The 57,671-nt window shown below is 72.6% G+C and carries 47 protein-coding genes (2 of these 47 running past the window's edge); 21 read left to right on the top strand and 26 right to left on the bottom strand.

The features are described 5' to 3' along the window. The 6 genes in view from Vau01_RS19285 to Vau01_RS19310 are tightly spaced (at most 36 nt apart) and all read right to left on the bottom strand, a layout consistent with a single transcriptional unit that may run on beyond the window. On the bottom strand, nucleotides 1–3,674 hold the 5' portion of the coding sequence (locus Vau01_RS19285; protein WP_203994583.1) for a non-ribosomal peptide synthetase. 406 nt of this gene lie to the left of the window's left edge; the window shows 3,674 of its 4,080 coding nt (coding positions 1–3,674); the start codon lies at nucleotides 3,672–3,674; its stop codon lies off the left edge, out of view. Further along, complete coding sequence (locus Vau01_RS19290) at nucleotides 3,664–4,707, bottom strand: LLM class F420-dependent oxidoreductase (RefSeq protein WP_203994591.1); 1,044 nt, start codon at nucleotides 4,705–4,707, stop codon at nucleotides 3,664–3,666. Before Vau01_RS19290 ends, Vau01_RS19285 begins: the two co-directional genes overlap by 11 nt. Continuing rightward, the gene (locus Vau01_RS19295) at nucleotides 4,686–5,420 is read right to left on the bottom strand and encodes a thioesterase II family protein (protein WP_203994592.1); all 735 of its coding nucleotides are present in this window, start codon (nucleotides 5,418–5,420) and stop codon (nucleotides 4,686–4,688) included. The genes Vau01_RS19290 and Vau01_RS19295 overlap by 22 nt, the downstream gene beginning before the upstream one ends. Beyond that, nucleotides 5,417–10,588 (bottom strand): non-ribosomal peptide synthetase, encoded by a 5,172-nt coding sequence (locus Vau01_RS19300; protein WP_203994594.1) that lies wholly within the window; start codon nucleotides 10,586–10,588, stop codon nucleotides 5,417–5,419. The genes Vau01_RS19295 and Vau01_RS19300 overlap by 4 nt, the downstream gene beginning before the upstream one ends. After that, complete coding sequence (locus Vau01_RS64640) at nucleotides 10,585–11,103, bottom strand: acyl carrier protein (protein ID WP_203994596.1); 519 nt, start codon at nucleotides 11,101–11,103, stop codon at nucleotides 10,585–10,587. Before Vau01_RS64640 ends, Vau01_RS19300 begins: the two co-directional genes overlap by 4 nt. Nucleotides 11,104–11,139: 36 nt before the next feature. Beyond that, entirely contained in the window at nucleotides 11,140–13,977 is a 2,838-nt protein-coding gene (locus tag Vau01_RS19310; RefSeq protein WP_203994598.1) for an AfsR/SARP family transcriptional regulator, read from the bottom strand. Nucleotides 13,978–14,010: 33 nt separating this feature from the next. On the opposite strand from Vau01_RS19310, the gene Vau01_RS19315 reads away from it, so the two are divergent. Beyond that, nucleotides 14,011–14,661, top strand: coding sequence for a hypothetical protein (locus Vau01_RS19315; RefSeq protein ID WP_203994600.1), 651 nt, complete (start codon nucleotides 14,011–14,013; stop codon nucleotides 14,659–14,661). On the opposite strand, the gene Vau01_RS19320 is transcribed toward Vau01_RS19315, so the two are convergent. Then, nucleotides 14,560–15,399 carry a MerR family transcriptional regulator gene (locus tag Vau01_RS19320; protein ID WP_203994602.1) on the bottom strand — a complete coding sequence of 280 codons (840 nt, stop codon included), beginning with the start codon at nucleotides 15,397–15,399 and terminating at the stop codon, nucleotides 14,560–14,562. The two genes, Vau01_RS19315 and Vau01_RS19320, sit on opposite strands and share 102 nt — an antisense overlap. Nucleotides 15,400–15,437: 38 nt before the next feature. Between Vau01_RS19320 and Vau01_RS19325 the strand changes: the two genes are divergently transcribed. The 3 genes from Vau01_RS19325 to Vau01_RS19335 are packed head-to-tail and all read left to right on the top strand — an operon-like array spanning nucleotide 15,438 to nucleotide 17,969. After that, a complete protein-coding gene (locus Vau01_RS19325; protein WP_203994613.1) occupies nucleotides 15,438–16,412 on the top strand; it encodes an ABC transporter ATP-binding protein in 975 nt (324 codons plus the stop codon). Between the two features lie 13 nt (nucleotides 16,413–16,425). Continuing rightward, a complete protein-coding gene (locus Vau01_RS19330; RefSeq protein ID WP_203994619.1) occupies nucleotides 16,426–17,196 on the top strand; it encodes an ABC-2 family transporter protein in 771 nt (256 codons plus the stop codon). Beyond that, on the top strand, nucleotides 17,193–17,969 hold the full coding sequence (locus Vau01_RS19335) for an ABC transporter permease (protein WP_203994628.1): 777 nt from the start codon (nucleotides 17,193–17,195) through the stop codon (nucleotides 17,967–17,969). The genes Vau01_RS19330 and Vau01_RS19335 overlap by 4 nt, the downstream gene beginning before the upstream one ends. 197 nt (nucleotides 17,970–18,166) lie before the next feature. On the opposite strand, the gene Vau01_RS19340 is transcribed toward Vau01_RS19335, so the two are convergent. Then, on the bottom strand, nucleotides 18,167–18,733 hold the full coding sequence (locus tag Vau01_RS19340) for a hypothetical protein (RefSeq protein WP_203994630.1): 567 nt from the start codon (nucleotides 18,731–18,733) through the stop codon (nucleotides 18,167–18,169). A gap of 552 nt (nucleotides 18,734–19,285) precedes the next feature. On the opposite strand from Vau01_RS19340, the gene Vau01_RS19345 reads away from it, so the two are divergent. Continuing rightward, on the top strand, nucleotides 19,286–20,140 hold the full coding sequence (locus Vau01_RS19345; protein WP_203994632.1) for a helix-turn-helix domain-containing protein: 855 nt from the start codon (nucleotides 19,286–19,288) through the stop codon (nucleotides 20,138–20,140). A gap of 166 nt (nucleotides 20,141–20,306) precedes the next feature. On the opposite strand, the gene Vau01_RS19350 is transcribed toward Vau01_RS19345, so the two are convergent. The 3 genes from Vau01_RS19350 to Vau01_RS19360 all read right to left on the bottom strand — a co-directional run bounded on the left by Vau01_RS19350 (nucleotide 20,307) and on the right by Vau01_RS19360 (nucleotide 22,963). Beyond that, nucleotides 20,307–20,522: a DUF397 domain-containing protein gene (locus tag Vau01_RS19350; protein WP_203994634.1), complete on the bottom strand. Its 216-nt coding sequence runs from the start codon at nucleotides 20,520–20,522 to the stop codon at nucleotides 20,307–20,309. A 186-nt stretch (nucleotides 20,523–20,708) separates the two neighbouring features. Further along, a complete protein-coding gene (locus tag Vau01_RS19355) occupies nucleotides 20,709–21,620 on the bottom strand; it encodes an aminoglycoside phosphotransferase family protein (protein ID WP_203994636.1) in 912 nt (303 codons plus the stop codon). Next, entirely contained in the window at nucleotides 21,617–22,963 is a 1,347-nt protein-coding gene (locus tag Vau01_RS19360) for an NsdA family TPR-like regulatory protein (RefSeq protein ID WP_203994638.1), read from the bottom strand. The genes Vau01_RS19355 and Vau01_RS19360 overlap by 4 nt, the downstream gene beginning before the upstream one ends. A 306-nt stretch (nucleotides 22,964–23,269) precedes the next feature. Between Vau01_RS19360 and Vau01_RS19365 the strand changes: the two genes are divergently transcribed. The 4 genes from Vau01_RS19365 to Vau01_RS19380 are packed head-to-tail and all read left to right on the top strand — an operon-like array spanning nucleotide 23,270 to nucleotide 25,649. Next, entirely contained in the window at nucleotides 23,270–24,346 is a 1,077-nt protein-coding gene (locus Vau01_RS19365; protein WP_203994647.1) for an ABC transporter substrate-binding protein, read from the top strand. A gap of 13 nt (nucleotides 24,347–24,359) precedes the next feature. Beyond that, nucleotides 24,360–25,193 (top strand): class I SAM-dependent methyltransferase, encoded by an 834-nt coding sequence (locus Vau01_RS19370; RefSeq protein ID WP_203994651.1) that lies wholly within the window; start codon nucleotides 24,360–24,362, stop codon nucleotides 25,191–25,193. Continuing rightward, the gene (locus tag Vau01_RS19375; RefSeq protein ID WP_308440470.1) at nucleotides 25,190–25,402 is read left to right on the top strand and encodes a hypothetical protein; all 213 of its coding nucleotides are present in this window, start codon (nucleotides 25,190–25,192) and stop codon (nucleotides 25,400–25,402) included. The genes Vau01_RS19370 and Vau01_RS19375 overlap by 4 nt, the downstream gene beginning before the upstream one ends. A gap of 13 nt (nucleotides 25,403–25,415) precedes the next feature. Then, complete coding sequence (locus tag Vau01_RS19380; RefSeq protein WP_203994653.1) at nucleotides 25,416–25,649, top strand: hypothetical protein; 234 nt, start codon at nucleotides 25,416–25,418, stop codon at nucleotides 25,647–25,649. 770 nt (nucleotides 25,650–26,419) lie between these two features. Here Vau01_RS19380 and Vau01_RS19385 read toward each other — a convergent pair. Continuing rightward, nucleotides 26,420–27,496: a hypothetical protein gene (locus Vau01_RS19385; protein ID WP_203994655.1), complete on the bottom strand. Its 1,077-nt coding sequence runs from the start codon at nucleotides 27,494–27,496 to the stop codon at nucleotides 26,420–26,422. 89 nt (nucleotides 27,497–27,585) lie between these two features. On the opposite strand from Vau01_RS19385, the gene Vau01_RS19390 reads away from it, so the two are divergent. Continuing rightward, complete coding sequence (locus Vau01_RS19390) at nucleotides 27,586–28,797, top strand: sensor histidine kinase (protein WP_203994658.1); 1,212 nt, start codon at nucleotides 27,586–27,588, stop codon at nucleotides 28,795–28,797. Then, nucleotides 28,794–29,450, top strand: coding sequence for a response regulator (locus Vau01_RS19395; RefSeq protein ID WP_203994661.1), 657 nt, complete (start codon nucleotides 28,794–28,796; stop codon nucleotides 29,448–29,450). Before Vau01_RS19390 ends, Vau01_RS19395 begins: the two co-directional genes overlap by 4 nt. Before the next feature lie 19 nt (nucleotides 29,451–29,469). On the opposite strand, the gene Vau01_RS19400 is transcribed toward Vau01_RS19395, so the two are convergent. Then, nucleotides 29,470–29,880 (bottom strand): DUF4190 domain-containing protein, encoded by a 411-nt coding sequence (locus Vau01_RS19400; RefSeq protein ID WP_203994664.1) that lies wholly within the window; start codon nucleotides 29,878–29,880, stop codon nucleotides 29,470–29,472. Next, nucleotides 29,873–31,246, bottom strand: a complete 1,374-nt coding sequence (locus Vau01_RS19405; protein ID WP_203995218.1) for an MFS transporter — start codon at nucleotides 31,244–31,246, stop codon at nucleotides 29,873–29,875. The genes Vau01_RS19400 and Vau01_RS19405 overlap by 8 nt, the downstream gene beginning before the upstream one ends. A gap of 70 nt (nucleotides 31,247–31,316) precedes the next feature. On the opposite strand from Vau01_RS19405, the gene Vau01_RS19410 reads away from it, so the two are divergent. Beyond that, nucleotides 31,317–32,327, top strand: coding sequence for a sigma-70 family RNA polymerase sigma factor (locus Vau01_RS19410; protein WP_239151705.1), 1,011 nt, complete (start codon nucleotides 31,317–31,319; stop codon nucleotides 32,325–32,327). On the opposite strand, the gene Vau01_RS19415 is transcribed toward Vau01_RS19410, so the two are convergent. Continuing rightward, on the bottom strand, nucleotides 32,311–33,081 hold the full coding sequence (locus tag Vau01_RS19415) for an alpha/beta fold hydrolase (RefSeq protein WP_203994670.1): 771 nt from the start codon (nucleotides 33,079–33,081) through the stop codon (nucleotides 32,311–32,313). The genes Vau01_RS19410 and Vau01_RS19415 overlap by 17 nt on opposite strands. A 40-nt stretch (nucleotides 33,082–33,121) precedes the next feature. Between Vau01_RS19415 and Vau01_RS19420 the strand changes: the two genes are divergently transcribed. After that, entirely contained in the window at nucleotides 33,122–33,859 is a 738-nt protein-coding gene (locus Vau01_RS19420; protein ID WP_239151706.1) for a winged helix-turn-helix transcriptional regulator, read from the top strand. A 679-nt stretch (nucleotides 33,860–34,538) separates the two neighbouring features. Here Vau01_RS19420 and Vau01_RS64645 read toward each other — a convergent pair. Genes Vau01_RS64645 through Vau01_RS19440 form a run of 4 tightly spaced genes read right to left on the bottom strand, consistent with a single transcriptional unit; the run spans nucleotide 34,539 to nucleotide 40,488 of the window. Then, nucleotides 34,539–36,848 carry a hypothetical protein gene (locus Vau01_RS64645; protein ID WP_203994673.1) on the bottom strand — a complete coding sequence of 770 codons (2,310 nt, stop codon included), beginning with the start codon at nucleotides 36,846–36,848 and terminating at the stop codon, nucleotides 34,539–34,541. After that, nucleotides 36,848–38,635 (bottom strand): AAA family ATPase, encoded by a 1,788-nt coding sequence (locus Vau01_RS19430; RefSeq protein ID WP_203994680.1) that lies wholly within the window; start codon nucleotides 38,633–38,635, stop codon nucleotides 36,848–36,850. Before Vau01_RS19430 ends, Vau01_RS64645 begins: the two co-directional genes overlap by 1 nt. Next, nucleotides 38,635–40,053, bottom strand: coding sequence for a DUF2201 family putative metallopeptidase (locus Vau01_RS19435; RefSeq protein ID WP_203994682.1), 1,419 nt, complete (start codon nucleotides 40,051–40,053; stop codon nucleotides 38,635–38,637). Before Vau01_RS19435 ends, Vau01_RS19430 begins: the two co-directional genes overlap by 1 nt. Nucleotides 40,054–40,065: 12 nt before the next feature. Next, nucleotides 40,066–40,488, bottom strand: a complete 423-nt coding sequence (locus Vau01_RS19440) for an SRPBCC family protein (RefSeq protein ID WP_203994684.1) — start codon at nucleotides 40,486–40,488, stop codon at nucleotides 40,066–40,068. A 59-nt stretch (nucleotides 40,489–40,547) separates the two neighbouring features. On the opposite strand from Vau01_RS19440, the gene Vau01_RS19445 reads away from it, so the two are divergent. Further along, nucleotides 40,548–41,495 (top strand): MDR family NADP-dependent oxidoreductase, encoded by a 948-nt coding sequence (locus tag Vau01_RS19445; RefSeq protein ID WP_203994687.1) that lies wholly within the window; start codon nucleotides 40,548–40,550, stop codon nucleotides 41,493–41,495. A 5-nt stretch (nucleotides 41,496–41,500) separates the two neighbouring features. Next, the gene (locus tag Vau01_RS19450; protein WP_203994690.1) at nucleotides 41,501–41,854 is read left to right on the top strand and encodes a MerR family transcriptional regulator; all 354 of its coding nucleotides are present in this window, start codon (nucleotides 41,501–41,503) and stop codon (nucleotides 41,852–41,854) included. Between the two features lie 12 nt (nucleotides 41,855–41,866). Here Vau01_RS19450 and Vau01_RS19455 read toward each other — a convergent pair whose 3' ends face one another. Next, on the bottom strand, nucleotides 41,867–42,733 hold the full coding sequence (locus tag Vau01_RS19455; protein ID WP_203994692.1) for a LysR family transcriptional regulator: 867 nt from the start codon (nucleotides 42,731–42,733) through the stop codon (nucleotides 41,867–41,869). Nucleotides 42,734–42,816: 83 nt separating this feature from the next. Here Vau01_RS19455 and Vau01_RS19460 point away from each other — a divergent pair, with 83 nt between their 5' ends. Continuing rightward, a complete protein-coding gene (locus Vau01_RS19460; protein WP_239151707.1) occupies nucleotides 42,817–44,151 on the top strand; it encodes an MFS transporter in 1,335 nt (444 codons plus the stop codon). Here Vau01_RS19460 and Vau01_RS19465 read toward each other — a convergent pair. From Vau01_RS19465 to Vau01_RS19475, 3 genes are all read right to left on the bottom strand, one after another. After that, nucleotides 44,138–45,574 carry a glycine hydroxymethyltransferase gene (locus Vau01_RS19465; RefSeq protein WP_203994695.1) on the bottom strand — a complete coding sequence of 479 codons (1,437 nt, stop codon included), beginning with the start codon at nucleotides 45,572–45,574 and terminating at the stop codon, nucleotides 44,138–44,140. The two genes, Vau01_RS19460 and Vau01_RS19465, sit on opposite strands and share 14 nt — an antisense overlap. 66 nt (nucleotides 45,575–45,640) lie before the next feature. Further along, nucleotides 45,641–47,245 (bottom strand): ABC-F family ATP-binding cassette domain-containing protein, encoded by a 1,605-nt coding sequence (locus Vau01_RS19470; protein ID WP_203995175.1) that lies wholly within the window; start codon nucleotides 47,243–47,245, stop codon nucleotides 45,641–45,643. Beyond that, nucleotides 47,238–47,849, bottom strand: a complete 612-nt coding sequence (locus tag Vau01_RS19475; protein WP_203994698.1) for a TetR/AcrR family transcriptional regulator — start codon at nucleotides 47,847–47,849, stop codon at nucleotides 47,238–47,240. The genes Vau01_RS19470 and Vau01_RS19475 overlap by 8 nt, the downstream gene beginning before the upstream one ends. A gap of 83 nt (nucleotides 47,850–47,932) precedes the next feature. Between Vau01_RS19475 and Vau01_RS19480 the strand changes: the two genes are divergently transcribed. Further along, a complete protein-coding gene (locus Vau01_RS19480) occupies nucleotides 47,933–48,364 on the top strand; it encodes a DUF4345 domain-containing protein (RefSeq protein ID WP_203994701.1) in 432 nt (143 codons plus the stop codon). Here Vau01_RS19480 and Vau01_RS19485 read toward each other — a convergent pair. After that, nucleotides 48,297–49,337 carry a helix-turn-helix domain-containing protein gene (locus Vau01_RS19485; protein WP_203994704.1) on the bottom strand — a complete coding sequence of 347 codons (1,041 nt, stop codon included), beginning with the start codon at nucleotides 49,335–49,337 and terminating at the stop codon, nucleotides 48,297–48,299. The genes Vau01_RS19480 and Vau01_RS19485 overlap by 68 nt on opposite strands. Before the next feature lie 94 nt (nucleotides 49,338–49,431). Here Vau01_RS19485 and Vau01_RS19490 point away from each other — a divergent pair, with 94 nt between their 5' ends. Genes Vau01_RS19490 through Vau01_RS19500 form a run of 3 tightly spaced genes read left to right on the top strand, consistent with a single transcriptional unit; the run spans nucleotide 49,432 to nucleotide 53,731 of the window. Continuing rightward, the gene (locus tag Vau01_RS19490; protein ID WP_239151708.1) at nucleotides 49,432–50,343 is read left to right on the top strand and encodes an alpha/beta hydrolase; all 912 of its coding nucleotides are present in this window, start codon (nucleotides 49,432–49,434) and stop codon (nucleotides 50,341–50,343) included. A gap of 11 nt (nucleotides 50,344–50,354) precedes the next feature. After that, nucleotides 50,355–52,040, top strand: coding sequence for an ABC transporter ATP-binding protein (locus Vau01_RS19495; protein WP_203994710.1), 1,686 nt, complete (start codon nucleotides 50,355–50,357; stop codon nucleotides 52,038–52,040). Further along, on the top strand, nucleotides 52,037–53,731 hold the full coding sequence (locus tag Vau01_RS19500; protein WP_203994713.1) for an ABC transporter ATP-binding protein: 1,695 nt from the start codon (nucleotides 52,037–52,039) through the stop codon (nucleotides 53,729–53,731). The genes Vau01_RS19495 and Vau01_RS19500 overlap by 4 nt, the downstream gene beginning before the upstream one ends. Before the next feature lie 13 nt (nucleotides 53,732–53,744). Here Vau01_RS19500 and Vau01_RS19505 read toward each other — a convergent pair whose 3' ends face one another. Continuing rightward, complete coding sequence (locus tag Vau01_RS19505) at nucleotides 53,745–54,953, bottom strand: cytochrome P450 (RefSeq protein ID WP_203994716.1); 1,209 nt, start codon at nucleotides 54,951–54,953, stop codon at nucleotides 53,745–53,747. 90 nt (nucleotides 54,954–55,043) lie between these two features. Between Vau01_RS19505 and Vau01_RS19510 the strand changes: the two genes are divergently transcribed. Further along, nucleotides 55,044–57,053: a bifunctional 3-deoxy-7-phosphoheptulonate synthase/chorismate mutase gene (locus tag Vau01_RS19510; protein ID WP_203994722.1), complete on the top strand. Its 2,010-nt coding sequence runs from the start codon at nucleotides 55,044–55,046 to the stop codon at nucleotides 57,051–57,053. On the opposite strand, the gene Vau01_RS19515 is transcribed toward Vau01_RS19510, so the two are convergent. Beyond that, nucleotides 57,050–57,671, bottom strand: the 3' portion of a protein-coding gene (locus Vau01_RS19515; RefSeq protein WP_203994725.1) for a VOC family protein. The gene runs 104 nt beyond the window's last position; only the last 622 of its 726 coding nucleotides appear in the window; the start codon falls outside the window, past its right edge — the gene reads right to left on this strand; it ends in the stop codon at nucleotides 57,050–57,052. The genes Vau01_RS19510 and Vau01_RS19515 overlap by 4 nt on opposite strands.

Genomic DNA, 57,671 nt, shown 5'->3' on the forward strand with positions numbered 1-57,671 from the left:
GGCAGCGTCGACAGGTCGACCGCGGCGCGGAGCACCCGCCAGATGAGGTCGTCGGGGTTGACCGCGGTGCCGTCGCCGGGTCCGACGACCCGGCCGAGCCGGTAGATGGCCACCGGCAGCCCGCGCCGGCCGGCCTCCGTCACCAGCCGTTCGGCGATCTCCTTGCTGTGCGCGTAACCCGGGCCGCGGAGACCGGTCCGGCCCGCGACGGCGACCGTCGAGACGTGGTGCACGGCGGCCGGCCGGCCGGTGGCGGCCAGGCGCAGGATCTCCCGGGTCGCGAGGACGTTCGCGGCCCGGGCGCTGTCGTACCCCACGGCGAGGCTGACGTTCGCGGCGGCGTGGTAGACGGCGTCGACGTCGGCGGCGAGCCTGTCGAACGCGGCCGGGTCGAGGTCGAACCGCGGCCGTCCGAGGTCGGCGGGAACGGGGTGGACGCGGGCCGCCAGTCCCGGAACGTCGGGGGTGCCGGCCGCCGTCAGTGCGCGGGTGATCCGGTCGGCCGCGACGGCGGGGTCGTCGGCGCGGACCGGGCACACGACCCGGACGTCGGTCGTGGTCAGCAGTTCGCGCAGCAGGTACCGGCCGACGAAGCCGGTCGCGCCGGTGAGCAGGACGGTCCGGGCGGCGGCCGCCGTGCGGGCGGGGCCCGGGCCGGGGCGGATGTCGGGCGGGAGAACGGCGTCCCGCAAGGCCGGGTCGTGGCCTTCCGGTACCCGGGCGCCGGCCAGGGCGTGGGCCAGTCCCGCCACCGTCGGGTGCTCGAACACCGTCCCGACGGTGATCTCGCGGCCGAGAACGGCGGCCAGCCGGTTGGCGATCTGGATGGTCTGCAACGACCGGCCACCGACGTCGAAGAAGTCGTCGTCGACGGACGCCGGCGCGGTGCCGAGCACGGCCGTCCACGCGTCGAGAACGACCCGTTCGATGCCGTCCGCGGCGACGGCGCGAGGCCCGGTGTCCCGCTCCCGCAGCGCCGCGCGGTCGACCTTGTTGTTGGCCGTCCGCGGGATCGCCGGCACGGCGACGAACGTCGACGGAATCATCACCGCGGGGAGGACCGCGCCGAGTCGCGCCGGCAGGTCCGCCGCAACGGGCCCGGCGGTCACGATGTACGCCACCAGTCGTACCGTGCCCGTCGCGGTGGGGACGGCGACGACGGCCGCGTCGCGGATCGACGGATGGTCGAGCAGCGCCGACTCGATCTCCGCCGGATCGACCCGGTGACCGCTGATCTTCAACTCGTCGTCGCGGCGGCCGACGAACACGAGTTGGCCGTCGGCGCGTCGCCGGACCAGATCGCCGGTCCGGTAGGCGCGGACCCCGTCCAGCGTGACGAACCGCCGTGCCGTCAGGTCCGGCCGGTTCAGGTAGCCGTCGGCGAGGGTGGGGCCGGCCAGGTACAGCTCGCCGTCGATGACCGCGGCCCGCACTCCGGCCAACGGCAGCCCGATCGGCACGTCGGTGTCGGCCGGGGTCAGGTCGGCGGCGGTCGCCACCACCGTGGCCTCCGTCGGGCCGTAGGAGTTGATGAGCCGTACCGTCGCCGGCCACCGGGCGACGCGGGCCGGTGCGGCCGCCTCGCCGCCGATGATCACCGTGCGGATGCCGGCCGGCAGCGTCGCGCCGCCGCCCACCAGGTAGGCGACCTCGTGCCAGTACGCGGTCGGCAGGTCGAGCACGGTCACGCCGGCGTCCGCGCAGCCGGACAGCAGGCGGGGCACCGATTCCAGCATGGCCGGCGTCCGGATCACCAGTGTCGCGCCGGCGCACAGCGTCACGAACAGTTCCTCGACGCTCGCGTCGAAGTGCAGCGGAGCGAACTGCAGGACGCGGTCGTCGGCGGTGATTCCGTACCGGGCCGTGGCGGCGGCCACGAAGTGTGCCAGCGCGGCGGCGCCGACCACCACGCCCTTCGGCCGCCCGGCCGAGCCCGAGGTATAGGAGACATAGGCAACGGTGGCCGGTGTGGTCGCGGCCGTGTCCGGGCCGTCGGCACCATTTATGGGACGCACAACCGCCCGGTCGCCGTACGCCACCGCTTCGCCCGGCAACGCCACCACCACCGCCGGGTCGGCGTCGTCGAGCACGGCCCGTACCCGCTCGGCGGGACCGTGCGGGTCGACGGCGACGTACGGCGCGCCCGCGTACAACGCGCCCAGGATCGCCACGACGGCGTCGACCCCCGGTGCCAGCGCGACCGCGACCGGCCGGTCCGGGCCGGCACCGTGTCGGATCAGCCGGGCGGCGGTCGCCAGCGCCGCGGTGTGTAGCTCACCGTAGCCGACCGTCCGTCCATCGTGGACGATCGCGGTCCGGTCGGGCCGGCGCCGCGCGTGCCCGGCGATCAGCCGGGTGACCGGTGCGGCCGGCGCCGGCAACGGGCCGCCGTCGATCCACTCGACGCGTCCGGCCGCCCGCTCCGGCACGGTCACCGGAAGGACGGAGACCGGCCGGTCCGGCGCGTCGAGCGCGCCGGCCAGCGCCGCGACGTAGGCGTCGGCGAGGGAGCGCGCGGTCGCCTCCTCGAACAGGTCGGTGGCGTACTCGAGCCGGCCGCGCACCGTGCCGCCGGCCAGGCTCAGGTCGAGGGCGAGGTCGGACATCACCGTCCCGGTGTGGATCTGGCCGCTGATGTCCGACGGCACCAGGTTGAACCCGACCTGGCACTGCGGCGTGCGGCCGGGGACGTCCTGGTGGTCGAGCGTCGCCGCGACGGCGTCGCGGACCTGCCGCGTCAACTCGCCGAACGACGGATCGGCGGCCAGGTCGGTGCGCACGACCGCGGTGTGCACGAACATGCCGATGAGCCCGGTCAGCTCGGGCAGGGTCCGGCCGCCGAGCGGAACGCCGACGTGGACGTCGGTCCGCCCGGCCCACCGGGCGAGCAGCACGTGGAACGCGGCCAGCATGGTCATGAACGGCGTGACGCCGGTCCGCTTCGACCACGCCACGATCCGGGCGGTCAGCTCCGCCGGAACCGTGAACGGGTGGACCTCCCCCCGCGCGGTGGGCGTCGGCGGGCGCGGCCGGTCGGTGGGCAGGCCGAGGTCGGCCGGCAACCGGGCCAGCGTCCGGTCCTGGCGCGCCTGTTCCGCGGCGATCCGCGCCGGCGTCGACCGGTCGCGCTGCCAGACGGCGTGGTCGGCGCACTGGACGGGCAGCTCGGGCAGGTCGGGTTCGCGGCCCGCGCCCGCCGCGGCGTACACCTCCAGCAGTTCGCGGACGAGGATGTCCGACGACGCGCCGTCGAACACCGCGTGGTGGCACACGAACACGAGGCGCGCGTCGTCCCCGGCGAGCCGGACCAGCCGGGCCCGCCACAGCGGCGCCCGGTCGAGCGCGAAGGGCACCGTCGCCTCGGCCCGCGCCGCCCGGGCGAACGCCGCGTCCCGTTCGGTGGGTGGCGTCGACCGCAGGTCGGTCTCCGGGACCCGGACCGGGCCGGCGGGGTGCACGACCTGCACGACGCCCACGTCGCCGACGAACGACGTCCGGAGGGACTCGTGCCGGTCCACCAGCCGGGTCAGCGCCGCAGCCAACCGCTCGACGTCGCCGCCGTCCGGCACCGGCAGCCACATCGCGACGTTGTAGACCGGCAGCGAGGGCCGGAGGTGGTGCGCCAACCAGACGCGTTCCTGCGCGATCGACGCCGGGAAGACGTCAGAGGTCACCGGCCACCTCGGCGATCGCGCGCAACTGGGCCTGCCGGGCGGCCAGCGTCGGCGGGACCACACCGACGATCAGCGTCGTGACACCGGCGTCGCGGTACGCGGCGAGGCGTTCGCGGACGCGTTCGCGCGGGCCGCAGACCGTCATCGCGTCGACGAGGCCGTCGGACATCGCGGCGATCGCCTCGCCCTGGCGGCCGTCGAGGAACGCCTCCTGCATCTTTGTTGCCTCGGCCTCGAAGCCGAGCCGCGCGGCCAACTGGTTGTGGAAGTTGTGCTTCCGCGAGCCCATGCCGCCCAGGTACAGCGCCAGCATCGGGCGCATCATGTCGTAGGCGACGTCGAGGTCGTCCTCGACGAGCACCATCACCATCGGCGCGACGTCGAAGCCGTCGAGGGTCCGGCCGGCCGCGGCGGCGCCGTCGGCGAGCAGGTCGCGGCACGCGGCGACGTGGCTCGGCGGGACGTTCAGCGGCAGCCAGCCGTCGGCGAGCTCGCCGGTGAGGCGCACCGCGTTCGGCCCGATCGTGGCCAGGTAGATCGGCAGCGGCCGCTGCACCGGCTCGACGGCGAGCGCCAGCTCCTTGCCCTCGCTGCCCGGCAGCGGCACGGTGAGCGTCGGGCCCGCGTACCGCACGGGCTTGCGCTCCAGGGCCATCCGCACCACCGCGACGTAGTCGCGGGCGTGGGCGAGGGGACGCGTGAACGGCAGCCCGTGCCACCCCTCCACCAGTTGCGGACCGGAGAAGCCCAGCCCGAGCCGGAACCGGCCGTTGGACAACTGGTCGATCGTCGCGGCCGTCATCGCCGCGGCGACCGGTCGGCGGGCCGGCATCTGCAGGATCGCGGTGCCGAGCCGGATGCGGCTGGTCTGCCCGGCCAGCCAGGCCATGATGCTCGCCGGATCGGTGCCGTACGTCTCGGCCGCCCACGCCGAGTGGTAGCCCAGCCGTTCCGCGTCGCGGACCAGCGTCAGGTGGTCGGCGGGCGACAGCCCGGCCGTCCCCCAGTAGCTCAGGCTGTAGCCGAGTCGCACCCGATCTCCTCCGCGATCACCCGGACCACCTCGGCCGGTGCGTCGTCGACCAGCCAGTGCGACGCGTTGAGTTCCCGCAGCGCCGGCCGCGTGGTCGTGTGGCGGCGCCAGCCGAGCAGCGCGCCGCGGGTCAGCGACCGGTCGTGCCGTCCATAGAGGACGGTCACCGGTGCGTCGACCGGCGCGGCCGGTGCGTGCCGGTAGCCGGCGAGCATGGCGAAGTCCGCGCGCAGCGCGGGTTCCAGCGCCGGGTACAGGTCGGTGTGCCCGGCCAGCTCCGCGGGGATGCCGCCGGCCGCGACCAGCCGGTCCCAGAAGAGCGCCGACGGCAGCGCGTGCAGCCGCCGCGGCACGACCGCGACGTCCGGCGCCGCGAACGACCCGACGACCAACCGGGCCGGCACGGCAGCGGCGTGCCGGGCCACCAGGTAGGCGAGCAGGGCGCCGCTGCAGTACCCGAACAGCGCGTAGGGGCGGGGAACGGCGGCCAGCGCCGCCGCGAGGTCGTCGACGAGGCCGTCGAGGTCGGTGCGGGGGTCCTCGGCGAGCCGGGCCTGGCGGCCGGGGAGGTTCACCGCCCACGGCTCGACGTGCGGCGGGAACATCGGCGCGAGCGTCGCCAGCGACGCGGGGCCGCCGCCCGCGTGCGGGAACGCGACGACGCGGACGTCACCGGCGCCGTCCTTCCGCAGCGGCACGTACCAGTCCGTCATGCCAGTGCCGCCGCGAGTTGGGACGGCGTGGGGTGGGTGAACACCGCGCGCACGCCGACCGGGTGGCCGGTGACCTCCTCGATCCGGCCGGCGAGGCGCGCGGCGAGGATCGAGTGTCCACCGTGGAGGAAGAAGTTGTCGTGCGGCCCGACGTCCGGGCGCCGCAACGCGTCCCGCCACAGGCCGGTCAGGGTGGCGACGAGCTCACCGTCCACTGTGGACGGCGCGGCGACCGGGACGGGGTCGTCGGCGACGTGGACCAGTGCCTGCCGGTCGACCTTGCCGTTGGGCGTGGTCGGCAGGCGGTCGACCACGGTGATGCCGGCCGGCACCGCCGCCGCGGGCAGCGTCTCCCGGGCGTGCGCCCACAGCGCGTCCCGCAACGACGTCGTCGGCGCACCCGGCGTCGACGCACCCGGCGTCGTCGCACCCGGCCGCGGCTGCACGTGGGCGACGAGCCGGCCGTCGACCTGCGGGTCGCCGACGAGCGTCACCGCGGCGAGCGCGACGTCCGGGTGGGTGTGCAGCACCGCCTCCACCTCGTCGAGCTCGATGCGGTGGCCGCGCAGCTTGACCTGCCGGTCGGTGCGGCCGGCGAGGACCAGGACACCGTCGTGCCCGAGCGTCGCCACGTCGCCGGTGCGGTAGAAGCGGCCGTACCGCGGGTCGACGCCGAACCGGTCGGCGGTGAGGTCGGGCCGGCGCGGGTAGCCGGCGCTCACCCCGTCGCCGGCGATACACAGCTCACCGGGCAGCCCGGGGGGCAGGTGCCGGCCGGCCGGATCGGTGACGAACACCCGCGTGTTCGCGAGCGGAACGCCCACGGGCACCGGGTCGGCCGGGTCGGTGTCGAGGCGGGCGGCCGTCGACCAGATGGTGGTCTCGGTCGGCCCGTACACGTTGTGGAGCGTCCCGCCAAGCGCCCGGAGCCGGGCCGCCAGCGCCGCCGGCAGCGGCTCGCCGCCGCACAGCAGCACCCGGCCGGCGAGTTCGTCGGTGGCCTCCGGCGCGACGATCCGCCATGCGGTCGGCGTCGCCTGCACCAGCGACACGTCGGCGGCCCGCACGAGGTCGAGCAGCGCGCGCGGCTTGAGCAGCGCGTCGTCGGGTGCGACGACGAGCGTTCCGCCGGTGGCCAGCGGCAGCAGCAGTTCCAGGGCGGAGATGTCGAACGTGAACGCGGTCGACCACAGCACGGCGCGGGCGCTGCCGGCGGGGAGCCGGTCGGCGAAGTCGAACACGAGGTTGGCGAGGTTGCGGTGGCTGACCTCGACCGCCTTCGGCTGCCCGGTGGAGCCGGAGGTGAAGATGACGTACGCGGCCGAATCCGGGTCGACGACGAGGTCCGGCGCGGCGCCGTCCACAGTGGACACCGGCACCGCCGACATCGGTACCGCCGGGATCCCGGCCCAGGGAGCGGATTCGGCGAGGACGAGCGTCGCGCCGGCCTCCCGCACCTGGAAGGCGAGGCGGGTCGACGGCTGATCGGCCGATAACGGCAGGTAGACCGCGCCCGCCGCCCAGACGCCGAGCACCGCCGCGGCCAGGTCGGCCGAGCGGCGCAGGCCGAGCGCCACCACGTCGCCGGGGGACACGCCGTGCGCGCGCAGGAGGTCACGCACCGCCGCGGCCCGCGCGGTGAGTCCGCCGTAGGTGGTCAGGCGATCGCTGTCGTCGACGGCAGTTCGGGCCGGATCGACCGCGAAGACGCGCTCGACGACGGTCGCCGGGGAGCGCCACGCGCGGTCGGTGGCGTTGACCCGGGCCAGCACCGCCGCGTCGTCGGCCGACGCCAGCGGCAGGTCGGCCACCGGCCGGGACGGGTCGGCGGCGGCCCGCACGAGCAGCGCCTGCATCCGCGCGACGAACGCGGCCACGTCGGCCTCGCCCTGCACCTCGGTGCTGTGCCAGCAGCGCAGCGTGAACCGGTCGGGCTCGGGCACCGCGACCACCTGCAGGTCGATACGGCTGCGGTCGAACAGGTCCTCGATGTAGTCGGGCACCTCACCGCAGATGCGGATGCCCTCGTCGCTCCAGGGGCGGTAGTTGAACATGTGCCGGAACAGCGGCACCCGCCAGTCGCCGGTGCCGTGGCCGCGCTCGGTCAGCACCCGCTCGACCGTCGCGTCGGCGTGCTCGACCCCGGCGAGGAACGTGTCGCCGACCAGCCGCACCAGGTCGGCGAAGCCCGCGTCGGGGTCGACCCGCACCCGCAGCGGCAGCGTGCTGACGCCGTACCCGACGTGCCGCGCCGTGGCCGGCCGCCGCGTGCCGACCGGTACCCCGAAGACCAGATCGGGCCCGGCGCCGTGCCGCTGCAACGTGAGGCAGAACGCGGCCATCAGCACCACGTTGTCGGTGACGCGCAGCCGCTGCCGCAGCCCGGCGAGCGCCTCCCGCGCGTCGGCGGTCATCGGCCAACTGCAGGTGTGCCCGGCGAACGTCGGGCGGTCCGGCGCCGGTCGGCTGCCCGGAAGCACCATCGCCGCCGGGTCGGCGCCGCGCAGGTGGCCGAGCCAGTACCGCACCGACTCCGGGTCGGGCTCCGGTTCCCCGAGGTGCGGCTCCTCGCCGGCGATCGCGTCGGGCACCCGGCCGGTGGCGGCGATCCCGTCGTAGGCGACGCCGAGGTCCTCGACCAGCAACTGGATCGACGGCGCGTCGACGACGATGTGGTGCGCGGCGAGCGCGACGACGCTGGACCCGTCGGGCAACGTGAAGTGGCCGGCCCGGAACAGCAGGTCGCGGTCGAGGTCGAACGGCGTGTGCTGGAACTCCTGCAGGTCGGCGACCAGCCGCTCCGGGGTGGTGGTGCGGGTCGCCACGGTGACCGTCGCGTCTTCCTGCGCGGTGAGGTGCCGCACCGGAACACCGTCGACGGCGGGGAAGCGCAGCCGCAGCGCCGGGTGCCGCCGCACGAGGTGGGCCACCGCCGTCTGCAACGGGTACCAGCGCAGCGGCCGGGCGGTGCGGAACGCGATCCCGATGTTCGACACGCCGCTCTCCGGCGCCAGCTGCTCCAGCACCCAGAACGCGTGCTCGGTGCGCCCGAGCGGACGCAGCGGGCCGGCCGGCGCCGGCAACCAGTCCACCGTGGACACCTCGGGCGACGGGGCGGACACGGACGACCGGGCATCCCGCGGGGCCGCCGGACCGCGGTCGGGCACCACCCAGTGCCGGCGCGGTCGCAGCGGATGGCCGGGCACGACGACCCGTTGCAGCGCGTGGTCCGGTTCCACCGCCGCCCAGTCGACCTCGACCCCGGCCACCCACAGGCGGGCGAGCGTGTCCATGAGGTCGCGCCAGGCCGGGTCGCCGTCGACGACCACGGTTCCGGGCGCCGGGTCGACGGCGGGCGGCACCGGCTGGCCGGGCACCTGGTACATGGCCTCGACGTACATGGCGTCGACGTACCGGACGGCCTCGTCGAGGTCGAGGTCACCGGTGACGGCGGCCCCGGCGACCGGTCCGGCGCCGGTTCCGGTGACGGCCACCGGCCCGGCCAGCCAGGTCCGCCAGAGCATGCCGAGTGCGTACTGCGCGACGAACCGCCGCAGGCCCGGGTGACCGGGGTCGAGGCCGAGCCGTTCGAGCGCGTCCAGAGCCACGTCGGCGTGGACGGTGAGGGTGGGCTCGACGCCGTACAGGGTGGGCAGGGCCGGCGGCGGCCCGTCGGGGAAGTGCAGGACGGCGCCGGCGGCGGTTCCGGTGGGGACGATCGGCGAGCGGACGCGCGTCGTGGCGTCGGCGGCGTCGGCGCAGACGGCGGCGCGGCGGACCGGGTGCGCCGTCCGTCCCCGCTGGAGGGTGGCGACGGCGTCGGCGAACACCGGCTCGGGGCAGCCGGCGAAGAAGCGGGCGAGGGCGGCCCCGGTGGCGTCCACGGCCCCGTCGTCGACCGCCGACCAGACGACGACGCGGTCGCGGGCGGGCGTCCCGGCGAGCAGCGGCGGCAACCCGTCCTCGACCGCCAGCGCCGTACTCGTTCCGCCGTCGACCGCGTGCACCAACGACCGCCGGGCACCCCCGGTGCGCCCGAGGCGGAACGGGCTTTCGCGGAGGGCGGGGTTCGGCGGGCCGACGCCGGGCGTCCCCGGGCCGGATCCGTGGTGCGGGCCGAGGACCGTCGCCAGCAGGCCGGCGATGCCGCCGGCCGGGCCGAGGTCGCCGACCACCGACCGCACCGACGCCAGTGCCACCGACCCGGCCGGGGGCACGCCGCCGGCGAGGGCGAACGCGTCGGTCAGCGCGGCGACCTCGGCCGCGTCGCCGGCCGGTGACGCGGCGCCGTGTGCCTCCACAGTGGACAGTTCGGCCGGACTCCAGCCCGCGACCGCCAGCGCCTCGGCGACGACCGGCGCCGCGTCGCCGTGCCCGCTGGCGCCGGCCGCCACCACGGCCAGTATCCGGTCGCCGTCGGACACGGCGTCGGTCAACCGTTTCAGCACCACGACGCCGACACCGCTACCCGGCACCGCCCCGGCCGCCGCCGCCTCGAACGGGCGGGTGCGGCCGTCCGGCGGCCGGCCACCACCGGGCGTCCAGCGGTAGCCGTGGCCGTCGGGCAACTCGACGTGCACGCCGCCGGCGACCGCGACGTCGCACGTGCCGGCCTGGATCGCCTGCGCCGCCTGGAGAACCGCGAGCAGCGAACACGACGACACGGTGACGGCCGGCCCGCGCAGGCCCAGCCGGCCGGCCACGAACGACGCGGCGGCGGGCTCGGCGCGGGCGTCGGCCGAGGTCTCGAAGCCGTCGGCGAGCAGGTGCAGCCCGCGGTAGCGGCCCGGCCGGGCGGCGGCGAACACGCCCGTGCCGGCGGCGAGCGCGGTGACGTCGTAGCCGGCGTGCTCGATCGCGGTGCGCGCGGCGGTGACGAGCAGGCGCAGTTGCGGGTCGCAGCGGTCGGCGTCCACATCGGACAGTCCGAAGAACGCGGCGTCGAACCGGTCGAGGTCCGGTGGGCGGAGCACGGCCCGCACGTAGTCGGGGTCGGCGAGGTCGTCGGCGCTGACGCCGGCGGCCAGGAGATCGGCGTCGGAGGGGACGGTGACCGCGTCGGTGCCGCTCGCCAGCAGGCGCCGGAACGCGTCGAGGTCGGCGGCGCCGGGGAACCGGCACGCCGCACCGATGACGGCGACGGCGTTGCCGGGGGAGCCGTCGGTCACCGGGTACCGCCGCCCGGCGCCGAATCGCGACGGATGCGCTCCCGGATCTCGCGCCGCGACAGGGCGGCCCGACCGGCGGCGCCGTGGGCACCGGGGGCACCGGGGGCACCGGGGGTGCCGAGGGCGGCGGGGGCACCGGCCTCGCGGGCGGCGGGGGCACCGGCCTCGCGGGCGGCACGGCGGACGGGAGTGGTGGCACCCGCCCCGGGAACCGGGTCTTGCGGTTCGGCGGCGGCCGGGTGGGCGTCATCGATGGTTTTTCCGGAACGGGTGGCCTCGTCGGCCGCGCGGCGCGCGACCACCGCGGTGGCCGTGGCCCGCAGCGTGGGCCGGCGGAACAGCGCCATGACCGGAAGGGTGACGCCGAGCCGGCGCGTCAGCAGCGTGTGGAGCTTGGTGACGGCGAGCGAGTCGAGCCCGGCGGTGAAGTAGTTCTCGTCGGGGTCGACGGGGTGACCGACGATCTCGCGGACCAGCGCGTCGAGTTGCCGGAGAACCTCATCATCGTTGTGCACGCACCGCTCCGATCGAGGTTACCGTCACCGCGCCGGTCACTGTAATCGAGAATCGTGCGCCAGATATCGATCTTCCACCGGCCTTCCACGGGCGACCTTCTCGCGCAACTCCTCCACGCCGACGTGGCCGAGTTCGTCGGCGATCGCGAGCGCCTGCCGCCACGCGGTGACGGCCGCGCCGGGGTCGCCGGCGGCGGAGTGCGCGTCGCCGAGGCGGCCCAGCGAATCGGCCTCGCCGAGCCGGTCGCCGAGTTCCTGGAACAGCTCGACGGCCCGCCGGAAGCAGTGCACCGACCGCCCGTGGTCGCCCAGCCGGTGATGGTTGAAACCGAGGCTGTCCCAGGTGTGCGCCTGGCTGTTGCGGTGCCCCAGTTTCTCCTGCAACGTCAGCGCCCGCTCGCAGTGGTCGAGGCTCTCGGCGTGCTCGCCGAGCAGGGCCAGGTACCAGCCGACCACGTTGAGACTCCGGGCCACGCCCACCTCGTTGCCGGCCTCCCGGTACAGGGCGAGGGCCTGGCGGCCGTGGTCGAGCGCGTCGCGGTAACGGCCGGCGCGCTCGTGCAGGAAGCACAGGTTGCGGTGGGTGTTCGCCTGGCCGACCGGGTCGCCGGTGCGGCGGTACAGCTCCATCGCCTGGTGCAGGTGCGGCTCGGCGTCGGACATCCGGTCGAGGTAGAAGTAGGCGCGGGCGAGGCTTCGGTGGCCGTGGGCCTGTCCGGAGTCGTCGCCGGCCCGTTCCGCCGCGACGATTCCGGTTCGCTGCACGGTGACCCAGTCCTGCCAGTGGCCGCGCAGGTCGAAGAACGGCATCGTGGTCCACGCCAGCCGGCAGGCGTGGGTGTCCAGCCCGGCCGCCACGGCGAGGTCGACGACCGCGAGCAGCGCCGCGTGCTCGGCGGTGAACCACTCCACGGCGGCGGGGACGTCGGGCACCGCGTCGGGCGTGACCCGCGGACCGGCGGGCGGCATGTCGAACCGGTCGCGGCTGGACGGCGGCAGCAGCGGCGCCGCGTAGCTGGTGTGCAGGTAGTACTCCACGAGCCGTTCGACCGCGTCGGGCTCGTCGCCGGCGAGCTCGGCCGCGTAGGCCCGGAGGAGGTCGTGGCAGCGGAACCGGTTGTGGGCGACCTCCGTGAGCAGGTGGGCGCCGACGAGGTCGTCGAGCAGTTGCCGCGCCTGCGCGGGCGGCAGGCCGGCCAGGCTGGCCGCCGCGTTGAGCCCGATGTCGGCCGCGACGTGCAGCCCCAGCAGGCGGAACAGCCGGGCGGCCGCCGGCCGCAACGCGCGGTACGACCAGGAGAACACGGTGCGGACGTCGGTGCCCGGGTCGCCGGACTCGAACGGGCGCAGGCTCCGGCCCGCCTCGCGCAGGTCGGCGGCGAGCCCGGCCAGCGGCACCGTCGGCCGGGTCGCGGCGCGCGCGGCGACCACCGCGAACGCCAACGGGAGACCGGCGCACGCGGCCACGATCTCCTCGACCGCCCGCGGTTCGGCGGCGATCCGGGCCTGGCCGAGCCGGGTGGCGAGCATCCGGTGCGACTCGGCCGGGCCGAGCAGGCCGAGCGCCAGCGGGTGCGCGCCCTGGCCCGCGATCAGCCCGGTGAGCTGGTTGCGGCTGGTCACCAGGACCCGGCAACCGGGTGACGCGGGCAGCAGCGGCCGGATCTGGTCGGCGTCGCGGGCGTTGTCGAGCACCACCAGCATCCGCCGGTCGGCGAGCAGGCTGCGGTACAGGCCGACCTGCGCGACCTCCGTGGCGGGGACGCGGTTCGCGGGCACCTGCAGCGCGTCGAGGAACAGCCGGAGCGCCTCCGACGGGCTCATCGCGGTGCCGGCCGGGTCGAACCCGCGTAGGTCGACGTACAGCTGGCCGTCGGGGCACCGGTCGCGCTCGGCGTGCGCCAGCCGGATCGCGAACGTCGTCTTGCCGACCCCGGCCGGCCCGGTGACCAGCAGCGCCGTGCCCGACGCCAGCTCGGTGCGGGCCTCGGCCAGCTCGGCGTCGCGGCCGACGAACCGCCGCAACTCGGGCGGCAGCATGCGCGGGACGACGGGGGCCAGCGCCGGTGCGGCCTGTCGCGGCGGGGCGATCGGCTCGCGCCGGAGGATGCGGCGCTGGAGTTCCCGGAGCGCGGGATCGTCGATGCCGCGGCGGGCGAGCAGGGTCAGGCCCTCGCGGCAGATCTCGGCCGCCTCGTCGACGCGCTGGTCGGCGTAGAGGGCGAGGACGAGCAGCCGCCGCAGGCCCTCGTCGTAGGGTGCCTCGGCGACGGCGCCGAGCAGGTCGCCGACCACCTCGGCGTTGCGGCCGAGGGAGTGCAGGGCCTCGGCGCGGTCGCGGCGGGCCGAGCGGCGCAGCGCGTCGAGGCGGGCCGACTCGGCGAGCGCGAACGGACGGTCGGCGAGGTCGGCGAACGCCGGGCCGCGCCACATCGCGAGCGCGGCACCGATCTCCGCGGCGCCCTTCTCGGGGTTGTCGCCCGCCGCCAGGATTCCGCGGCCCTCGGCGTACCGCTGCTCGAACTCGTACGCGTCGACCCGCTCGGGCGGCAGGTCGAGCCGGTACCCGAGCCGCGGCCCGGACCCGACGGTGGCGACGATGCTCGGCGCCGACCGGTCGGCGTCGAGGGCGCGGCGCAGGTGCGAGAGGTGGCTGCGCAGCGTGGTGCGGGCGCCGTTCGGCGCCTCGGCGCCCCAGAGCAGTTCGACCAGCCGGTCGGCGGGCACGTGGCGGGACTTCTCCACGAGGAGGATCGACAGGAGCGAGGCGAGGCCCGGCCCGAGGCGGACGGGACGGCCGGCCCGCCGCACGTCGAGCGGCCCGAGAACGGCGACCGTCAGGTCCATGCCGGTGCCCCCTTCACCAAAGGGCATGCCTATCACGTCCATGTGACATTGAATGATCGGGTGACCGTTCATGACCTTGCCCGCGCCCTGCCGGAGATCCCGGCGCTGCGAGAGCGGTGCCGGGCGTACGCGATGCTCGACGCGATCCTGTGTCCGGAATGGGAGGACCGGTACTACTCGTTCGACGCGAAGTGGTCGGCGGGCGAGGAGATGGCGTCGATGCGCACCGGCACCGGCGACCTCTGGTCGATCGTGTTCTCCGCGGCCGGCGCGTTCGTGCGCGGGTTCGACCACGAGGCGCCGATGAGCCCGGCCGGCAACGGCGGCCGGCTGTGGCCGGGCCTGGTGGAGAGCGTGCCGCCCGAGTTCGCCGACAGCGTCGACGAACCCGCGTTCAGCTACGACGGCGTTCTCGAGGCGACGGTGTGCCTGTGGCGGCGCACCGGCGACGACCGCTGGCAGGCCGGCGACATCGAGTTCCCGCCCGGCGACGACCCGGACGGCGCGACCAACCTCTTCGAGACCCTGGTGGACGGGTCGTACCACGAGTTCGCGGAGGACTACTACGAGCGGCCGGTGGACGCCGACGCGGTCCGCGCGATCCTCGACCTACGCCCGTTGACCACCGACCTGGTGAAGCGGCTCAACCCCGACCTGGCCCTGGTCGACCTGGCCGCCGACCTCGCCGAGATCGGGTACCCCCGCCAGTAGACCGGCGCGCTCCAGGTACATGAACAGCGCCGCCGTCGCGCGGGTGCGGCGGATGCTGGCCTCGCCCAGTTCGCGGAGGCGGAACGTCAGCGCGGTGCGGGTGCGGGCCGGGTCGCCGGCGACCATCGCGGCGATGACCTCGCCCACGGCGGCGACGGGGTAGCCGGCGCGCCGCAGCAGCACGATGAGCCGGGCCCGGGTCAGCTGGGTCTGATCGTAGGTGCGGTACCCCGTCGCCCGGTCCCGGGCGGGTGCGAGCAGGCCGCGCCGCTCCCACAACCGCAGCGCCGACGGGCGCGCGCCGGCCGCGGCGGCGGCGTCGGCGATGTGCAGCGGACGGTCGACGCGGAAGCGTTCGGGGAGGTCGCCGTCGAGCGCCCGCAGCATCGAGCGGACGTGGACGCGTTCCCGGTCGAGCTCGGCGTGGCTCCGGTCGACGTGGGCCAGCGCGCCGGCCGGATCGCCGTCGTGGTGGACGGTGCTCAGGATGGCGACGGCGGTCTGCCAGCCGTGGCCGCCGATGAGGACGCGGGCGGTCGCGAGCGCGTCGCCGTGGCGGGCGGTGAAGATCCGGTAGCCGTTCGGGGCGCGGTCGGCCGGCGGGAGGACGCCGAGCGTGACGTAGTTGCGGATCTGCTGCACCGACAGGCCGGCGGCCCGGGCTAGGTCGGTGATCCTTGGACCAGCATTGGAGGCTTTCTCCGCCCGTGCGGCCATTGTGTACTGATTCCTCCGCATAAACAGTGCAATGCTAGTTCAATGGTAGCGTTCAATGGATGAGTTCAGCGGTGGTCCGCGTCGAGGGCCTCACCATGACCTACCGCGTCCCGGTGCGGGCCGGTGGGCTCGGCGCGGCGCTGGCGTCGGTGGTGCGCCGCCGCTACCGCGACGTCCACGCGGTCCGCGAGATCGGGTTCGACATCGGGCCGGGCGAGGTGGTCGGTTTCATCGGACCCAACGGGGCGGGCAAGACCACCACGATGAAGATGCTCGCCGGGCTTCTGCACCCGACGGCCGGGCACGTCGACGTGCTCGGGTACACCCCGTGGCAGCGCCGTACGCCGTTCCTCAAGCAGATCGCGCTGATCCGGGGCAGCCAGCCGGTCGGCGGCTCGCAGGAGCTCACCGTGCTCGACGCGCTGGACTACCAGCGGCTGCTGTACGACGTTCCGCGCGGCGACTTCACCGTCTCGCTCGCCGGGCTCACGGACCTGCTGGAGCTGGATCCGTTGCTGGACCGGCAACTGCGGGCGCTGAGCCTCGGCGAGAAGATGCGCGTCGGGCTGGCCCTCGCGCTGCTGTACCGGCCGCGGCTGCTGTTCCTCGACGAGCCCACGCTCGGCCTCGACGTGTCGGCCACCGCCACGATCCGCCGCTTCCTCGCCGCCCACGCCGAACAGACCGGCGCCACGATCCTGCTCACCAGCCACTACATGGCCGACGTGCAGTCGTTGTGCCGGCGGCTGATGCTCATCGACGACGGCCGCATCCAGTACGACGGGTCGCTGCACGAACTGTCCGCGCGGCTGTCGCCGTTCAAGCTCATCCGGGTCCACGCACCGGGCGCAGACATCTCCTTCGGCGACATCGTGGAAAGATCCGAGGGGACGTGGGTGCTGCGCGTCCCGCGTGAAGACGTCGCCCGGGTCACGGCGCACCTGCTGTCCACTGTGGACGTCGCCGACCTCGCGGTGGAGGAACCCGCGCTGGAGAACGTGATCGACCGCGTCTACCGCGAGGGCGTCTCGTGACCGAGGTGCGGTCGTGAGTCGGTTGTTGCGGCTGCTGGCGGCGCGCACGCGGCGGCAGTTCCTCGACTGGTCGGGCGGCTGGTGGTTCACGCTCACGCTCGTCGCGAACGAGACGCTCGGCCCACTCGTCGGGCTGTTCGTGTGGTCGACGGTCTTCCCCGACGACCCGGGCGTCGTCTCCTACTTCATCGCGCTGATGGCGGTGCAGCTGATGACCGCGTCGTACGAGAACCACACGTTCTCGGAGACCGTGTACCAGGGCACGGTCAGCCACGAACTGCTGAAGCCGCAGCCGGTGGTGATCGGCCCGATCGGCGAGAACCTCGCGATCCGCGTCTGGTTGACGATCTTCGGCCTGCCGCTGGCGGCGCTCGCCGGGTTCGCGCTGGACGCGTCCTACGAGTGGCATCATGTGCTGCTCGCCCTGCCCGCGCTGCTCTGCGCCGCCGTGCTGCGGTTCCTGTTCACCTGGGTCCTCGCGCTCGCCGCGTTCTGGACCGAGCGGGTCCACGCGGTGGTGACGTTCGGCTGGGTGCTCATCTTCCTGCTCGGCGGCGGGGCGGCACCCGTCGACGTGCTGCCGGATCCGTGGCGTGCGGTCGCCGTCACCCTGCCCTTCTACGCGATGCTCGGCCTGCCGGCCGACCTCGCCACCGGAACCGTCGACGGCCCGGGCGCCGTCGCCGCCATCGGCCGCGCGGCGGCCTGGATCCTCGCCTTCGGCGCGCTCTCCGCCGCCGTCTGGCGCGCCGGTGTGCGTCGGTACACGGTGATCGGCGCATGAAGCTCCTCCGCCTGTTCGCCGCGGGCTTCTCGATGTCCGTCCGCCGGATGCTGGCGTTCCGGGCCAACCTGTTCTTCGACATCGCGGTCGCCGTGGCCGGGTTGACGTCGACGGTCGGCACGATCCTGCTCGTCTTCACCCAGACCGACCAGCTCGCCGGCTGGACCCGGTCGGAGACGCTCGTGCTCGCCGGCACGTTCCAGTTGCTCAGCGGCATCAAGGCGACGTTCATCGACCCGAACCTGTCGTGGTTCCCCAGCCGCGGCATCCGCGAGGGCAACCTCGACGCGTACCTGCTGCAACCCGCGCCCAGCCTGTTCCTCGCCAGCCTCACGACGGCGAACCCGCTCGCGCTCGTGCAGACGCTGCTCGGGCTCGGCGTCGTGGTGATCGGCGCCGGGCGCGTGCCGAGCCCGGCGGGGGTCGCGGCGTGGCTGCTGCTGCTCGTGGTCGGCGCGCTGGTGACGTGGGCGCTCGGCGTCCTGCTGGCGTGCCTGGCGTTCTGGGCGCCCCGGCTGGAGCTCGACGTGTTCTACGGCGCCGCCTGGCAACTGGGCCGCTACCCCGTCGACGTGTACCGGCAGCCGCTGCGCTCGATGCTCACGTACGTCCTGCCGCTCACGCTGATCGCGACGCTGCCGGCGGGCGTCCTGTTGCGGGACCCCCGGCCCGCCGTGGTGCTGGGCAGCGTGGCCGGCGGCGTGTCGGCGGCGCTGCTGGCGACGGCCGTCTGGCGGCTCGGCCTGCGCCGGTACACCGGCGCGACCAGCTGACTGACGACAGACGTGCCCTTTGTCGGATTTGATGAACGGGACGATCGTCCCAGTCATGGAGGTCTGGATGACCCTCCTGGTCTACGCCTGGCACATCTTCAGGCGCCGACGACGATGGACGCAGGCAAAATAGCGGTCCGAGCCGCATCTCTGCAGCTCAGACCACTAGCGATCTTGAGTGCTCGAAGAACTCGAATTTAGCCCGTTGATCCATCAGCGGTATCATCGAATGCCGAGCCGTTAGCTGGAACGTTCGGGGTTTCGCGGATCGCTGGCCGCCCCATCGCCGGATGGACGTGACGCGGATCGACAGCTTGAACCAGCCGCCCAATGGTTCTGGCAATGCCCTCAACGCTCGGTTGCGAAGTGGGCTGATCATCGATGATCCAGGTCACGATGTGCGCAGCGACCAAGAAGATCACCAGAGTGATGCCGGCTGCGGCAAGTGGGTCGTAACCGCGCCAGATCAATGCGCCGACAACGGTCAGAACGACGATGAGTACGACGACTCGCCAGCGCCATCGACGCGCTTGAAGCCGAGAGCTTGTGTACACAGGGATTCTCCGAACAAGTTGGCGGCCATACAGATGACCGGGGCGGTGGTTGGTACCCGGGGCTTTGATGATCGGGTCTTCAGGAGCGATCCCGCGCTCCTCCGTGCCGAAGGGTGACAGTGCGCAGGTCCGCACATCATAAGCGCCTCGGACACCGTGAAGAAACCCAACCGAGGCGCGCCAGAGCATTTCGACGATCTTGTGCGGCATACGACAAAAGGGCTGGAGAGATCGACTCTCCAGCCCTCTCAGCGGTGCACCGCGCTGTCACACGAGGCGCTCCGCCTGCTCCGCGCACTCAGCCCGGGTACCAACCAGACCAGACGTTCGGAGTAGAAGCAGTCTAACGCTAATCGGCTAGTAGCTGATAGACACTGGCCAACCACAGCGTAGCGAGTTCCCGAGCTGATCTGCCAGGTGCTGGCGGCGCGAGTGCTAGCTGGGTGGTCTTCCGCTTTGGCGAAACACCTGTCGGGCCGAAACAGCGACGCACCTTCGCCTGCGAACTCATGCGCGGAGCTACCGAGGCCGCATCGTTGCCGCCCCTTCGATCGGTCCGAAGGCAGCGGAGGACAGAACCGCCGTCACCTCCACCGCTGGACACGCTGTTGAGCGTGGATCGACGGATTCGTAGGCACGAGTCCGCACCCTTTCGCCTTGCGGTACAGAACCGTCGGACGACCGGCGAGTAGATTGGATTCCCCGACGACGCGGCGCCCGATAAGTCCGAGAACCAGACAAAGGGGGCAGATCATCGACCCAATGGTGCAGCGACGCCGGCTACGTGCGGACCTCCAAGAGGCGCGTCTCCGCCTAGGTCTCACCCAGAGACAGGTGGCGGCCGATCTCGGTTGGTCCATATCCAAGTTATTGCGGGTAGAGAACGGCAAGGTCGGCGTGTCACGGACCGACTTGAAGGCGCTTCTGCAGCTCTATGAGGTAACCGACCAGGTTGTCATCGACGAATATGTACAAATGGCAGAGCAAGGCCGAAAGCAGCGCTGGAACGCCTACCGAGACATACTAAACCCAAGCTTCTTCCGCTACCTTGAGTACGAGAGTTCCGCGTGCCAGATCCGTCAGTTCCAGCACGTCATACCTGGCCTGCTGCAAACAGAAGCGTTCGCCCGAGAAATTAGCATTGCAACAGCACCCAATACCCCTGATGCCATTCTTGATCGCCAGCTCGAAGTGAGAATGGCACGCCAAGTGCTACTCGATGACTCGATATCGCGGCAGCTTCACTTTGTCATGGACGAATCAGCTCTTCGTCGTTGGTCGCAGTCCACACACGAACTTCGAACGATCATGTACGAACAGCTCTTCCACCTGAAACAGCTTGCAGCGAGACCGTCAATCACCATCCAGATTGTTCCGTTTGGGGTTGGCCCCTATCGGGGCATGCATGATCCGTTCATATTGCTGAGTTTCCCCGAGGAACGAGATGACGACCTGCTTTTCCGGGAAAGAGGGGTAGACAGCGTGGCGAGTCAGAACAATCCCGAGAAAATAGCCGGCTTTGCCTCGCGCTTCGCTAGTCTCAGTGCCCTAGCCCTGTCACCCAACGATACTACTGAGTTGCTAGATCGAATAGCGTTCGAGCAGAAAGATCCCTGACCATGACCGCATCGGTCTTAGATCGTACGGTGACTGCGCCGTCCCCTATTACGTGGCGTACGCACCCCACCTCATAGGCGGCCATCGGCCACGGTTCGCAGGCGCTATCGGAAGGTGTGGAGTCGCAGATCGCGTTCCAATACGCACTAGATACTCCCAGGCCGGACTATCCAGCCGTCTCCCGCATCTGCCTACGTTTGAGGTCATGATCAAACTGTGAATCTCTGACCGCCTCAATGAAGGCGATCCAGGATTGGGTGTGGAACTGAAGCATTGGTCCAGACTTGTTTTTCGAGTCGCGTACAAGAACACCAGTTTCGAGCACGCTAACTTCGACACAGTCATTGTTGGACGCTGCGCTCCTCGTGCTTTTCTTCCACATTGCGTTTGACCGGTCCCCCACTCGGCACCTCCAAATGTCACCATGTTACCTCAGAAATTTTGTCGGCGTCGAGTTCGTTTGCCGCCTGTCGGCCCTTTCCGCAATCGTTGCCACAGGACAGAGTGCGGAACTGTCAGACCGCACCTGGGTCGGCGACTCTAATCGGTCGCGATTAAGCGAGAACGGTCAGCGTGGTAGGTCCCCGAATGAGGTCCAGCGCACGGTATGGTCGTCAGTGCGGACTGATTCCAGCCGGAGTTGGAACTCCGCGGCCACTCCTGGGGCGCTGGCCAGCAGCGGTGCGGCTGCGGCGATCATCTTCAGTTCGCGTGCCTGTTGGAGGATGGGCCAGGCTGGGTCCTGGGTGATGTCGTAGCCGTAGGCGGCGGCCAGTTTGCTGTGTCCGCCGTAGGGGCCGAATCGGGCTTCGTTCGCCGGTGCCGGGGCCAGGTCGACCTGCCACGGCCCGGTGCAGGTCGCGTCGAAGTCGCATAGCAGCACCCTGCCCGTCGCGTCGCGGAGCAGGTTGCCCTCGTGGGCGTCTCCGTGGACGAGGCCTGGTTGGACGCTGGCTGCGAATTCCGTCAGGCGAGGTTCGAGCCGGTCGCACCAGGCGAGCAGATAGTCGCGGTCGTCGTCATCGAGGTCTTCGGCGTCGGTGATGCGGCTGCGGGCGTCGCCGATCGGATCCCATTCCGGCAGCGGCAGAGGAGGGACGCCGAGGCCGTGGAATGCGTGTAGAGCGGTGCCGAGGTCGCAGGCGTCGGGTGACGGTTCGTGCGGTTTGACGTACCGCCACACGGTGGCGAGTAGGTTCCCGTCGGCTACGGGCTGCTCGATGCCGTCGGCGAGTCGGATCGTCGGCGCGTCGACCTCCTCGAACCAGGCACCGAGCGCCGCAACCTTGTGCGCGCGCGCGTGCAACCGGTGCGTGCGGGTGATCCGTACGACCACCCCGGCGGCCGGCAGCGCGAAGACGGCGTTGTTCGTGAGTCGTAGCAGATGCGCGTCTGTGTAATCGGCGCCGATCTGGTCGGCGATGTTCGTAAGGGCTTGCCACATCGCCGCCTCGTTGAACCGGCCCTCTACGCCCGTCATGCGGCGGGCGCGGGTTGTGGCAGGGTCCGGACGAAGTCGGCGACCGCCGGCAGGTGCATGTATCGGGTGGCGTCGCGGCGGAGGTTGGCAATCCGTTCGATCACCCGCGGCGAGGTCAATGTCTCGGCCTGGCGGCGCGCGGCGTTTCCGGCCTCCAGCGCCAGGTCGGGTGCGTCTGCGAGGAAGTAGGCGCTGGCGAGGCCGACCTGGTTGAGGACGGTGCTACGCATGCTCTGCGGCCCGAACGCGTTGATCGCGTCGGTGACCCAGCGCACGGCGTCGTCGCCGTGCCGGCGGTCGGCCCGTGCCCAGTCGCGGTACACCCGGCCGTACTGGGCGAGCAGTTCGCCTTTGTCGAGGAGCCCGAGCCATTCGGGCTCGTTGCCGGGGTCGACGTCGGTGAAGGCCTCGCTGGAACTGGCCAGCGCCCGTTTCGCGCTCTCCCAGTCGCCGATCGCGGCTCGGGACGCCGCCTCTGCGCCGCGCAGGATCGTGGTGAGCGCAGGGGTCGCGTCGAGCTGCTGGTGCGCGGTACGCAAAATGTCCAGGGCGTCACGGTTGTGGCGAAGGTGCTGCATCTGCTTGGCCTGCCCGTACCGGACGTGGGCGACGAGCTGTCTGTCCCCGGCCTCGATGGCGAAGCGTTCGGCGGCGGCGAAGTGTCGCTGGGCGTCGCTGTGCCGGGTCGCGTCGAACGCGGTCCAGGCCGCCAGGTCCCTGGCACTGGCGATCGCGACCAATAGCGGCGTACGTGCCGCATCGCTGACCGCATGATCCAGAAGTGCCGACGCGGATTGCGCGAAGCTGTCGACATCGTCGACCAGGCCGCCGCCTCCGAATTCCTGATCGGCCAACCGGTACAGGCTGGTGAGGGCCGTCAGTCGCGACACGTCGGCAAGCCCGATCCGACGGCGCGGCCCGTGGCCGGTGCCGACGACTCCCGTGGCCGCAGTCACCGTGGCCAGGCCCCACAACAGTGACCGGCGGCGCACGCTGGTGGCTGCGAGCCCTCCTCCGTCACGCCCACCCTCGCTGGACTCGATGTCGGTAATGGCCTCTGAAGCGAGAAGCCGATCGGGTTCCGTTTCAGTCGACTTGTCGGGACGACCCTTGGAAATCGTTGCGGTGAAGCGTTCCTGGATGTCGTCGGATGCACGTGCAAGATCGATATCCAGGAGTTGCTGGGTTTCCGTGTTGAGGCGGGCGCGTTCGCCTCGGCTGTCCCAGTTCGCAACCGTGGCGGGTGAGACACCGAGGTGAGCGGCGTAGGCGCGGATGCTCATCCTGCGGGCTTGTCGCAGTGCCGCTGCTTCCAGCCCGGTCCATCGCGGTGTCACGACCATGGCTGTTCAACCTCCTCCCTTCAGAGTTACGTGCGGCCGGGCCGCCCAGCAGCGTCTTCGCGGACCGAGTGACCTAGTGATGCTTGCTCATGCCGTGAGCGTAATCAGGCTGCGGCGAGGACTGGTAGGGCAAGACCGGGACAAGACCGGTACACCATCGTGTTCCCGGCACTCTCTCTGCGTCGCAGGATCGTCACCAATAGTTGCCGATGCTCGCCGCCACCCTCTGATGCGCCGGTTCCGAGGGACGGCCGGTGGCACGGCACTTCCAATTGCGCGGGCGTGCCGGTTGCTGCGAAACGACGCGTGGCCGCCACGCCCGCACCAGGTCTTCAATCTGGGGAGGTCTCGATAATGGTGCTGTTGCGGCTGAATCCGCGTACTCAGGCGGCGATCTGTCTCGTCGCGATGTTGGCGGCGGCCGGGTCCTCGGCGGGATGTTCTGACTACGCCGAAAGCGCGGCTCCCAAGCAGGTCGACAAGGTGACCTATCTGACCGCGTTCGGTTTCTTCGGCCGGGAGGCGTACGTGTACGTGGCGGAGGAGAAGGGGTTCTTCGCCGCACGGAGCATCGAGGTGCAGGTACAGGCGGGCTCTGGCGCGTCGAACAACCTGCGGATTCTGGCGGCCGGTGGTGCCCAGTTCTCGGCCAACGATCTTTCGGGCGTGATGATCCTTCAGGGCGGGGGCAAGTACCGCGACGAGGTGCGGGCGGTCGCGGCAATCCAGCAACAGACGCTCAACTCGATCATGGTGCTCGGCTCGTCGGGGATCCGCGCTCCGAAGGATCTCGAAGGAAAAACCCTAGCCGGACCGGCGGGGGCGACCCCGCAACTACTGTTCCCCGCCTACGCCGCGCGTGCCGGGTTCGACCCGGACACCGTGGCATGGCAGACGGTCGACCCGGCACAGACACCTGCCGCATTGGCTGCCGGACGGGTTCACGGCATCGGTCAGTTCACGGTGGCCAAGGGCACCGTCGAGAAGGCCGTGCAGGGACGGGAGGTGATTGTGCTGCCGTACTCCGACTGGCTCGGTGATCTGTACGGCAACGCGCTGATCGCCACGACCGAGCTGATCGCGAAGAATCCCGATCTCGTCAAGCGGTTCCGCGACGCCCTCCTGGACGGGTTGCGGTACAGCATCGACCACCCCGGCGAGGCCGGGCAGATCCTGGTGAAGTATCAGCCGACGCTGGATGCGAAGGCTGCCGCCGCTGAGCTGGACCTGATGCGGTCGACGGTGCTCTCCGATGGCCACGTCGGTGCCCTTGACTCTGTCCGGGTCACCCGGGCGATCGCCGCGTTGCAGGCCACCGGCCAGATCCCGGCCGGCCACACCGTGGCCGACTTTGTCGCCTCCGACATCGCCCACGTCAGCTGAGGCCGGGCTGACGATGACGACACCACCGAATCTGCCGCGGTATGCGTACAGCAATGCCCATCCGACCGCCGGCGCCCAACTCGCCGCGCTCGCGGCGATGTTGGACCCTGTGTCGCGGCAACGCCTGGTCGGCTTCGGCGACCTACGCGGTAAACGCTGTCTGGTCGTCGGTGCGGGCGGCAGCGGCCTCCCGGGTTGGCTGGCCGACCGGGTCGGCCCGACCGGCTCGGTGACCGCCACCGACATCGACGTCCGCCACATCCCCCACCACGACCGGATGACCGTGGTGGAGCACGACATCACCACCGGCCCGCCGCCCGGCGGTCCGTGGGACATCATCCACGCCCGGCTGGTGCTTATGCACCTCGCCGCCCGCGAAGTGGTTCTCGCCCTTCTGGCAGACGCGCTCACCGATCGTGGCGTCCTGCTGATCGAGGACTGGCTGCTCGATCCTCGCCGCGCGGTTTTGGCCGCCCACCGCGCCCATGACGCTGACGTGTACAGCCGCTACCAGCACGCTGTCATCGACATCCTCACCACGTACGGCACCGACCCCGACTGGGCCACTCGCATCCACACCACGATGCGCGGAATCGGTCTGAGCAGAGTCGACACCCGGATCGACGCGCCCGTGTGGACGCCCGGCGGCCCCGTCATGGTGCTCACCGAGGTCACCGTCGCCAAGCACCGCGACCGGCTCCTTGCCGCCGGCCTCACTTCGGACAACCTGATCACCGTCGAGAGTCTCGCGACGGCGCTCAACTCCGGCCTCGTCGTCCGCGGCCACCAGCTCTATTCGACCGCTGGACGCCGCCGATCCCCACGCGACGACGCATCGCGGATGTGAGCCTGGCGATGCGCCTGCAGGACGCGGCACCAGCAGACGGCACGATCCTGGACCGGGCAGCTGCAGTGCTGGCCGTTCACACCGACGACAACGGCATGTGCGCCGGGTGCCTCGGCGCATGGGCGCGGCTGGCACCGTCTCCCTGCGAACAGCGGCGGTGGGCCGCGTCCGTCGTCGAGCGATACGCCAACCGCCCCAACCAGGACTGAGGAGAACTCCGCAATGAAGGTCAGTGTGCTGCTGGAGAAACTGCAACGGTTGGAGACCGAAGGCAGAGGCCAGTGCGACCTGTACGTCACCCCCACCATCGAGCTATGCCACGTCAGCCACCGCCCAGGTAACGGCATTGTCGTCGAATTCGACTCCAGCGACTACCCCGTCGAAGCGGTCGACGACACCTACAGCCAACCCGAAGACGCCGACATCGTCTTCCTGACGTTCGGCATGCCCGACTAACCAATGGAATGCATCGATGACCGTCCTTTCGCCAGGTCCGTAGGCTGCTGAGGGCTCAGCCGCCGATTGGCACCGGGCGACCCAACACGACACCCGGCCCGACCCCGCCGCTCAACCAATGACCCAGGTCACTGCCATCGCCATCGGCATCGCCATCGGCAATCGACGATCCCCGCCGGACGCACGTCCGCACCGCCGTGACCTGCGAAACGCCCGGGACGACCGCGACGGTTGTGGCCGGCATCGCACCCGATGCCGGCCACAACCCAGACGGCACATTCCAAACCGTTGGAGACCTTTGCCAAACGACCTTGAGCCGACGCTGCGGTAAAGGGGGACCCAATGCCAGCCCCGATCACGTGCAAAGGTTTGGTGACGTCGAAGACCTTCACGCCCCCGGGGATCATCCAGCCGAACATTCCGATCCCGTGCCGCACCCAGTCGTGGTTCGTCACCACCGCCGACCGCGGCGAGCACGACCACCAACCGCACCTTGCCGCTCGCGGCGATCATCGCCTCGACCGCCGGTACCAGCACCGACTCGTAGTCGGCGGCGTGCACCTTGCGACCACCCGCAATGCCAGGACGTCGTCGGAAGCATCGATCCGGTCCAACATGTGCCGAGAAACGGGCCAGAAGCAGCGGCCGGCGTGACGGTCACCAATGCCGCCTTCTGCCCGTCGCTTGCCGGCTTCTCCAGCGACGGTGGGAGAAGCGGCGCCGCCATGGCCTTGCTGCTCGGGCTCGGCCAGCACCGTGGCGCTTGCCCGCTACCTGGGCATGGTCAGGGCCTGACGTGGAACGTCGTGCTCCCGTTCGGGACCGCGCTGGTGGGCCGCGCGGTCGGTTGGTGGGGCTTTCTCCACCGCGACCTCCGGAACCCCTGAACCGCGCCGCCGGACCTCGTAGGCGTACGAGGCGACGGCCAGCGCGGCGCCCCACAACGGCCAGAACAGCTCGGGCAGGATCGCCGCCCACTGGCCGTCGCCGAAGCCGAAGCGCTCCCCGAACTCGCCCGTCACCGCGAACCGGATGTACATCAGCCCGGCCGAGGTGACGGTCACCGCGACCAGCCGCGCCGGCACCGTCGCCAGACCGACCGGCACCCGCCGGCCGCGCAGCCCGACCATCCACCGCGGGAACACCTCGCCCCACCGCTGCACGAGGCCCAGCGTGAGGATCGCGCCACCGACGCCCATCGCGCCGAGGGCCGCGCCGGCGTAGCGGGCGTCGCCGAGTTCGTCGAGGAAGTCGCGGCTGATGCCGAACGGGATGTCGAGCGCCCACATCACCCGCGTGAACGCGTACCCGACCGGGACGGCCACCGCCACGGCGACCGCCCACCGGCCGCGCCGGTTCCACCGGGCGAGCGATCCGGCGTCGGGCGGACCGTCGGCGCGCACGGCGTCCTTGGCCTGGACGAGCAGCGCGATGCCGGCGGCGCACATGAGGCCGAGGTTCAGCACCGGCCACGGCCACAGGCGACCGCCGTCGGGCATCCTGTCGAGCAGGAACAGCACCAGGACGATCGGCGTGTACGCGATGTGCACCAGCACCCGGTAGTCGGGCAGCACCACGGCCAGCAGCAGCCCGAGCGTCACCGCGAACGGGACGGCGGCGCGGCCGGGCCGCCGCAGCAGGGCGCTCGCGACCAGGCCGGCGGCCCCGAGCGCGGCGAGGATCGCCGCACCGGCGGTCGGCCCCCACATCCCGATCAGCGTGATGTCGGCGTCCGTGTCGACGGCCGGGTCGGCCGGGTTCCCGCCGAGGCCGGCGAGCCACGCCAGCCCGAGGACGAGGTAGGCGAGCGACCAGAGCGGCGCGATCAGGTAGGCGGTACGTCTCATGGGTTCAGCGTCGTGTTCCGGGCCCGCCCAGGGCGTCAGCCCGTGGTCGTCGGCGTATACGCCGCAGGTCTGATCTAGGCTGCCCACGGATGGGACGACGGGCGTTGGTCTTCGACATCGCGGTGGCCGGAGTGCTCGCGGTGCTCCTGGGCGTGTCGTCGGCCGGCCTGGTGTCGGACTCGCCGTGGCCGACGGCGGGCCGGGTGGCCGTGCTGGTGGCGATCGGCCTGTCGCACGCGGCGGTGGCGGCGCGCCGGGTCGCGCCGGTGGCGGCGTACGGCGTCTGCTGCGCGGCGATGCTGGTGATCGTCGCCGCGCCCGACCTCACCGACGGGACGGGCGCCGCGCCGCCGATCCTGCTGCCGAGTTCGATGGTGTTCCCGGTGCTGCTGTACGCGGTCGCCGCGTACGGGCGCCGGCCGTGGCCGCTTGTCGGGCTCGGCGTCGGGCTCGTCGGTGCGGCGGTCACCACCGTCCGCGTGTGGACGTTCGACTGGACCGCGAACGGTCCCACGCCCACGCTGCAGTTGTTCGTGCCGGCGGCGCTGCTCGCGATCGTCCTCGCCGCGTGGGGGCTCGGCCGGTTCCGGGCCGCGCGGACGGCGTACCGCGAGGCGGAGATCGCGACGCTGGAGGAGCGGGCGGTCCGGGCCGAGGAGCGTCGCGCGGAACGGGCGGAGCAGGCCGCCGCCGCCGAACGCGCGCGGATCGCCCGGGAGATGCACGACGTGGTCGCGCACAGCCTCGCGGTGATCGTGCGGCAGGCCGACGGCGGCCGGTTCGCGGCGGCGACGGACCCGGAGAAGGCGGCCGAGGTGCTCGGCGTCATCGCCACCACCGGCCGGCAGGCGCTCACCGACATGCGGGCCGTCCTCGGGGTGCTCCGCTCGTCATCCTCCGCCTCCGCCGACGGGCCCACGCCGACGGTCGACGACCTGCCGGCGTTGGTCTCGCGCGTGGCGGCGGCCGGAACGCCGGTGACGCTGACGACCACCGGCGAGCCCGGCGCGCTGGACACCGCGGCGTCGCTGGCGGCGTACCGGGTGGTGCAGGAGGCGCTGACGAACGTCGTCCGGCACGCCGCGACCGGCGCCGCCGCGCGCGTCCACCTGACCTGGACCGACGATGGCCTGGACGTCGCGATCACCGACGACGGCGCGACGCCGTCGGACGAACCTGTCGAGGGGAACGGACTGATCGGCATGCGCGAACGCGTGACCGCGGTGGGCGGACGCCTCACCGCCGGACCGGACGGCGGTGGGTTCGCGGTGCGCGCGTTCGTGCCGGGGAGCCCGGCGTGATCCGCGTCGTGCTGGTCGACGACCAGGAACTCGTGCGCACCGGCTTCGCGATGGTGGTCGACTCGCAGCGCGACCTGACCGTGGTCGGCCAGGCCGCGAACGGCTCGCAGGCCCTGGACGTCGTGGCCACCACGACCCCCGACGTGGTGCTGATGGACGTGCGGATGCCGGTGCTCGACGGCGTCGAGGCGACCCGGCGGCTCCTCGCCCGGCATCCCGCGGTCCGCGTCATCGTGCTGACCACGTTCGACCTGGACGACCACGCGTACGCCGCGCTGAAGGCCGGCGCCAGCGGCTTCCTGCTCAAGGACGCCTCGGCCGAGGACGTGCTGGCGGCGATCCGCGCCGTACACGCCGGCGACGCGGTGCTGGCGCCGTCGACCACCCGTCGCCTGATCGAACGCGTGGCGCCGGGCCTGCCGGGCCCGTCAACCGGCCCGGATCCGTTGGAGAAACTGACCGACCGCGAACGCGAGGTGCTGGGCCGCATCGCCCGCGGCGACAGCAACGCCGAGATCGCCGCGCGGCTCTTCCTCTCCGAGGCCACGGTGAAGACACATGTCGGCCGCATCCTGACGAAGCTCGGACTGCGGGACCGGGTGCACGCGGTGGTGCTCGCCTACGAGATCGGCCTCGTGCGCCCCGGCAGCTGATCTTGACGGCGTGCGGGTGTCAGACGACCAGGGACACCGTGATCGGAACGACGATGGCCAGCGTCCAGGCGATCGACGCCACCAGGCCGGTGACGGCCATCCCCATGCCGGTGCCGCCGTTCGCGCGGATCTGCCGGATCGCCACGCTCGCGAGCCAGGCACCGACCACCGGCCCACCGGCCAGCCCGACCACGAGCGCCGCGATGGCGAAACCGTTGACCCCGGGCTGACGCGGCGGCGCCGGGGCAAGCGGTTGCGGCGGCCACTGCTGTGCCGGCCGGTGCTGTGCTGTCCACTGCTGTGCCGGCCCCTGCTGTGCCGGCCGGTGCTGCGGCGCCGGCGAGTCCGGTGGCGCCCACGGCACCGGTGGTCGGGGCGGCACCGGAACCGACGCCGGTGGCGGAACGGACGAGCGGATCGCCTCAGCCATGACCCGGCACGGTAACAGCCACCGGCGCCGGCCGTGGGATCGCCAGGCTGGCGGCCGTCGCCGCGGCCGCGAGCACCGCCGCCACCGCGAACGCCGGTGCCATCCCGTCGGCGAAGGCCGCCGCCGACCCGTACCCGCCGGCCGACGTGAACGCCGCACCCGTCACCGCCACGCCGAGCGCGCCGCCCAACTGGCGCACCGTGCTGAACGTCGCCGACGCCTTCGCCATGTCGACCGGCGCGACCCGGCTGATCACCGCGCGGGTCATCGCCGGGACCGCCAGCGAGATGCCCAGGCCGGCCAGTGCCACCGGACCGACCGTTTGGACGTACGGCACGCCGGGGGAGGCGACCGCCGCGATCCAGGCCATCGCCACGGCCATGGTGGCGGACCCGGTGACGATCAGGACCCGCTCGCCCACCCGGTCGGCCAGCGCGCCGGCCCGGGGGCCGACCAGCAGCGGGACCAGGCCGAGCGGCAGCAGCCGCAGGCCGGCGGCGAACGGGCCGTCGCCGCCGGCGGTCTGGAAGAACTGCGCGAGGAAGAAGACCGCGCCGGTCAGGGCCGCGTTGAGCAGCAGGATCGCGGCGTTACCGGCCGCGAAGTGACGCGACCGGAACAGCCGCAGTGGCAGCATCGGCGCTGATGCGCGTCCACTCTCGACCGCGACGAACGCGATCGCCGCGACCACCCCGCCTGCGAACGGGAGCAGCGCCGCCCACCCGCCACGGACCAGCGCCCACACGACGCCGAACGACGCGGCCGCGGCCAGCGCGATGCCGGGAAGGTCGAGCGGGGCCCGGGCGCCCGTGCTCTCCGGCAGGCGGGTGAGCACCAGCGGGATCGCCAGCAGCCCGATCGGGACGTTCACCCAGAAGATCCACTCCCAGTCCAGCCCCTGGGTCACCGCGCCGCCGACGAGCGGACCGACGGCGGCCGCGAGCCCGGTGACCCCGCCCCACACACCGAGCGCCCAGCCCCGCCGCTCCGGCGGGAACGCCGTGTTGAGCATCGCCAGCGCCAGCGGCATGAGGACGGCCGCGCCGGCGCCCTGCAGCGTCCGGGCGGCGATCAGCGCACCGATCGACGGGGCGAGCGCGCACGCGGCGGACGCCACCGAGAACAGGCCGAGCCCGACGGCGAACATCCGGCGGCGGCCGTAGCGGTCACCGAGGGCGGCGCCGGTGAGCAGCAGCACGGCGAAGCTGAGGGTGTAGGCGTTCACCGTCCATTCGAGGTCGGCGAGGGAGGCGCCGAGGTCGCGGCGGATCGTGCTCAGCGCCGTCGCCACCACCAGCATGTCCAGGATCACCACGAACGACGCGACCGAGCAGAGCCCGAGCGCCCACTTCTGCGATTTCGTCACCCCGGTGTCGACACTGTCGCGCCCGGAAACTGGGCGCCGTGGTGTCAGAATCTCTGTGACCATTGCATGCGTGACCGATCAGCTCCTCCCGCGCGCCCGGGCCGGTGACGGCGCGGCGTTCGGGGAGCTGGTGGAGCCGTTCCGGCGCGAGCTGCACGTCCACTGCTACCGCATTTTGGGCTCGCTGCAGGACGCGGAGGACGTGCTGCAGGAGACGCTCGTCGCGGCCTGGCGCGGCCTGGCCGGGTTCGACGGCCGGTCGTCGCTGCGCACCTGGCTGTACCGGATCGCGACGAACCGGTGCCTGAACGCGGTGCGCGACGCCAAGCGCCGTCCGGCCCAGTTGTTCCCGCCCGGCATCGAGCCGCCACCGCCCACCCGCACGGTCGACCCGCTGTGGCTCGACCCGTACCCGGACGCCCTGCTGGCCGCCCTGCCCGACACCGCGCCGGGTCCGGAGGCCCGCTACGAGCGGCACGAGGCGGTCTCGCTCGCGTTCCTCACCGCCGTGCAGGTGCTGCCGCCCCGCCAGCGGGCCGTCCTGGTGCTGCGCGACGTGCTCGGCTACCGGGCGGCGGAGGTCGCCGAGCTGCTCGACACGACGGTCGAGTCGGTCACGAGCGCGTTGAAGCGGGCCCGCGCGGCGCTGCCGTCAGCGGCATCGCCGTCAGCGCCGGGCCATCCGGCGGTTCCGGCCGTCGAGCGCGGGCTTGCCGACCGCTTCGCGGTCGCGGTGGAGGACGGTGACGTGGACGCGATGGTCGCCCTTCTCACCGACGACGCCTGGCTGACGATGCCGCCGGCACCGATCGAGTACCAGGGCCACGCCGCGATCGCCGGCTTCATGCGTCACATCGGTTTCCGTGACGGCAACCGCCGGTACCGCCTGCTATCGACCCGGGCCAACGGCCAGCCCGCGTTCGGCGCCTACATCAGCGACGGCGGCGAGCCGACGTTCCGGGCGCACGGCATCATGGTGCTCACCGTGGCGGGTGACCGGTTGAGCGCGGTGACCCGCTTCGTGTCCGACGGCGTCCTGCCGCACTTCGGCCTGCCCGGGGAGCTCAGCTCGGCGCGGTGAGCGCGTCGGCCAGCTCCGCGGGACGGCTCAACGCGACGAGGTGACCACCCGGCAGCACACGCGGTGTGACGCCGAGCCGCTCCCGCGCCACCCGGGCCTGGAACCCGGCCGGGAAGAACCGGTCCTCGCGCGCGACCAGCACCTCGGTCGGCACGTCGGGCCACGCGGCGAGCGGCCACGGCTCCCCGAACGGCGCGCCCGACTGCGCCGGGTCGCCGGCCGCCATCGCCTCCGTGACCACGTCGTCCGGGACGTCGTGGAAGAAGTAGACCAGCGGATCGAACGGCCCGTCGGGGTCGCGCCCCTCGTCGACGTCGCACGCCCGGCGGGCCTCCTCCTGCCCGGTGTTCACCCACCAGGCACCGCCGGTCTCGCCGGGCGCGGGGATCATCGCGTTGAGCAGCACGATCCGCGCCGCGCCCAGCCGGGTGCCGACCATCGGTGCCGTGAGCCCACCCATCGACTGCCCCACGACGACGAGATCCCCGGCGGCGGCGCCGGCTCCGCCGTTCGCGGCGCGTGTTCCGCCGTTCGCGGCGCTGCCCGCGGTTCGGGGCGCCTCCTGAGCCGCCCAGCCCGCTTCCTCCGCGGCCCGCACGGCGGCAGCGGTGTACTCCGCCAGGCCGGCGCTGTCGTCGGCGGCCGGCAGGTCGACGGCGATCGCCTCGTGGCCACGCCGGCGCAGTTCGGGAACCAGCCGGTGCCAGTACCAGGCGGCGCCACCCGCACCGGGGATCAGCAGGAAGGTCGTCATGGTGCGAAGTTAGCACCATGCGGTGCTAAAGTTGTACCCCGTGGCGCGAACCTACGACGACCCGTGCGGCCTGGCCCGCGCGCTCGACCTCATCGGCGAACGCTGGGCGCTGCTCGTCGTCCGCGAGTTGCTGCTGGGTCCGAAACGCTTCTCCGACCTGCGGCGCGGGCTGCCCGGCGCCAGCCAGAGCATGCTCACGTCGCGCCTTGCCGACCTCGAGGCCGCCGGTGTGCTGCGCCGCCGGCACCTCTGGCCGCCGGTGGGCACCTCGGTGTACGAGTTGACCGACCAGGGGCGGGACCTCGAGCCGGCCCTGGTGCGGCTGGCCGCGTGGGGCAGCCGGAGCGCGCTCACGTCGTCGGCGGAACTGAGCGTCGACGCGCTTGCCCTCGCGCTGAAGACCACCTTCGACGCGGGCGCCGCCGCCGGCCTCGACCTCCGGTGCCAGCTCCACCTCGACGGTGACGGCCTGCTCGTGACCGTCCACGATGGACAGTTGGACGTCACCCGCGGCCGCGACGACGACGCCGACCTCGCGATCGAGACCACCGCGGCCGGGTTCCGCGCCCTGATCTTCGCCGGCACGACCCTCGACGACGCCGACGCCACCTTCCACGGCGACCGCGACGGGATCGCCCGCGTCCTCGGGCTTTTCCCCCGCCCGACCGTGGGGCCGACCGTGGGGCCGACCGTGGGGCCGACCGTGGGGCCGACCGTGGGGCCGAACGGAGGGCATGCGCGATCGCGTGTGGATGAACCGGTGGATAACTCGGCTTAACCTGGGGGTAACACGAGAGAGTCTGTGGACAACCAAAGAATCTCTCGGCTACCCCTTGCGGCGGTGTGTGGTTCGGCGGTAGAAATCTCGCACGCCACCAGAGACGGTCACCGGATTCGGCGGAACCCCCTCGGGAAACCGGGAGGAGACCTGAGAATCGGCGGGCATCAGAATCGTGAGAGCGCGCAAGCGCAGGAACCTTTGTGCTGTCCGCAAGTGGAGACAACCTGGCGAGTCGCCCCCGGGAAAGGCGCCTTCTGGGGAGGCCAACGTCGTGTGCACCGATGTTTGCCCAGACCCGCCTCACAATCAACGATGGCGTGTTCCGTGGAACTGACGGGCCGAGCAATCGGACTGCTCTCGCGGATCGGCTGAACGACCTGCGCTCGCGGACTGGGAGACCAGACCGTCGAACGGCGAGCTGAGAAATCGGATCGTTGCGAGACGGCTTGGGATGCCAGACCTGCTGAGAGCGGATCGCGAGGTTGAGATGCTGAGGGCGGGCTGAGCGATCGAGCCGCCGGACCCGCAGAACTTTAGAGGCCCTTCCGTCTCATACACGGAAGGGCCTCTTCCCTGTCTCCAGACCGAGGTCTTCACAACGAGCCGAGTATCACGCACCGGCCCGGCCGACGGCTGACGACACGCCGAACACCAGGTGAAAGCGCGGCGGCGCGGATCAGCCGACGGCCGCCGCGGCGGTGGACAACAATTCGGTGACACTGCCCTCGAAGCCCGACAGCATCTGGATCGCCAGCACCCATGCCTCCGGGTGTCCGTCGACGGTGGAGCCCACGATCGTCCGCAGCACCCGCAGGCCGTCCTCCGCCACGGCGGACGGAGCCGAACCGAAGACGGCCAGTGCCCACGTCGCACGCGTGTACGTGAAGAGGTCCGGCCAGCCGATCCGGCCGTCGCCCAGCAGCTCGGCGGCCAGCCGCTGGTGGCCGAAACCCAGCAGGGGCAGCAGTTCGGACACGGGCCGGCCCCGGCTCAGATCCTGCTCCAGCCAGCTGCCGTGCCGCGCCCGGAACCACGGCGGGCACCCCGGCCGGTCGCTCAGGGACAGCAGCACCCGGTCGGGAAGCGGCCCGGTGACGCGCTCGTCGGCGATGGCCGCCCAGTGCCAGTCGTGGCTCTCGCGCAGGCGGGCCTGCGTCAGGTTGCGCAGGATTTCGAGCTGTGCCGGCAGCGACTCGCCCCACATCACCTCGTCGGAAAGCCGTTGGAGAGCCTCGGGTTCGGGCTCGGCGAGCAGGCGCCGCACGCGCGTGGCCACCCGGGCGGACAGGAACCGGCCCTTCAACGTGGCCGGCCCGTCGGTGGCGGCGAGCAGCTTCTCGACCGCCGGCTGCCCGTGCCGGCGCCAGATGTTCAGCACCAGCCGCAGTTGCGGGGTCCGGCCGTAGATCACCCGGTGCCGCAGGATGTGCAGTTGCAGTTCGTGGTCGGCGCAGTCGATCGCGTCGCGGGAGTGGTACGGCGACCCGCCGCTGCCGCCGCTGTAGCCCATCAGGTGCTCGCGCAGCGCCGGGTCGAGCGGAACGGGTTCGATGCGGCCGGGCGTGAACGGCCGCTGCGACAGGATGCGGGCGCGCAGGTTCATCGGGATGTCGTCGGCCCGGAACAGCTGCCCGTTGACCGCCGGGTCGTCGCAGGCGGCCAGCCGCTCGATGACCGCGGGGGCGAGGTCGCGCCGGCACGACAGCGACCGGCGCAGGGCCGGGTTCGCGCTGCCGACCGCGGCGTCGACCCACTCGTCGCGCCACCGGCCGTGGGCGAGCAGGTCGTGGATCGTGCGGTCGTCGAGGTGGTCGAACAGGGCCAGGTGCGCGGCGACCGGAGCGGCGTCGAGGAGGACGAGGAACGCCGCCCGGGTGCCGCTCACACCCTTGCGGGCCTGGAGGTCGGGCAGCGGACGGGCGTCGGGCCACGCCGTGGGCGCGGCGCCGGAGGTGACGTCGTTGAGCAGGTCCACGGTGGACCCCCGGTGGCTCCGCAGCCGGCCACGCACCGCCGTCCACCGGGCGACGTCGGTTCCCAGCCGGTCGGCCACCTGCCACGGCAGTTCGTCGAGGACCACGCGGCACCGGTACGCCGCGTCGAGCACCGCGGCCGCCGGCGTCGCCCGCAGCAGGTCACCGGCCGGCAGCCCGGCGCGGACCGCGCGTTCGGCCCGGTGGCGCGCGGCCGCCGCCGGGGTCTTCGGCGGGAACGGCGTCGCGATCAGGCGCGGGGTGGGGTGCGCGACCTCCGCGACCGCGACCGGATGCGCGGCGATCAGCGCCGCCACGAGGTGCTCCGGGCAGCCCGGATGGCCGGCCACCGCGGCGGCCGCCGCCGGACCGAACGGCTCCGCGCGGTGGGCCGCCAGGATCCGCTCCCAGTCGAGGTCGGTGCGCCAGCCCAGCTGTTCCGGGCACGGTCGCGTGCGCAGTTCCTCGATGGCGCCGGCCGTTCCCTCCGCGTCCGCGACCGGACCCGGGTCGCCGGGCGAGACGCAGAACTCGGCCCGCAGCCGTTCGGCCCGGGTCAGCTCCGCGCCGGCGTGCTCCAGGACGTGCCGTGCCAGCTCGGGGAACGGGCTGACCACGGCGGCCCGCAGGCGGCCGACCTCGGTGCAGTCGAGCATCTTCCCGACGGTTCCGGTCCACGCCGGATCGCCGGGCCGGGCCGCGGCGAACACCGCGCGCCGGTCGCGCAGCGGCCAACCGTACGGGCCGCGGTCGGGGGCCTGGAACGCCACCACGGCGTTGCCGCTCGCGGCCAGCCGCTCGCGCAGCGCGGTGGTCATGCGGTGCTCCTGGTCGCACACGGCGACGATCAGCTCGTCGCGCCCGGACGCCAGGATCGCGTCGACGAGTTCGACCGGCAGCGTCGGCGCGCTGCTCCGCACGGTCCACCGCAGGTCGTTCCCCAGCGCCGAGACCTGGCGGTCCCACGACTGCGGCCCGGCCCCGCGCAGCAGCCACGCCAATGCGTCGAGCATCAGGCGTCCGCCCGCAGCCGCGCCATCCGCGCGACCGCCTCGACCCAGACCTTCTGTTTCTCCGGCGCCTGGCCGACCAGGTAGGTGGCCCGCAGCTTCGGCGGCAGGTACCGCAGCAGGCGCGCCACCACGTCGAGGTGTTCCCGGAGCTGCGAGGCCTCGGCGTTGGCGAGGATCTGGTGGACCAGGTCGGAGTCGCCGGTGCCCTCGCTGTTGTTCCCGACGGCCGCGCGGAGGCGCTTCTCCCACAGCTCGATCTCCGCGGCGAGGTCACGCAGGCCGGTGGACCGGCCCCCGGCCAGCCGCGCCTCCAGCCCGACCAGCGGCACCGGCGCGAACTCGCCGTCGCCGAGGTAGATCAGCGCCGACTGCAGCGGCAGGTCGTGACGGTGCAGCTTGATCATCCGTTCCAGGGTGCGCTTGCTGACCCAGGCCCGGCCCTCGTCGTCGATGTCGTTCTTCCACCACTCCAGGACGACCTCGGCGGTGGACCCGTAGGTGTCGATCAGCCACTGGTTGGCGGGGATGTCGTCGGGCGCGACCTCGTAGCTGACCGTGAACCGGCTGGCCTGCGCCAGGTTGTTGCTCGCCACGAGGAGCTTGCGACCGAGGTGGTACGGCGGGTTCTGCAGCGCCACCTGCGCGCGCAGGTTCTCGATGCGCCGCCCGGCCAGCGTCCACTCCTGGGTGACCTCCATGAGCTTCGCGAACGTGGACTTGTCCTTCGGCCGGTTGTACTCGTCCCACACGAGGACCTTCGGCTCGTGGCCGAGCAGGCTCCGGGTGAGCAGGGAGCTCAGCGTGCCGTCGGACCTCGGTACCGGGACGCACAGGTCTTCGACGTTGGTGACGGGCAGCGAGAAGTACACCGGGTTCCGCCCGGTCTCCTCGCGGACCACGTGCCGGGTGATCTCGGTCTTGCCGCAGCCGGGCGGACCCTGGAGCAGCACCGCCCACCGGCGCCGGATCGCCGCGCGCAGGATACGGCGCACCGGGTCGGCGACGCTGTCGGGGTTGGGCACGCCGAGCGCCGTCGCGAACTCGCCGAGGATGTGGTCGGTGCGGTCGGGACCGGGTGACCCGTCGGAGCGCTGCTCGGCGAGCACCAGCCGGGAGCCGTTGACCAGCGGCAGCCCCCACTTCAGCGGGAAGCCCTCGACGGCGCAGTCGATGACGTGCTGCACCGTGCGCGGTGACAGCAGCCGCCGCAGGTGCGGGCTCAACCGCGCCCAGGCATGGAACAGGCCGGACAGGTCGCGGCTCGGATAGCGCTCGGACAGGTGCCGCCGCCACGACGTGTCGTTGGCACCGATGCGGATCGTGGCCATCCGGTCGAGCACGGCCAGGTCGTTGCGCCGGGCACCGACCTCGGACGCCGACTCGTTGTCGGTGAGGAAGACGCCCACGCAGCCGAGTTCGCGCAGATCGTGCTCGCCGAGCGTCCAGTTGCAGGCGACCTGCATGAGCTGGGACTGGATCGTGTCGCCGGCCTGCAGCGAGTCGTCGATGACGAGCACGAACCGTTTTCCTGGCCGCAGCTGGTCCATGATCAGCTGTTGCAGTGCGAGCTCGCCGGTGCGGGGGTCGCGCACGGGCGCGTTGACGAGCAGGTCGTCGGGCGTGAGGTTCGCCGCGGGCACCAGCACCACGGCGAGATCCGGATATCTCTCCGGGATGTAGCTGAGGAACGTCGAGGTCTTGCCGATGCCGTGGTCGCCGAAGATCTGCCCGGTCTGGCCGGCGGCGATCATGCCGTCGATGAATTTCTCCAGAACGGAGGCCTCCATCAACGCTCACCGGTGTGGACGCGGTGGCAGGCCATCGGCGGATCGGCCTGCTCCGGCCACGTGACGCCGCCGTCGGTGATCAGCCAGATCCAGCTCTCCGGATCGCGCGGCTTCACGTGCGGGGCGTAGCCGTCGGTGACCATGATGACGGCGTCGGGCCGGCCCTCGATGTGCTTCCCGTCGACCGCCAGCCGCCCCTCGGCGTAGTCGACGACGTTCTGGAAGTTGGTTCCGCCGCCGCCCAGCACCCGCTCGCCGGGTGCGAACGGCATGACCTCGCCGTCGAAGCTCACCCACTGCGCGGCGACGCCGTCGGTCTGCCCGACCAGCGTGGTGAGCCACTCGACCACCGCGTCGGGCATCGACCCGGACGTGTCCATCGCCACCAGCACGACCTTCTCCCGCTCCATTCCCCGCCGCAGCAGCATCGGTTCGTGCCCCAGGGACAGCAGCACCGCACCGAGCTTCTTCGGATAGACCAGCCGTTCCCCGTCGCGGAGCCGGGACGCCAGCACGTCGACCAGCCACCGCTTCCACCAGTCGACCCGGCGGGTCTTCTGCGTCTCGCCGCGCAGCGCCGACAGACCGAGCGATCCCCACATCTTCGAACGCTGGCCGTCGATCCCGCCGGACCGGGCGGCGAGGTCGAGCAGTTCCTGCCGGGCCCGCGCGTTGCCCGCGTGCGCCTGGCGGGCCACGTCGCTCAGGATCCGCTCGACGATCCGGGCCACCGTCTCGTCGTCGAGCGGCAGGTCGACCAGCGGCGTCCCGTGCCCTCCGCCGCCGGATCCCAGGCACAGCAACAGGTGCAGGCACGGCACCCGGCGCACGATCGGCTCGGCCATCCGCCGCAGTTCGGTGTAGACGCCGAAGTCGGTCTCGACGAACTCGTCGTAGGGGAGCGGCTCGAGCCCCTGCTCGACGAGGTCGGCGCGGTACTTCTCGTGCACCTCGCGCGGATCGACACCGATCGGCTCGCCGTCGCGCACCGGCAGCGACGGGACGCCCAACCGCGCCAACGCCACGTGGTTGACGCTGACCTCGATGGCGATGGCGAACACCGGATCGGACCGCAGGGCGGCCTCGGTGTGCAGGTGCCGCTGGATGAGGTGCCGCGCCTCGTGGAACAGCACGAACTTCACGCCGTCGAGCCCGATGGCGACGAAGAACTCCGGGTTGAACAGCAACGCGCACACGCCGTCGCCCGTCGCGGTGACCGCCGCGGTGTCGATCGCGGTGGTGGCGATGTGGTGGTGACACTTCGTGTACAGCCACGAACCGATGACGCTGTTGCCCACCCCGAAGTCGAGCAGCGCGGCCTCCTTGAGCCGCACCGCTTCCGCGGTGGTTTCGTCGCCGGCGTCGTTGAGCGCGTGCAGCCGCCGACGGTCACCCAGATCGACGACCAGTGAAGTCACGACGGGAATCTATCAACGGGGTGCGACAGTTCCTCCGCCCGCTTCGAGGGCCTGCCGCATCTCGACGATGCCGCGTTCGACCCGGGCCCGCACCGCGGGCGCCTGGTCGTGCGGAAGGACATCGGTAACCCACACCAGGCGGCACCGGTTGCCTTCCGGCACCACCTCGAACGCGGCGTGGTGGTAGGTCAGCGGCAGCCGCTGCCCGTCGACCACCGTGTACGCCATCCGGCGCAGGTCGTGGTCGACGGCCAGGATCAGCTCACCGATCCGCCACCCGTCGGGCATCGTCAGGATCCGCGTGTCGCCGTCGATGCGGGCGTCGGCGACCCGGCCGGGCAGCAGCCGACGGTGCACCGCGCCCACGTCGGCGACCGCGTCCCACACCTCGTCGGCGGAGCGGTCGACGACCGTCTCGACCCGGACCGTTGCCACCGCCGCACCCTACCCGTACTTGACCTTGACGCATGCGGCAACCTCTAGCGTCCGCGTCCATGCGAACGACACGGGTACACCTCGCCCGCCGCCCGGTGGGCGCGCCGGCACCGACCGACTTCGAGACGCGCACCGCGGAGCTGCCGGCCCTGGAACCGGGGCAGGTGCTGGTGGCGAACCGGTACATGGCCCTGGGCGCGGTGATGCGCACCATGCTCGCCGGCGGCACCGCGTCACTGCCCGGCTTCGAACCGGGAGAACCGCTGTTCGCCCGGACGCTCGGCACGGTGCTCGCCTCCGCCGCCCCGCGCGTCGCCGCGGGTGCCGACGTGGTGCACATGGCCGGCTGGTCGACCCACGCCGTCGTCGACGCCGACCGCTGCCGACCGGTGCCCGACGGCGACCCGATGCGGCACCTGTCCAGCGGCGTCACGGCGTACGTCGGGTTGCGGCTGGCCGGCGTGCGGGCCGGCGACACCGTCTACGTGTCCAGCGCCGCCGGCGCGGTCGGTTCGGCGGCCGGGATCCTGGCCCGGACGCTCGGCGCGGGACGGGTCGTCGGCGGCACCCGCAGCGCCTGGAAGACGTCCGAACTCGTGGACCGGCTCGGCTACGACGCCGCCGTCGACTACGCGTCCGGCGACGTCGAAGCGGCGCTGGCAGCGTGCGCGCCGGACGGCATCGACGTCTACTTCGACAACGTCGGCGGAGACCACCTGGCGACCGTCGTCGGGCTCCTCAACGACGGCGGCCGGGTCGCGCTGTGCGGAACGCTCGCCGACCGGCCGGGCCCGCGGCTCGACCTGCCGGCCGTCATCGGCAAGGGTCTGACGCTGCGGGGATTCCGCGCGTCGGCCCACCCGGACCTGCACGACGGCTATCCGGCGCCCGACCTGCCGCACGTCGTCGTCGACGGCCTCGACGCCGCGCCGGGCGCCCTGCTCGACCTGTTCGCCGGCCGGTACGTCGGCACGGTGCTGGTGCGGCTGGACGGTGGTACACAGTAGAACCCATGCGGATCGGCGAGTTGGCGACGGCGGCGGGCACGACCACCCGGGCCCTGCGGCACTACGAGCACGAGGGTCTGCTCACCAGCGGGCGCAACCCGAACGGCTACCGGGTGTACGGCGAGCACGCGGTGGTGCGGGTGCGCAACATCCGGGAACTGCTCGCCACCGGGTTCACGATCGCCGACGTCCGCGCGTTCCTCGCCTACCTCGACCGCGACCTCCCGCCGCGCTTCGGTGCCGGCGACGGCAACACCTGCGCGACCGCGATGGCCGTCGCCCGCCAACGGCTCGCCGACCTGCGTCACCGCATCGACACGCTCACCGCCCTGCACGACCGCCTCGCCGACCGCCTGTAACCGCCCGGAAAGTCAGGCCGACGCCGCGTAGAGCAACTCGCGGATGCCGGGCTCGCGGTCCGCGCGCCACACCAGTCGCAGGGTGAGGTCCGGCGTCTCCAGGCGGAGCCGGGTCAGCGTGCCGGCCGTCACCTGGTCGGTCACCGCGAACTCCGGGAGCAGCGCGACCCCGAGGCCCCGCTCGGCCCACGCCCGCATCACCGCCACGCTGCCCGCCCGCACCCGCTCGACGTCGGCGCCCAACAGTCGCTCACCGGCCAGGTGGAACGAGCATGCCGGCACGTTCACGAGCAGCTTCTCGCCGGCCAGCGCCGCGCGGGTCACCGGTGCCGGGCCGTCCAACCGGTGGCCGGGCGCGGCCACCAGCGCCAGCGGCACCGGTTGCAGGTCGACGAAGTCGAGTGGCGCCGGCGGCACCGGGAAACCGAGTTCGCCCAGGCGGTCGCCGGAGTCCAGCAGCAGCGCGGCGTCCAGGTCGCCGGCCGCGACGGCCGCGAGCAACTGGTCGCGGGCCGCGTCGGAGCGGACGTCGACGGTCAGCCCGGGACGCCGCTCCGCGAGCCGCTCCAGCACCGCCGGCACGTGCGTGGCCGCGATCGTCTCCAGCGCACCCAGTCGCAGCACCGGACCGGCGACGTCGCGCCGGGCCTGCTCGGCCTGCTCCAGCAGCCGCCGCGCCCACCCGCGCAGCCGCACCCCTTCGGGCGTCAGCCGCATGCCGCGGGCGCCGCGCTCGAACAGCGCCACGCCGAGCGACTTCTCCAGCGTCCGGATCTGCTCCGACACCGACGACGGCGCCATGCCCAGGGCGACCGCGGCATCCGTCACCGTTCCGTGCGCGACGACCGTTTCGAAGGTGCGCAACTGCCGCAGTTCCATGTGGACTCCGTTCGGATCTTCCGAACCCAGCGTACGGCCGGGCCGGTGGAACCCTCACCGCATCGGCGCGAGGCTTCGACCTCGTGAAACCGTTGACCGGCATCTCCCTCGGCTACTTCATGGTCCTGCTGGACATGACCGTCCTGTCCGTCGCCGAACCCGACCTCGCCCGCTCGCTGCACGCGTCGCTCGCCGGGCTGCAGTGGGTCGTCACCGCGTACACGGTCGCGTTCGCGGCGCTGCTGCTCGGTGCCGGCGCGGTCGCCGACCGCTACGGCGCCCACCAGGTGTTCCGGGCCGGCGTCGCCGGGTTCGGCCTCGGGTCGCTGCTGTGCGCGCTCGCTCCCGACATCTGGACGCTGGTCGCGCTGCGCGCGCTGCTGGGCGCCGCCGCGGCCGCCGTCGTGCCGGCGTCGATGGCGATGATCACGCGGCTCTTTCCGCGGCCGGCCGACCGGGCCCGTGCGGTGGCGGTCTGGGCCGCGACCAGCGGCGCGGCGCTCGCGGCCGGCCCGGTCGTCGGCGGCGTGCTGGTCGACGCTGCCGGCTGGCGGGCGATCTTCCTGGTCAACGGCCCGCTGGCCGCCGTCGTGCTCGTTCTGGTCGCGGGCCGTTCGGTCCGCTGCCCCACCGGCTTCAGAAAGATCGATTGGACGACGCAGCTGACCGCCGTCGCCGCGCTGGCCCTGCTCACGGACGCCCTGATCGCGCTCGGCGCCGGTGCCCCCGCGCACGCCGCCACGGCGGCGGTGGCGTTCGTCGCCGCGGCGACGCTGTTCGCGGTGCGGGAACGGCGCAGCGCGGCGCCGGTGCTCGTCCGCACCACTCCCGATCTCCGGACGGCGCTGCTCGCCGGCGCGGCCGTGAACTTCGCGATGTCCGGCGTGCTGTTCGTGCTGCCGCTGCTCCTGACCGCCCGGCTGAGCCCGGTCGCGACCGGCCTCGCCTTCCTACCGATGACGGTGCCGTTCGCCGTCAACCCCCTGCTCACCGGGCGGCTCGTCGCCCGCGTCGGCCCCCGGCCACCGGTGCTCGCCGGCCTTGCCCTGCTGACCGTCGCCGGCCTGGTGCTCGGTGCGGCCGTCGCCACCGACGCCGGCTACCCGGTGCTGGTCGTCGGCCTGGTCGGGACCGGGTTCGGGGTGTCGCTGGCGCTGCCGGCGCTGGTGACGCTGGTGGTCACCACCGCACCCGCGGGCACGGCCGGCGCGGCGGGCGGCCTGCTCAACGCGGTGCGGCAGGTCGGTGCCACCGTCGGCGTCGCCGTGACCGGTGGATTCGTGACCGGTGGATTCGGGACCGGTCGCGGTGACGCCGCTCTGGTGCTGTGCGCGGTGGTCTGCGCCGCCGCCGGGCTGGGCGTCGCCCGTCGTCGAACGGCCGACACCTCTCGGCGCGAGGGGGTCAGTCGAGGGTGACGTCGGGGTAGAGGGGGAACGGGGCCAGGAGCTCGGTGGCCTGCTTGCTGATCCGGTCGGCCAGGGCCGGGTCCAGCGTGAACTTGGCCTTCGAGCCCGCGGCCGGTGTGGTGGCCGCGAGCACGGTGTGGATCAGGTCGGCGATCTGGTCCATCTCGGCGGCGCCGAGGCCGCGGCTGGTCAGCGCCGGCGTGCCGACCCGGATGCCGGACGTGTACCAGGCGCCGTTCGGGTCCTGCGGGATCGCGTTGCGGTTGGTGACCACGCCGCTCTGCAGCAGCGCCTGCTCGGCCTGGCGGCCGGTGAGCCCGAACCCGTCGTTCACGTCGAGCAGCACCAGGTGGTTGTCGGTGCCGCCGGACACCACCCGCACCCCGCGCTTCACCAGGCCCTCGGCGAGTGCCTGGCTGTTGGTGACGATCTGCTGCGCGTAGGTGGCGAACTCGGGGCGGCGGGCCTCGGCGAACGCGACCGCCTTGGCGGCCATCACGTGGCTGAGCGGGCCGCCGAGCACCATCGGGCAGCCGCGGTCGACCTGGTCGGACAGTTCGGGCTGGGCGAGCACCGCGCCGCCACGCGGACCGCGCAGGCTCTTGTGCGTGGTGGTGGTGACGATGTGCGCGTGCGGCACCGGGTCGAAGTCGCCGGTGAACACCTTGCCCGCGACCAGCCCGGCGAAGTGCGCCATGTCGACCATGAACGTGGCGCCGACCTCGTCGGCGATCTCGCGCATGGTCGCGAAGTTCACCTTCCGGGGGTACGCCGAGTAGCCACCGACGATCACCAACGGCTTGAACTCGCGCGCGGTCTCCCGCAGCGCCGCGTAGTCGATCAGGCCGGTCGCCCGGTCGACGCCGTAGCTGCGCTGGTCGAACATCTTGCCGGAGATGTTGGGCCGGAAGCCGTGGGTGAGGTGGCCGCCCGCGTCGAGCGACATTCCGAGCATCCGCTGGTTGCCGAACGCGGCCCGCAGCTCCGCCCACTCGGCGTCGGACAAGTCGTTGACCTGGCGCTTGGAGAACTTCTTCAGGTGCGGCACCTCGACCCGGTCGGCCAGGATCGCCCAGTACGCGACCAGGTTCGCGTCGATGCCCGAGTGCGGCTGCACGTACGCGTACGGCGCCCCGAACAGGGCCTTCGCGTGCTCGACCGCGACCGCCTCGACGGTGTCGACGTTCTGGCAGCCGGCGTAGAAGCGGCGGCCGATCGTGCCCTCGGCGTACTTGTCCGACAGCCAGTTGCCCATCGCGAGCAGCACCGCCGGTGAGGCGTAGTTCTCGCTGGCGATGAGCTTGAGCGACTCGCGCTGGTCGCGCAGCTCCTGCGCGATCGCGTCGGCGATGCGCGGCTCGACGGAGCGCACCACGTCGAGGGCGGCACTGAAGGCAGCGGAGGCGGTGGAGGCGGTGGTTTCGGCGTTCACTGTTCACTCCCAGGTAGGGGCCGTCGGTCATCGTACGCTCGGGGACAATTCACCAAGGAGTGACCGTCAGTCCGTATGCAGGTGGCCGTCGGCGACGTGCCAGGTGCGGGTGCAGCCGATCGCCGTGGCGAAGCGGGCGTCGTGGGTCACCACGAGGAGGGTGCCGCCGAACTCGGTGAACGCCTGCTCCACCACGTCGAGGGCGTCGAAGTCGAGGTAGTTGGTGGGCTCGTCGAGCAGCAGGGTGCGGGCCGGCGAGTTCGCCATCACGGCCAGCAGCAGCCGGCGCAGTTCGCCGGCCGACAGCGCGCGCAGCGGCCGGTGCCACTGGTCGGGCCCGAACAGGTACCCCTCCAGCAACTGCTCGGCGTCCTCGGCGTACAGGGCGAGGCGCGACCGGAGGTAGTCGAACACGGTGACGCCGGTGCGCACCGCGTCGTGCGTCTGCGGCAGGAGCACGCCGCGGCCGGTCACCGTGCCGGCGTCGGGTTCGAGGTGACCGGCGAGCACGCGGAACAGCGTCGACTTCCCGGCGCCGTTGCGGCCACCGATCAGCACGCGGTCTCCACTGTGGACGGTCAGGTCGACGTCGCGCAGGATCGTGTTCCCGCCGAGGGCCACGGTGAGGCCGGACGCTTCCAGAACCGGGCCGGCTTCCTCGGCGTCCACCTGCATTTTCAACACGAGCGGCGGCCGCGTCTGCGGTTCGGCCAGCCACTTGGTGGCCATCATCTGCCGGCGCAGTCGCCGTTCCCGCGCCTTGGCCTTCTTCGCGACCTTCTTCGCCAGCCGATTCTGCTGGTCGCGGCCGCGCTTGGGGATCGTGGCCTCCTTGTCGGCGGCGTACTCCTTCGTCTTCTCGATGTCGGCCTCCCAGCGGCGGCGGTCCTTCTCCTGCGCCTCGTAGTCGAGGAGCAGCCGCTCCCAGCGCCGCAGCTTCTCGGCGCGGTACTCGGTGTAGCCGCCGGTGTAGAACTGGGGTTCCTCGTGGATGCCGTCGAGTTCGACGATCCGGGTGACGACGCGGTCGAGAAAGTCGCGGTCGTGGCTGACGACGAGGATGCCGCCGGGGAACCGGGCCAGCCACTCGCCGAGCCAGGCGATGCCGTCGGCGTCGAGGTGGTTGGTCGGCTCGTCGAGCAGCAGCAGTTCCGGCGACTCCAGCAGCACGCGGGCGAGCGTGAGGCGGGCCTGTTCGCCGCCGCTGATCTCGCCCAGGGTCGCGGCCTGCGGCAGGTGCGCGATGTCGAGGCGTTGCCGCACCTGCGCGAGCCAGGTCTCGGCGTTCCAGCCGGCCAGGTGGGTCCAGCGGTCGTCGAGGTCGCCGTACTCGCCCAGCACCCGGTGGTCCTGTTTCATCTGCTCGCGGAGGATTTCGAGCCGCGCGTTCACCGCGACCAGTTCGCCCAGGCCCTCGGCGAGGAAGTCGCCCACCGTCGCGGTCGGATCCGGGACCTGCTGGGTGAAGTACCCGACCGTGGTGTCGGGGGAGCGGAGCACCTGACCGTACGTCGGCGGCTGGACCCCGGCGAGCACGTTCAGCAGCGTCGACTTCCCGGTGCCGTTCGGGCCGACCAGGCCGATGCGGTCGCCGCGGCCGACGATCAGGTTCAGCTTCTCGAACAGCGTGTCGCCGTCGTGGCGCTTGGCGAGGGACACCGCTTTAAGCATGGACACCCCGCCGATTCTGCTCGATCCGCGGCACCAGGTCGCCGAGGGCACCGGTGAAGGCGCCCATGCAGACCGCGTGCAGGTCGGCCCGGCTGAAGTTCCGGTCGGCGAGCCAGTCGAGCACCAGGACGCGGACGAACACCAGCCACGCGGTCAGCACCGCGGCGAGGCGGTCGCGGTCGGACCCGTCGAGGCCGCTCACGTCGATCATCCGTTGGCGCAGGACGGCGAGTTCGCCGGTGATGATGGCCTGGATGGTCGGGTCGCCGGCCAGGGTGCGGTTGGCGGCGAGCACGGCGCTGGCGTTGGCGGCGAAGTACTCGATGTGGGTGTTCAGGCCGTCGCTGACCTGGTCGACGAACGGGGTGTCGGTGTCGAGTTCGGTGGCGTCGAGCAGGCCGTCGGCCGCCTCCCGGTAGACGGCGGCGAACAGGTCGTGCTTGCTCGGGAAGTGCTTGTAGAGCAGGGCCCGGGAGACGCCGGCGCGCTCGGCGATCTCCTCCATGAGCACCGACTCGTACGGCCGCGTCGCGAACATCCCGGCACCGACGTCGAGCAGTTGACGGCGCCGGTCCTGCGGCGTGAGGCGGCGTCGGGTGGGCACGGGCAAAGCATAGTTGACGCGTGTCTACCGGCTGTCGTAGCGTGCTTGGTAGACACACGTCTACTTATTGTCGGGGGCGTTGGATGGCACGCGTTCTGAAATGGCTCGCCGTCACGATGGGGATCGCCTGCGTGGCGATCGGCGTCTACCACGTGGTGCTCGGCATCGGGTCGGTGCCCGGCGAGGGAACGGCCGACACGGAGGCGGGCATCACGGTCGACAGCCGGGAACGCTTCTACAACGCCATCTTCGTCGGCTACGGCGTGGCGTGGCTGTGGGCGGCCCGGCAGACGCCGATCCCGGCGACGGTCGTGCGCTGGCTGGCCGGCGTCATGTTCCTCGGCGGCATCGGCCGGGTGCTGTCGATGGTGCAGTACGGGGCGCCGCACTGGTTCCAGATCCCGCTGACCGTCATCGAACTCGTGGTGCCGCCGCTCTTCGTGTGGCTCAGTCGTCCAGCAGGCGCCACGCCGTCAGGGCCAGTCGCGCCCGCAGCAACCCGTCGGACGCCGTGAGCTCGATGCCGAGGGCCTGGCCGAGCTGGTCGAGCCGCCGGGCGACGCTGCTGTGGTGCAGGTGCAGCGCGTCGGCCGCGCGGCGCAACGAGCCGGTGACGCAGTAGGCGTCCAATGTGGACAGATCCGTCGGGTTGGCGGCCAGCCGGGCGATCGCCGCGACGTCGGTGTTGCACCGGGCCGTCTCCGGTGGCACCTGGGCGAGGAGCGCCAGCGCACCCAGGTCGTCGTGGTGCACCACCGGCTCACGGTCGGTGGTGAAGCGCAGCGCGGTGCGGGCGTCCCGCCAGGACCGGTCGGGTCCGCCGGCGGCGCCGATGCCCGCCCTGGCGCCGGCCGGGAACCGCGCCGGGTCGACGGTGGTGGCCAGCAGTACGCCCACGTCGGCGAGCGGTGCGGCCTTCACCAGGCGGGCCGGGCAGACCATGCCGCCGATGCGGTCGAGCGGCACCGTCGAGCGCACGGCCACCACGCGCACCGGGACGTCGGCGGAGAACCCGAGCAGCCGCATCGCCCGGGCCCGGGCGGCCTCGTCGGTGTCGGCGCTGATCACCAGCTCCACGAGCGCGGGGTCGGCCATGGTGGCCCGGGCCGGGCCGTAGCGCTCGACGACGGCGGCGGCGGCGATCGCGAGGCGGTCGAGCACCATCTCGTCGAGCAGGGCGGGCGGGCCGGCGCGTTCGAGCCAGACCGTGCCGATCTCCTCGTCGTCGAGCAGGATCGGCGCCGTCGTGGACGGTTCCGTCCCGTCGGGCGGTTCGGGGGCCGGGCGGCCGTCGGGTCCCATGCGGATCACCCGGGCCGTGCCGGTGAGCCGGATGCCTGCCACGCACTCCGCCAGCCCGGCCGTGGCCCGGGCGAGCGCCGGAAGATCGACCCGACGGCGCATCAGCGTGTCGTAGAACATCACGACCCGGATCGCGCCCTCGGCCTGCGAATCCAGCTGCGACAGCCGCTCGGCCAGTGCTTCCACGTTACCGACCATAGCGACGATCGGCGCGCGAACCACACCGGATGCGCGACGGATGTCGGCTGACCGGGCCGCGCCGAGCGCTCAGACTGATCGCATGGATCCCGAACTGGAAGCCTTCGCCGTCCTGTTCCCGGATGCCGACCTGTCCGACCCGGTCGCCGCGCGCACGAAGTTCGCCGGGCTGGCCGCGTCGATCCCGGCGCCGGACACCTCGGCGATGAAGATCGAGGACCTCGTCGTCCCCGCCGACCCCGACGTGCGCGTGCGGATCTACCGCCCGGACTTCGCGCAGGGCACCCTCATCTGGATGCACGGCGGCGGGTTCGTCATGGGCAACCTCGACACCGAGCACCCGTGGGCGGCCCGGCTGGCCGACGGCTCCGGTGTCGTGGTCATCTCGGTGGAGTACCGGCTGGCCCCCGAGAACCCGTTCCCGGCCGCGGTCGACGACGTCTACGCGGTGCTCACCTGGGCCGCCGGGAACGCCGACGACCTCGGCATCGACGCCGACCGGATCGCCGTCGGCGGGCACAGCGCCGGCGCCGGGATCGCGGCCGGGGTCGCGTTGCTGGCCCGCAACGAGGGCGGACCGCCGATCCGGTTCCAACTGCTCAACCAGCCCGCGCTCGACGACCGGCGGCTCACCTGGTCGGCGCGCAACTTCACCGACATCCCGTGGATGAACAGCGCCAAGGCCACCCAACTGTGGCGCTACTACCTCGGCCCGCAGCCGGACTCCACACCGGTCTCCCCGTACGCCTCACCGGCGCGCGCGGTCGACCTCGCCGGGCTGCCGCCCGCGTACATCGGCACCGCCGAGTACTGCCCGAACCGCGACGAGGACATCGAGTACGCGCTGCGCCTGCTGCAGGCGGGCGTGTCGGTGGAACTGCACCAGTGGCCGGGCACGTTCCACGGGTCGCAGGCGATCCTGTCGGCCGAGATCTCGCAGCGTCAGATCGCCGAACTCTGCGCGGCCGTTCGCCGCGCCGTGGCCGACCAATGAGAGGTAAGACCTTGTCCCTGCGGCCGTTCGTCCCGACGTTCGCGGTCGTGGTGGCCCTCCAGGTCGTCGGCGGCGTCGCCGGGCTGGTGCCGTTGCTGGCCGTGGTCGAACTCGGACGTACGTTGCTGTCGCCGGGCCCGATCGAGGACGGCCACGTGCGCGCGATCGTGGTCGTCGGCGCCGTGGGCCTGCTCGTGCGCCTGGCGTGCACCGGCACGGCGTCGGGGATCGCGCACGCGCTCGACGGCCGGGTGCAGTTGGCGTTCCGCCGGCACCTGGCCGAGCGGCTCGGCCGGGCGCCGATCGGCTGGCTGTCCCGGCGCCGCACCGGCGAACTCGCCAAGGTGGTCGGCGACGACGTCAGCGCCGTCCACCCGTTCATCGCCCACACCCCCGGCGACCTGACGGCCGCGTTCGTGGTGCCGCTGGTGTCGCTGGCCTACCTCTTCACCGTCGACTGGCGGCTGACGCTGATCACGCTGATCCCGGTGGCGCTGGCCGTCGCGCACGTGCCGTTGTTCATGACGCCGCGCCGGGCGCGCCAGCAGGGCGAGTTCGACGCGGCCATGGGCCGGATCTTCAACTCCGTCGTCGAGTTCGTGCAGGGCATCGCGGTCGTCAAGGCGTTCGGCGGCACCGGACGCGCGCACCGCGCCTTCCGCGACGCCGTCGACGAGTTCGTCACCACGTTCCTCGGGTGGGTGCGCGGCATCTCCGTGGTCGCGGCCGGGATGCAACTGGTGCTGTCACCCCCGTTCGTGCTCCTCGTGATCCTGATCGGCGGCGCGGTGTTCGTCACCGACGGCAGCCTGCCCCCGGCGGACCTGCTGCCGTTCCTCCTGCTCGGGCTCGGCCTCACCGCGCCGGTTGCGGCCCTCGGCCACGGCTTCGACGACCTCCAGGCCGCCGGGCGCGCGGTGAAACGGATCCGGGACGTGCTGGGCGTGGCGCCGCTGCCGCAGGCGGACCGTCCGGTGCCCGCCGACGGCCACCGCGTCGAGCTGCGCGGCGTCCACTTCGGATACGACGCGGACCGCGAGGTGCTGCGCGGAATCGACCTGGTGCTCGAACCGGGCACGGTGACGGCGGTGGTCGGGCCGTCGGGCAGCGGCAAGTCGACACTGGTGCAACTCCTTCCGCGGTTCTTCGACCCGACCCACGGGTCGGTGACGGTCGGCGGCGTCGACCTGCGGGAGGTCGAGAACCTCTACGGGATCGTGTCGTTCGTGTTCCAGGACGTGCGGCTGCTGCGGGCATCGGTCACCGAGAACATCGCGCTCGCGGTGCCTTCCGCTTCCACCGCGGACGTGGTGCGCGCCGCGCGCATGGCCAACATCCACGACCGCATCGGCACGCTACCGCGCGGGTACGACACGATTCTCGGCGACGACGTCACCCTGTCGGGCGGCGAGGCGCAACGCATCGCGATCGCCCGCGCCCTGCTCGCCGACACGCCCGTTCTGGTGCTCGACGAGGCGACCGCGTTCGCCGACCCGGAGACCGAACGCGCCGTCCGGCACGCCCTGCGGGGCGACCGCACGATCCTCGTCATCGCGCACCGCATGGAGACGGTCGCCGACGCCGACACGGTGGTGGTCCTCGACGGTGGGGTGGTCGTCGAGCGCGGCCGGCCGGCGGACCTGCTGGCCGGCAACGGGATTTTCGCCGACTTCCACCGGAAAGGTGCGCTCCGATGATCCGCCTGCTGCTGCGCGTCCTCGGGCCGACGTACGCGGGGCCGGTGCGCCGCACCGTCGTCCTGATGACGGTGACCGGCGTCGTCGAGGGCCTGTCCTACGCGCTGCTGGTTCCCGTGCTGCGGGCCCTGCTCGGCCCGACGCCCGGCGACGTGTGGCCGTGGCTGGCCGTGTTCGGCGGCGCCGTGACGGTGTACGCGGCGCTGCGGTTCTTCAGCGACCTGTCCGGTTTCCGGGTCGGCGTCACGTTGCTGCGCGGCGTCTACCACCTGCTCGGCGACCACCTGGCGAAGCTGCCCGTCGCCTGGTACACGGCCGGCCGGGTGGGCGAGGTGTCGGTGCTGGCGAGCCGCGGCGTCCTGTCCGCGATGAGCGTCATCGCGCACCTGTTGTCGCCGCTCGTGTCCGCCGCGGTGACACCGGCGACGATCGTCGTCGTGATGCTCGCGTTCGACTGGCGACTCGGGCTCGCCGCGTTGCTCGCCGCGCCGGTCGTCGTCCTGATCCAGCGGTGGTCGAGCCGGTCGGTGGCGGCCACCGACACCGGGCGCGCCCGGAACGACCGGGAGGCGACCGCGCGCGTCATCGAGTACCTCCAGGCACAGCCGGTGCTGCGCACCGGTGGCCGCACCGGCGAACGCTTCCGCCTGCTCGACGACGCGCTGCGGGGCGTGCGGCGGGCGTCCAGCCGGATGATGCTCGCGACCCTGCCCGGCGTGATCGGCCTGACCCTGACGGTGCAGGCCGTGTTCACCGCGCTGCTGGCGCTCGGCGCGTACCTCGCGCTCGGCGGCGACATCGGGGTGGCCGAGGTCCTGACCATCCTCGTGCTGGCCGCCCGGTGCGCGGACCCGTTGCTGTCACTGGCCGAAGCCGGCGGCAAGATGCGGGTCGCGCGGGCGGAACTGGTCCGCCTCGACGCCGTGCTGCGCACGCCGCCCCTGCCGGAGCCGGCCGAACCGGTCAGCCCGAACCGCAGCGACCTCGAGTTCGCGTCGGTCGGGTTCCGCGACGTCCTCGACGACGTGTCGCTGGTCGTTCCGGCCGGCCGGCGGCTCGCCGTGGTCGGGCCGTCGGGCGCCGGCAAGACCACGCTGCTGCGGATGCTGGCCCGGTTCGCCGACGTCGACCGCGGCGCCGTCCTCGTCGGCGGCGTCGACGTCCGCGACATCGGTACCGCGGGGCTGATGGAGCGCCTCGCGATCGTCTTCCAGGACGTCTACCTCTTCGACGGGACGATCGAGGAGAACGTGCGCCTGGGCCGCCCCGACGCCGACGACGCCGCGGTCCGCGCGGCCGCCACCGCCGCCCGCCTCGACGAGGTGGTCGAGCGCCTGCCCGGCGGCTGGTCGACGAACGTGGGCGAGGGCGGCGCGCTGCTGTCGGGCGGCGAGCGCCAGCGGGTCTCGATCGCGCGGGCACTGCTGAAGGACGCGCCCATCGTGCTCCTCGACGAGGTGACGTCGGCCCTCGACCCGGTGAACGAGGCGGCCGTGCACGAGGGCATCGAACGCCTGATGGCCGGCCGCACGGTGGTGCTGGTCGCGCACCGCCTGCACACCGTCAGGACCGCCGACCTGATCGTGTTCCTCGACGGCGGCCGCGTGATCGAGCAGGGCACCCACGACGAGCTCCTGGCGCTGGGCGGCCGCTACGCGGCGTACTGGGACCTGGCCACGGCCGGCCGCTGAGCGCGTCCTCCGCTCACCCGGACAGGTGCAGCGTCCGCGGACCCCGCACGTTCAGGGTCGTCTTGAGGGTCACCGGACGGCCGGGCGTCGGGCGCAGTTCCGGCAGGCGTTCGAGCAGCAGGCCGAGCGCGACGCGGGCCTGTACGCGGGCCATCGGCGCGCCCACGCAGGTGTGCGGTCCGGCGCCGAAACCGAAGTGGCGGCTCGGCGTGCGGGTCACGTCGAAGCGGTCCGGGTCGGGGTAGCGGCCCTCGTCGCGGTTGGCGGAGGCGAAGACGAGCAGCACGTCGGCGTCCGCCGGGATCTCGACGCCGCCGAGGGACGCCGCACGCGTGGCGCGACGGAAGATCGTCGGCACCGGCGACTCGAACCGCAGCACCTCCTCGACGGCGTTGGACCCGAGGTCGGGTCGCCGGCGCAGCAGGTCCCACTGGTCCGGGTGCCGGAGGAACACGCGCAGCGCGTTGCCGATCGTGTCGGTGGTGGTGATGTGGCCGGCGCCGAGGGTGCTGCACAGCGTCTGGACGACCTCGGCCTCCCGGTCGAACGTGAGCTCGCCCGGTGCGAGGGCGGCGACGACGTCGCTGATCAGGTCGTCCTTCGGGTCGGCGTGCCGCTGCCGGACGTAGCCGGCGATCAGCCGCTGCAGGGCGACGGCGTCGCGGGCGGCGGCCGCCTCGCCGTCCTCGGTGAGGTCGGCGCTGCCGAGGCTGAACAGCGCCTCGCTGCCCCGCCGCGCCGTCTCGACGTCGGCGGTCGCGATGCCGAACACCAGGGCCGCGGTGTGCGCGGGCAGCGGTGACGCGAAGCCGGCGACGACGTCGCCGCCGGTGTAGGTCCGGACGAGTGCGGCGGCGCGGGCGCGGATGTCGGGCTCGAGCGTCTTCACCGTCGCGAGCGTCAACCGCTTCGCGTAGGGGGCGCGGAAGCGCCGGTGGACGTCCCCGTCGGAGGTGATGTGGTCCGGGGTCGGCGGGTAACCGTCGGCCAGCGCGGCGAGCGTCGCCGGGTACAGGTCCCGCACCGGCCGCAGGCTGTTCGACGACGAGAAGCCGGCCGGATCCTTGAGGATCGCGTCGACGTCGGCGAACCGGGTGACCACCCAGGCCCGCAGGCGCGGCGACCAGAAGACCGGCTCGGTGCGCCGCGCCTCCGCGTAGAACGGATAGGGGTCGTGCAGGTGCGCCCCGAGCGGGTCGAAGCTCTCCGCGAACTCTGTCATCGACGACCAACAATGGCCGACCGTGGCCCGCGCGACAAGCCCCGGCCATGCCTCATCCGGAAGACGCCGCCGACGTGCTAGAGAGAACACATGAGCGGCACACCCGAACTGGCGTCTCTGCGCGCCGAACTCGACGACATCGACCGCACCCTCGTCGAACTGATCGCCCGGCGGCTCGACACGGTCACGGCCGTGGGCAAGGCCAAGGCGAACTCCGCGACGCCGGTGCGCGACGTCGAGCGCGAGCGCGCCGTGCTGGAGGCCGTCGAGGCGGTGGCCCGCCGGCACGGGGTGTCCGGCGACCTGGTCCGGCGGGTGTTCCGGGAGATCATCGGGCACGCCGTCGACCGGCAGTCGGCCGACCTGATCGCCACGTCGGCGAAGACGGTCACCGTCGGGTTCCCCGGTGCCGAGCACTCCTACAGCCATCTCGCCGCCGCGAAGCACCTGGCGGGCCGGGGCGAGGCCGCCGGGTTCACCGGCTACGGCAGCTACGCCGACGTGCTGGCGGCGCTGGAGACGGGGGAGTGCGACCTCGCCGTCCTCCCGATCGAGGACACCACCGCCGGCAGCATCAACCAGGTCTACGACCTGCTGCGGCTGCGCGAGATCGCGGTCGTCGGCGAGGAGACGTGGCGGATGAACCACTGCCTGGCCGCGGTGGGCGACGTGCCGCTCGGTGCGCTCACGCACGTCCTCGCGGATCCGCGCGGCCTGGAGCAGTGCGCGGACTTCCTCCGGTCGCTGCCCGCCGCGATCACCGTGCACATCGCCGACGGCGGCGAGGCGATGCGGGCCGTCGCGGAGCGCGCGGACGCCTCCTACGCCGCGATCGGCTCGCCGGAGGCGGCCGACGCGCACGGCCTCACCGTGCTGCGGCCGGGCATCGCCGACGCGGAGGAGACCTTCACCCGGTTCGTCGTGCTGGCCGCGACGCCGATCGAGGTCGACGCGCGGGTGCCGAGCAAGACCAGCCTCGTGCTGACCACCCGCCACGAGGAGGGCGCGCTGCTGCGCTGCCTGGAGATCCTGGCCGGCAGCGGCCACTCGCTCACCAAGCTGGAGTCGCGCCCGCGCCCCGGCCGGCCGTTCGAGTACCTGTTCTTCGTCGACTTCGAGGGCAACGTCGCCGACCCGCGCACCCAGTTGATGCTCGACGAACTGCGCAGCGCCGCGCTCTACATCAAGGTGCTCGGCAGCTACCCGGCGAAGGTCACCCGCACCGAGCCGCAGCCCGGCGCGGTGCCGCAGGCGTCGGCCGAGGCGTTGGAGGCCGTCGTGGTCGCGCCGGTCGCGGCCGTCGCGTCGAAAAAGGCGAAAAGACTGGTGGACCGCGAGACGCGCGGCGAGGACACCCTGGTGCGCGTCGGCGACGTGCTGGTGGGTGGCGACGGCTTCGTGGTGATGGCCGGCCCGTGCTCGGTGGAGTCGGCCGACCAGATCCGGGCGACGGCGCGCGCGGTGAAGGACGCGGGTGCGCACCTCCTGCGCGGCGGCGTGTTCAAGCCGCGCACGTCCCCGTACGCCTTCCAGGGCCTGGGCTGGGACGGCCTGGCCCTGCTCGCGGAGGCCGGCCGCGAGGTGGGCCTGCCGATCGTCACCGAGGTGATGGCGGTCGAGCAGGTGCAGCGGATGGCCCTGTCGGCGGACCTGCTCCAGGTCGGCGCGCGGAACATGCAGAACTTCGACCTGCTGCGGGCGCTGGGCAAGGTCGACCGGCCGGTGCTGCTCAAGCGCGGCCTGTCGAGCACGATCGACGAGTGGCTGGGCGCGGCCGAGTACATCCTGGCCGCCGGCAACCAGCAGGTGATCCTGTGCGAGCGCGGCATCCGCACGTTCGAGTCGGCCACCCGCAACACCCTCGACCTGTCGGCCGTGCCGGTGCTGCACGAACGCACCCACCTGCCGGTGATCATCGACCCGAGCCACGGCACCGGCAACCGCCGGTACGTGGCGCCGATGTCGCGGGCGGCCCGGGCGGTGGGCAGCCACGGCCTGCTGATCGAGGTCCACCCCGAACCGGACACGGCTCTGTCCGACGCCGACCAGAGCATCGACCACGCCCAGTTCGCCGCCCTGATGGCCGGCCTGTCGCGTTAGGCGTCCCAGATGAAGCAGAAGGGCTTGCCGGCGGGGTCGGCGTACACGCGCCAGTTGTCGCCGCCGCCCTCGCCCTCGCCGGGCAGGCGGGTGGCGCCGAGCGCGAGTGCCGCCTCCCCGGCCGCCTCGACGTCGTCGACCCGCACGTCGAGGTGGAACTGCTGGGGGTGGGCCGGGTCGGGCCAGCGCGGCGGCGAGTACTCCGCCACCTGCTGGAACAGGACGGGCTGGGCGCCGTCGGCGCCGATCATCGCCATGCCGTCGCCGTCGTAGGTGACCGGCTTGCCGAGCAGGTCCGCGTAGAACCGGCTCAGCGCCTTCGCGTCGGGGCAGTCGAGCATGACGCCCATCAGCGTGACGCGGGGGTCGTCGGCGTTGATGCACAGGTCGAACGGGTGCCCGGCCGGGTCGGCGAGGGTGTGCCAGCGCTCGTTGCGCCGCAGCAGCGTCGCGCCCAGTTCCTCGGCCCGGGCGGTGGCCGCCGCCAGGTCGGGCACCCGCAGGTCGAGGTGGGCCTGCTGGGGATGGGCGGGGTCCGGCCAGTGCGGTGGCACGTGGTCGGGTGAGACCTGGGTCGCGATCCGCCAACCGTCGTCGGTGACCATGGTGATCCACTCG

The organism is Virgisporangium aurantiacum (assembly GCF_016863635.1).
GTDB classification, from domain to species: domain Bacteria; phylum Actinomycetota; class Actinomycetes; order Mycobacteriales; family Micromonosporaceae; genus Virgisporangium; species Virgisporangium aurantiacum.

Coding starts and splice junctions, on each gene's coding strand:
- Vau01_RS19380 (WP_203994653.1), top strand. CDS start 25,416: ATGAAGGTCAGTGTGCTGCTGGAGAAACTGCAACGGTTGGAGACCGAA.
- Vau01_RS19320 (WP_203994602.1), bottom strand. CDS start 15,399: ATGCGGAGGAATCAGTACACAATGGCCGCACGGGCGGAGAAAGCCTCC.
- Vau01_RS64645 (WP_203994673.1), bottom strand. CDS start 36,848: ATGCTCGACGCATTGGCGTGGCTGCTGCGCGGGGCCGGGCCGCAGTCG.
- Vau01_RS19390 (WP_203994658.1), top strand. CDS start 27,586: ATGGGACGACGGGCGTTGGTCTTCGACATCGCGGTGGCCGGAGTGCTC.
- Vau01_RS19470 (WP_203995175.1), bottom strand. CDS start 47,245: ATGCTTAAAGCGGTGTCCCTCGCCAAGCGCCACGACGGCGACACGCTG.
- Vau01_RS19310 (WP_203994598.1), bottom strand. CDS start 13,977: ATGCCCTTTGGTGAAGGGGGCACCGGCATGGACCTGACGGTCGCCGTT.
- Vau01_RS19350 (WP_203994634.1), bottom strand. CDS start 20,522: ATGTGGAAGAAAAGCACGAGGAGCGCAGCGTCCAACAATGACTGTGTC.
- Vau01_RS19385 (WP_203994655.1), bottom strand. CDS start 27,496: ATGAGACGTACCGCCTACCTGATCGCGCCGCTCTGGTCGCTCGCCTAC.
- Vau01_RS19445 (WP_203994687.1), top strand. CDS start 40,548: ATGCGAACGACACGGGTACACCTCGCCCGCCGCCCGGTGGGCGCGCCG.
- Vau01_RS19500 (WP_203994713.1), top strand. CDS start 52,037: ATGATCCGCCTGCTGCTGCGCGTCCTCGGGCCGACGTACGCGGGGCCG.
- Vau01_RS19505 (WP_203994716.1), bottom strand. CDS start 54,953: ATGACAGAGTTCGCGGAGAGCTTCGACCCGCTCGGGGCGCACCTGCAC.
- Vau01_RS19370 (WP_203994651.1), top strand. CDS start 24,360: ATGACGACACCACCGAATCTGCCGCGGTATGCGTACAGCAATGCCCAT.
- Vau01_RS19510 (WP_203994722.1), top strand. CDS start 55,044: ATGAGCGGCACACCCGAACTGGCGTCTCTGCGCGCCGAACTCGACGAC.
- Vau01_RS19325 (WP_203994613.1), top strand. CDS start 15,438: ATGAGTTCAGCGGTGGTCCGCGTCGAGGGCCTCACCATGACCTACCGC.
- Vau01_RS19355 (WP_203994636.1), bottom strand. CDS start 21,620: ATGACGGGCGTAGAGGGCCGGTTCAACGAGGCGGCGATGTGGCAAGCC.
- Vau01_RS19450 (WP_203994690.1), top strand. CDS start 41,501: ATGCGGATCGGCGAGTTGGCGACGGCGGCGGGCACGACCACCCGGGCC.
- Vau01_RS19480 (WP_203994701.1), top strand. CDS start 47,933: ATGGCACGCGTTCTGAAATGGCTCGCCGTCACGATGGGGATCGCCTGC.
- Vau01_RS19335 (WP_203994628.1), top strand. CDS start 17,193: ATGAAGCTCCTCCGCCTGTTCGCCGCGGGCTTCTCGATGTCCGTCCGC.
- Vau01_RS19360 (WP_203994638.1), bottom strand. CDS start 22,963: ATGGTCGTGACACCGCGATGGACCGGGCTGGAAGCAGCGGCACTGCGA.
- Vau01_RS19400 (WP_203994664.1), bottom strand. CDS start 29,880: ATGGCTGAGGCGATCCGCTCGTCCGTTCCGCCACCGGCGTCGGTTCCG.
- Vau01_RS19490 (WP_239151708.1), top strand. CDS start 49,432: ATGGATCCCGAACTGGAAGCCTTCGCCGTCCTGTTCCCGGATGCCGAC.
- Vau01_RS19345 (WP_203994632.1), top strand. CDS start 19,286: ATGGTGCAGCGACGCCGGCTACGTGCGGACCTCCAAGAGGCGCGTCTC.
- Vau01_RS19415 (WP_203994670.1), bottom strand. CDS start 33,081: ATGACGACCTTCCTGCTGATCCCCGGTGCGGGTGGCGCCGCCTGGTAC.
- Vau01_RS19295 (WP_203994592.1), bottom strand. CDS start 5,420: ATGACGGACTGGTACGTGCCGCTGCGGAAGGACGGCGCCGGTGACGTC.
- Vau01_RS19455 (WP_203994692.1), bottom strand. CDS start 42,733: ATGGAACTGCGGCAGTTGCGCACCTTCGAAACGGTCGTCGCGCACGGA.
- Vau01_RS19340 (WP_203994630.1), bottom strand. CDS start 18,733: ATGCCGCACAAGATCGTCGAAATGCTCTGGCGCGCCTCGGTTGGGTTT.
- Vau01_RS19430 (WP_203994680.1), bottom strand. CDS start 38,635: ATGGAGGCCTCCGTTCTGGAGAAATTCATCGACGGCATGATCGCCGCC.